The organism is Nevskia sp. (assembly GCF_023266035.1).
Taxonomy (GTDB): domain Bacteria; phylum Pseudomonadota; class Gammaproteobacteria; order Nevskiales; family Nevskiaceae; genus Nevskia.
The window spans coordinates 1-45,715 of the sequence record NZ_JAHFRY010000019.1; the positions used below are offsets into that span (position 1 = coordinate 1).

Annotated in this window: 33 protein-coding genes and 1 tRNA gene; 22 read left to right on the top strand and 12 right to left on the bottom strand. The window is 64.3% G+C overall.

All coding sequences use genetic code 11. The annotated features are described in order from the left end of the window. The 5 genes from Q0D45_RS04295 to Q0D45_RS04315 form a co-directional block, all read left to right on the top strand. On the top strand, positions 1-1,455 hold a 1,455-nt coding region (locus tag Q0D45_RS04295), incomplete at its 5' end, for a putative porin (RefSeq protein WP_293389035.1). Continuing rightward, complete coding sequence (locus tag Q0D45_RS04300; protein WP_293389038.1) at positions 1,442-2,110, top strand: hypothetical protein; 669 nt, start codon at positions 1,442-1,444, stop codon at positions 2,108-2,110. The genes Q0D45_RS04295 and Q0D45_RS04300, both read left to right, overlap by 14 nt. Beyond that, positions 2,107-2,601: a YbjN domain-containing protein gene (locus tag Q0D45_RS04305; protein WP_293389041.1), complete on the top strand. Its 495-nt coding sequence runs from the start codon at positions 2,107-2,109 to the stop codon at positions 2,599-2,601. Before Q0D45_RS04300 ends, Q0D45_RS04305 begins: the two co-directional genes overlap by 4 nt. Positions 2,602-2,676: 75 nt before the next feature. Continuing rightward, a complete protein-coding gene (locus tag Q0D45_RS04310) occupies positions 2,677-14,625 on the top strand; it encodes a filamentous haemagglutinin family protein (protein WP_293389044.1) in 11,949 nt (3,982 codons plus the stop codon). Between the two features lie 199 nt (positions 14,626-14,824). Beyond that, on the top strand, positions 14,825-16,288 hold the full coding sequence (locus tag Q0D45_RS04315) for a substrate-binding domain-containing protein (RefSeq protein WP_293389047.1): 1,464 nt from the start codon (positions 14,825-14,827) through the stop codon (positions 16,286-16,288). Between the two features lie 119 nt (positions 16,289-16,407). Here the strand turns inward: Q0D45_RS04315 and Q0D45_RS04320 are convergent, their stop codons facing one another. From Q0D45_RS04320 to Q0D45_RS04330, 3 genes are all read right to left on the bottom strand, one after another. Beyond that, complete coding sequence (locus tag Q0D45_RS04320; RefSeq protein WP_293389050.1) at positions 16,408-17,631, bottom strand: alpha/beta fold hydrolase; 1,224 nt, start codon at positions 17,629-17,631, stop codon at positions 16,408-16,410. Between the two features lie 52 nt (positions 17,632-17,683). Then, positions 17,684-18,823: an acyl-CoA dehydrogenase family protein gene (locus Q0D45_RS04325; protein WP_293389053.1), complete on the bottom strand. Its 1,140-nt coding sequence runs from the start codon at positions 18,821-18,823 to the stop codon at positions 17,684-17,686. A 182-nt stretch (positions 18,824-19,005) separates the two neighbouring features. After that, entirely contained in the window at positions 19,006-19,755 is a 750-nt protein-coding gene (locus tag Q0D45_RS04330; RefSeq protein WP_293389056.1) for a thioredoxin family protein, read from the bottom strand. A 158-nt stretch (positions 19,756-19,913) separates the two neighbouring features. On the opposite strand from Q0D45_RS04330, the gene Q0D45_RS04335 reads away from it, so the two are divergent. Next, positions 19,914-21,665 (top strand): FMN-binding glutamate synthase family protein, encoded by a 1,752-nt coding sequence (locus Q0D45_RS04335; protein ID WP_293389059.1) that lies wholly within the window; start codon positions 19,914-19,916, stop codon positions 21,663-21,665. A gap of 175 nt (positions 21,666-21,840) precedes the next feature. Here the strand turns inward: Q0D45_RS04335 and Q0D45_RS04340 are convergent, their stop codons facing one another. Next, the gene (locus Q0D45_RS04340) at positions 21,841-22,617 is read right to left on the bottom strand and encodes a glucose 1-dehydrogenase (protein ID WP_293389062.1); all 777 of its coding nucleotides are present in this window, start codon (positions 22,615-22,617) and stop codon (positions 21,841-21,843) included. 68 nt (positions 22,618-22,685) lie between these two features. Next, positions 22,686-23,432, bottom strand: a complete 747-nt coding sequence (locus tag Q0D45_RS04345) for a hypothetical protein (RefSeq protein WP_293389065.1) — start codon at positions 23,430-23,432, stop codon at positions 22,686-22,688. A gap of 909 nt (positions 23,433-24,341) precedes the next feature. On the opposite strand from Q0D45_RS04345, the gene Q0D45_RS04350 reads away from it, so the two are divergent. From Q0D45_RS04350 to Q0D45_RS04370, 6 genes are all read left to right on the top strand, one after another. Next, positions 24,342-25,289: a retron St85 family effector protein gene (locus Q0D45_RS04350; RefSeq protein WP_293389068.1), complete on the top strand. Its 948-nt coding sequence runs from the start codon at positions 24,342-24,344 to the stop codon at positions 25,287-25,289. Continuing rightward, positions 25,286-26,224 (top strand): retron St85 family RNA-directed DNA polymerase, encoded by a 939-nt coding sequence (locus tag Q0D45_RS04355; protein ID WP_293389071.1) that lies wholly within the window; start codon positions 25,286-25,288, stop codon positions 26,222-26,224. Before Q0D45_RS04350 ends, Q0D45_RS04355 begins: the two co-directional genes overlap by 4 nt. A gap of 9 nt (positions 26,225-26,233) precedes the next feature. Further along, entirely contained in the window at positions 26,234-27,118 is an 885-nt protein-coding gene (locus Q0D45_RS04360; protein WP_293389074.1) for a hypothetical protein, read from the top strand. Positions 27,119-27,217: 99 nt separating this feature from the next. After that, positions 27,218-28,543 carry a hypothetical protein gene (locus tag Q0D45_RS04365; protein ID WP_293389076.1) on the top strand — a complete coding sequence of 442 codons (1,326 nt, stop codon included), beginning with the start codon at positions 27,218-27,220 and terminating at the stop codon, positions 28,541-28,543. Further along, positions 28,536-28,880 carry a helix-turn-helix domain-containing protein gene (locus Q0D45_RS21580; protein WP_366946346.1) on the top strand — a complete coding sequence of 115 codons (345 nt, stop codon included), beginning with the start codon at positions 28,536-28,538 and terminating at the stop codon, positions 28,878-28,880. The genes Q0D45_RS04365 and Q0D45_RS21580 overlap by 8 nt, the downstream gene beginning before the upstream one ends. Beyond that, positions 28,790-29,782 (top strand): site-specific integrase, encoded by a 993-nt coding sequence (locus Q0D45_RS04370; protein WP_366946348.1) that lies wholly within the window; start codon positions 28,790-28,792, stop codon positions 29,780-29,782. Before Q0D45_RS21580 ends, Q0D45_RS04370 begins: the two co-directional genes overlap by 91 nt. 36 nt (positions 29,783-29,818) lie before the next feature. On the opposite strand, the gene Q0D45_RS04375 is transcribed toward Q0D45_RS04370, so the two are convergent. The 4 genes from Q0D45_RS04375 to Q0D45_RS04390 form a co-directional block, all read right to left on the bottom strand. Beyond that, positions 29,819-29,894 (bottom strand) — tRNA-Phe (locus Q0D45_RS04375). A 110-nt stretch (positions 29,895-30,004) separates the two neighbouring features. Then, positions 30,005-30,247, bottom strand: a complete 243-nt coding sequence (locus Q0D45_RS04380) for an oxidative damage protection protein (protein ID WP_293389119.1) — start codon at positions 30,245-30,247, stop codon at positions 30,005-30,007. After that, complete coding sequence (gene mutY / locus Q0D45_RS04385) at positions 30,133-31,374, bottom strand: A/G-specific adenine glycosylase (protein WP_293389081.1); 1,242 nt, start codon at positions 31,372-31,374, stop codon at positions 30,133-30,135. Before mutY ends, Q0D45_RS04380 begins: the two co-directional genes overlap by 115 nt. Beyond that, entirely contained in the window at positions 31,371-33,920 is a 2,550-nt protein-coding gene (locus Q0D45_RS04390; protein WP_293389084.1) for an AsmA family protein, read from the bottom strand. The genes mutY and Q0D45_RS04390 overlap by 4 nt, the downstream gene beginning before the upstream one ends. Positions 33,921-34,130: 210 nt before the next feature. Here Q0D45_RS04390 and rimO point away from each other — a divergent pair, with 210 nt between their 5' ends. Genes rimO through Q0D45_RS04420 form a run of 6 tightly spaced genes read left to right on the top strand, consistent with a single transcriptional unit; the run spans position 34,131 to position 39,252 of the window. Continuing rightward, positions 34,131-35,459 carry a 30S ribosomal protein S12 methylthiotransferase RimO gene (gene rimO, locus Q0D45_RS04395; protein WP_366946349.1) on the top strand — a complete coding sequence of 443 codons (1,329 nt, stop codon included), beginning with the start codon at positions 34,131-34,133 and terminating at the stop codon, positions 35,457-35,459. Positions 35,460-35,470: 11 nt separating this feature from the next. Beyond that, positions 35,471-35,749, top strand: coding sequence for a hypothetical protein (locus Q0D45_RS04400; protein ID WP_293389089.1), 279 nt, complete (start codon positions 35,471-35,473; stop codon positions 35,747-35,749). Positions 35,750-35,759: 10 nt separating this feature from the next. Continuing rightward, on the top strand, positions 35,760-36,461 hold the full coding sequence (locus Q0D45_RS04405; protein WP_293389092.1) for a pseudouridine synthase: 702 nt from the start codon (positions 35,760-35,762) through the stop codon (positions 36,459-36,461). After that, positions 36,458-37,642, top strand: a complete 1,185-nt coding sequence (locus Q0D45_RS04410; RefSeq protein ID WP_293389095.1) for an NAD(P)/FAD-dependent oxidoreductase — start codon at positions 36,458-36,460, stop codon at positions 37,640-37,642. The genes Q0D45_RS04405 and Q0D45_RS04410 overlap by 4 nt, the downstream gene beginning before the upstream one ends. 35 nt (positions 37,643-37,677) lie before the next feature. Continuing rightward, a complete protein-coding gene (gene tesB / locus Q0D45_RS04415) occupies positions 37,678-38,559 on the top strand; it encodes an acyl-CoA thioesterase II (RefSeq protein WP_293389098.1) in 882 nt (293 codons plus the stop codon). A gap of 39 nt (positions 38,560-38,598) precedes the next feature. Then, entirely contained in the window at positions 38,599-39,252 is a 654-nt protein-coding gene (locus tag Q0D45_RS04420; protein ID WP_293389101.1) for a TetR/AcrR family transcriptional regulator, read from the top strand. A gap of 18 nt (positions 39,253-39,270) precedes the next feature. On the opposite strand, the gene Q0D45_RS04425 is transcribed toward Q0D45_RS04420, so the two are convergent. After that, entirely contained in the window at positions 39,271-40,263 is a 993-nt protein-coding gene (locus tag Q0D45_RS04425) for a nitronate monooxygenase family protein (RefSeq protein WP_293389104.1), read from the bottom strand. A 145-nt stretch (positions 40,264-40,408) separates the two neighbouring features. On the opposite strand from Q0D45_RS04425, the gene Q0D45_RS04430 reads away from it, so the two are divergent. The 3 genes from Q0D45_RS04430 to Q0D45_RS04440 all read left to right on the top strand — a co-directional run bounded on the left by Q0D45_RS04430 (position 40,409) and on the right by Q0D45_RS04440 (position 42,754). Then, on the top strand, positions 40,409-40,711 hold the full coding sequence (locus Q0D45_RS04430) for a hypothetical protein (protein ID WP_293389107.1): 303 nt from the start codon (positions 40,409-40,411) through the stop codon (positions 40,709-40,711). Then, positions 40,708-41,664 (top strand): alpha/beta fold hydrolase, encoded by a 957-nt coding sequence (locus tag Q0D45_RS04435; protein WP_293389109.1) that lies wholly within the window; start codon positions 40,708-40,710, stop codon positions 41,662-41,664. Before Q0D45_RS04430 ends, Q0D45_RS04435 begins: the two co-directional genes overlap by 4 nt. A gap of 124 nt (positions 41,665-41,788) precedes the next feature. After that, positions 41,789-42,754: an alpha/beta hydrolase gene (locus tag Q0D45_RS04440; protein ID WP_293389111.1), complete on the top strand. Its 966-nt coding sequence runs from the start codon at positions 41,789-41,791 to the stop codon at positions 42,752-42,754. Positions 42,755-42,763: 9 nt separating this feature from the next. Here Q0D45_RS04440 and Q0D45_RS04445 read toward each other — a convergent pair whose 3' ends face one another. Then, the gene (locus tag Q0D45_RS04445) at positions 42,764-43,450 is read right to left on the bottom strand and encodes a hypothetical protein (protein ID WP_293389113.1); all 687 of its coding nucleotides are present in this window, start codon (positions 43,448-43,450) and stop codon (positions 42,764-42,766) included. 148 nt (positions 43,451-43,598) lie between these two features. Further along, entirely contained in the window at positions 43,599-44,822 is a 1,224-nt protein-coding gene (locus Q0D45_RS04450; protein WP_293389115.1) for an FAD-binding domain-containing protein, read from the bottom strand. 117 nt (positions 44,823-44,939) lie between these two features. On the opposite strand from Q0D45_RS04450, the gene Q0D45_RS04455 reads away from it, so the two are divergent. Further along, positions 44,940-45,715: ABC transporter transmembrane domain-containing protein (locus Q0D45_RS04455; protein WP_293389117.1), on the top strand; the 776-nt coding region annotated here is incomplete at its 3' end.

A 45,715-nucleotide genomic window follows, 5' to 3' on the forward strand; every position in this document is an offset into this window, starting at 1 on the left:
AAGCCCGCCGATCCCAAGGATCCCAAGAACCGGGTGCGGGTGATCTATCTGCCGGACTCGGAAAAGCAGCGCATCCGCGAAGAGCTGAAGGACGAAGTGCTGGCCACCGCGCGCGCCGAGAACTGGGCGCAGCCTTCGGCGCTGCCGGAGTGGATCAAGAACATCAAGCTCGATGGCGATCTGCGCTTGCGCGAGGACGTGATCCTGCTCGACAAGGACAACGACCCGTTCCAGATCAACTACCAGGCGATCAACAGCGGCAGCCCATACAACGTCAGTTCGAGCGCGGTCAACCAGCCGCTGCCGCCGCTGCTGAACACCACCGAGGATCGCCAGGCAACCCGCTTCCGCCTGCGCCTCGGCCTGCTCGCCAATGTCTCTGACGACATGTCGGCGACCGTGCGTCTGACCACCGGCAACACCGTCAACCCGCTGTCGCCGAACCAGACCGTCGGCAATGCCAACAACAAGTTCCAGCTGCTGATCGATCGCGCGTTCCTGAACTACCACCCGCTGGCCGGCCTGAACCTCTATGGCGGGCGCATTCCCAACCCCTGGTTCGGCACCAATCTGGTCTGGGACGAGAACCTCGGTTTCGATGGCCTGGCGACCCGCTACAGCCACGGCATCGGCGAGAACGTGACCGCGTACAGCACCTTCGGCGCTTTCGTCATCGAGAACACCGCCTTCGATTTCCCTTCGACCAGCGCCCTCAAGGCCGGCAGCCGCGATGCCTCGCTGTTCGGCTTCCAGACTGGTGTCGACTGGAAGGTCGACGACGGCCTCACTGCGAAGGGCGCGGTGGCCTTCTACGACTACGAGAACCTCGACGGCGAACTGTCGTCACCTTGCACGGCGCCGACCAACGCCTTCTCCTGCGATACCGACGAAAGCCGGCCCACCTTCGTGCAGAAGGGCAACACGCTGTTCGCGCTGCGCGACCCGCTGCTGCTGACCTCGACCGATCCGCAGTTCCAGTACTTCGGCCTGGCTTCCAAGTTCCGGATTCTCGATGTCAACGGCGAGCTGGACTACCGGATCGGCGGGCCGCTGCACGCGATCTTCAATGCCGATGTCGCCTGGAACACCGCCTACGACGCCGGCAAGGTCAACGCCCGCAGCCCGGTCAACAACTTCGACGCCAGCGACAACTATCGCGGCGGCGATCTCGCCTATCTGGCGCGCTTCAAGATCGGCTATCCGGACATTGCCGAACGCAATCAGTGGAACCTGCTGGTCGGCTATCGGCGACTGGAAACCGACTCGGTGGTCGATGCACTGACCGATGCCGATTTTCACCTCGGCGGCACCAATTCCAAGGGCTATTACGTGTTCGCCAACTACGGCTTCTCGCATCGCGCCTGGTTCACGATCAAGTGGCTGAGCGCCACCGAAGCCACCGGCGCGCCGTATGCCGCCGACCTGCTGCAGCTCGACATCAATGCGCGCTTCTGAGGCCGGCACCATGCGTTCCGCGATCCGCCTGAAAGCTGCGTTTGCCGTGCTGCTGCTGAGCGCGGCACCGGCGGTGCTGGCCCAGGCGAGCCTGGAAACCAAGCTGCGCGATCAGCTGCGCCAGACGACGTTGGCGCTGCGCGAAGCCCAGGCGCTGAACGCCGAGCTGAAGCAGAAGGCCGATACTGCGACTGCCGAAGCCGCCGCCGCGAAAGCCGCACCAGCGCCGGTCGCAGCCGATCCCGAACTGACCGCCAGCCGCAGCGCGCTGCGCAGCGAACAGGCACGCGCTATTGCCTTGCAAAGCCAGCTCGACGAGGCGAAGAAACAACTCGCCGCCGCCCAGACGCAGACCGCCGCCAGTGCCGCGCTGATCAAGCAACGCGAAGCCGAACTGCAGCAGCGCAGCGCTGAACTGAAGGACGCCGCCAGCCGCAATGCGCTGCTCGACAGCCGCAACGCCGCGCTGGTCGACATCGGCACCGAACTGGTCGAGCGCTACCAGCGCAAGACCGTCTGGGACGCGATGAAGGACCGCGAACCGCTGACCGGCCTGCACCGCGTGCAGTTCGAGACGCTGGTGCAGGACTACCGCAACCGCGTGCTCGATGCCGCCGCTTCCAACCCTTGTCCCATCCCCGCTGCCGCGCCATGACCGATCTGATCCGTACCAGTGTTTCGCCCGAAGACCTTGCCGACGTGCTGCGCAAGACCGGCTACCGCGCCGCCGTCGTCGAGCCGCAGGGCGGCGGCCAGACGGGCGGCCCGGTCGGCCCGCAGGTGCAAAGTGCTGCGCAGGGGCTGGGCTTCTTCATCGGCTTCGGCAATCCGCTGCCGGCCAGCGATGCGGCGCTCGGCGGCTCGCGTCACTACGTCGATTTCGCCTTCCATTGCTGGCTGAACATCGAAGGCGAACTGCGGCCGGATCTGGTCGATGGCTGGAATCGCGGCAAGCGCTTCGCACGCCTGTTCCATCAGGCACCGCTGCTGGTGCTGTCGATGGACGTGGTGGTCGCCGGCGGCGTAGCCGAAGGCTTTCTGATCGCTCATTGCGAGCTCTGGGATCGCATCCTCCAGGACTTCATCGCTCATCTGCGGCTACCCAATGCGGCCACCGGCGCAGCGGTGGCCGGAGCCGCCGCATGAGCCTCGCTGACGGCGCGGCTGCCGTGTCACGGCAGTGTCAAATGAATGTCGTGTTGACCGGCTAAAAGTGCTGCCGTGAAAAACCGCCTGACTCTCGATCCGTCCGTGCCCGTTCAAACCATCGGCACGGACGTGACGCTGCGCCTGTCGACGCGCGGCTGGCTGCAGCGTTGCGCCTGGGCCAGCGGCATGGGCTTCAGCCTGCTGGCCGGCAGCGCCGCGGCGGCGCCGTTCGGCAGCGCCCAGTACTTCCAGAGTCGCGGCGTCACGGCGGCCAATCCCGGCGCACCGGTGCCGACATCGCGCGTCGATCCGGTCACCGGTGTCACCGTGGCCACGCCACAGCAGGCGCTGATTCGCGCCAATCGCTCGATCGCCAATCTCAGCCGCGCCGCCGAAGCACTGGCCAGCGCGCAGGCGGCGCAGAGCGCTGCGCGGCAACTGGCGCTGAGCGCGCCCGCCAACCCGGTCACTGATGTGCCGAATGGTCTGGCGCCCGGCGGCCTGCAGGTCGCGGCGTCGGCGATCAACCAGTTGTCGACCTGTGCAGCAACCAATACCTGCGCCTGGCAGAACGCCAATCTGCCGGTGCAGACCAGCACCGGCGCGCAGACCACGGTCACCGTCCAGCAGACCGCGAAGAAAGCGATCCTGAGCTGGGATTCGTTCAACATCGGCCGCGAAACCACGCTCAATTTCGATCAGCGCGCCGGCACCCAGGCCGACGGCAGCAATGACTGGATCGCCCTGAACCGGGTCGGCGCCAACGCCTCGCCGAGCCGCATCCTCGGCCAGATCAAGGCCGATGGCTCGGTCTATCTGATCAACCCGAACGGCGTCATCTTCGGCGGCAGCAGCCAGGTCAACGTGCACTCGCTGATGGTGTCGAGCCTGCCGCTGTACCTGACCGCCCGGCAGACCACGCTGCGGCCCGGCGACGATCCCGTTTACCTGGCCGAATCGAATCGTCTGTTCCTGGAAACCGGTCTGAATTCGACCAGCACCGGCACTGCCAACGGCAACATCCTCGGCCTGAATTCCGGACAGAACGTGCAGCTGAGCACGCTCGGCGCCCTGCCCGGCGACATTCGCATCGACGCCGGCGCCAGCATCGCCACCACGGCGCTCGGCTATTCGCTGATCGCCGCGCCGAACGTCAGCAATGCCGGCACCGTCAGCGCTGTCGAAGGCCAGGTGATCGTCGCCGCTGGTGTCGGCGTCGGTCTGCGCGATGGCGCCACCGGCTCGCTGCAGCTGAAGCCGGTGCTCAGCGGCCAGGTCAGCGATGGCAGTGCCGATGTCACGCCGAGCGGCCAGATCGTCAACAGCGGCCTGATCCAGTCCCGACGCGGCGATCTGAGCCTGCTGGCGCGCAACATCGACCAGCAGGGCGTGCTGATCGCGACCACCAGCGCCACCCGTGCCGGCAGCCTGAACCTGAGCGCACTCGATCGTCAGGCGCTCGATTCCGACATCTCGCGCAGCGGCACCCTTCGGCTGTCCGGCGATTCGGTGACGGCGCTACTGCCGGACGCGAATGGCGAAACCACCACCTCCAGCTCGGCAGCCGATCGCGTGTTCCAGGCCGGCACCGCCAGCCTGCGCGGCGGCGCGATCACCCTGGACCGCGGCGCGCTGATCGAAGCACCCGGCCAGAACGTGCAGCTGGCGGCGCTGGTCGGCGCGATCAGCGACGGCACGCTGCCGATGCCCGGCCGCGTCTATCTCGAAGACGGCTCGATCATCGATGTCTCCGGCCTCGCCGACGTGCAGCTGGCGATGGCGGTCAACCTGATCAGCATCAATCGCCTCGGCCTCAACGAACTGGCCGACTCGCCGCTGCAGCGCCTTGGCGTGCTGTTCGGTGCGCCGATCACCGTCGACAGCCGGGTCACCGGCACTCGCGACGACGGCACCAGCTATGTCGGCACGCCGGTCGCCAATGTCGGCGGCTTCGTCGATGCCCGGCCACGCGGCATTTCGGAACTGCTGCAGAACGGCGGCACGCTGACCCTCGCGGGCGCCGAAGTGGTGACCCGCGCCGGTTCCTCGCAGAACCTCGACGGCGGCTACCTGCACTATCTCGGCGGCATCATCGAGACCACCCGCCTGCTGGCTGCGAACGGCGCGGTGATCGACATCGCCGATGCCGATCCGAACCTGCAGTACATCGGCATCGCCGGCCGTTTCGATGACGAGCATCCGCGCTGGAACGTCACCAATACCTACACCAATCCGCTGATCGCCAGCGTTGGCGCGCGCTACGAGAGCGACTATCTCAAGGGCGGCAACGCCGGCACCCTGAACGTGTTTGCCAGCCACGCGGCCGTGCTCGATGGCGACATCTCGGCGCAGGCCTATACAGGGCGTCATCAGGTCGCCGATGCGCGGATGCCGAGCGGCGGTCATTTCAACGCCGGCGCCGGCGCTGGCAATGCGCTGATCGACAGCGTCGACTCCGGGCGCAGCTATGTGATCACCGACGTGGCGCCCGATCTCGGCACGCTGATCCCGGGCTTCGATGCGACCACGGCGCTGCCGGTCTCGACCTCCGCCGCCAGCGACACCGGCAATCTGCAGAACTGGATCGCGATCCCCGGCGCCGAGCTTGCTGCAGCCGGTTTCAGCACCATCAACATCGCTGCCGACACGCCGTCAGGCCAGGGCTTCGGCGGCGAGATCGTGGTTGCCGATGCACTGCGCGTGCAGCCCGGCGGCAGCATCAGCCTGACCGGTTCCCGGGTCACCGTGCTCGCCGACCTGACCGCGACCGCCGGCAGCATCAGCGTCACCGCGACCGGCAATACCGATATCGCCGGCAGCAGCCTGCGTCCGGAGGGCACGGCCGTGACCCCGATCAGCGGCGATGTCGTGATCGGCGACGGGGTTCAGCTGTCGACGCGTGGCCAGTGGATCAACGACGCCCTGAAGGGTGAAGACGCCATCGCCGGCGGCGCTTTCGTCAACGGCGGCAGCATCAGTCTCGGCACTCTGCAGGCGTCGCTGCTGCAAGGCGCTGGCAGTGCCGCCTGTCCGGAGACTGCCTGCTTCGTCGACAACACCGGCTCGGTCCTGCTCGGCAGCGGCAGCCTGCTCGATGTCTCCAGCGGCGGCCGGGTGCTGCCTTCGGGTGCGCTGGCCAAGAGCAATGGCATCGTCCGCGGTCGCGGCGGCAGCATCGCACTGGAAACCTACCGGCTTTCAGGCAACGAGCAGTTCGGTACCACCAACGGACTGGAGCTGCCAACCACGGCAACGCTGCCAAGCGCTGGCCGCATCGTCTTCGGCGGCGAGCTGCTGGCTTACGGCTTCTCCGGCGGCGGCAGCCTGAGCCTGCGCGCGCTCGGTTTCCACATCGGCAACAGCGATGCGAATCAGGGGCCAGCCAAGGCCTGGGACACCGTGCTGCCCGCCGATTTCTTCACCGGCCAGGGCTTCGGCAGCTACCGGCTGATCGCCGAGTACGACGCGACGATCACCGCCGGCTCGGTGCTCAAGCCGCAGCAGTTCAATTTCATTCCCGACGAAGCGGCGCTGCTGGCGGCGCAGACCGGCATCGATCTCTACGATCCGGCCTATACCCGCATCGGCGCGCTCGATGATTTCCATCGCCAGGCGACCAACTTCGAGTTGTACGCCGGCGATTACCTGAACTGGCGCGGTGCGGGCACGCCGGCGCCGCTGCCCGATTACTCGGCAGCCGGCGTCACCGGCACCGTGCTGCTCGACCGCGATGCCGCGATCCTTGCCGACGCGCGCGCCACGGTGACCCTGGGCTCGAATCATCAGGTGACCGTGCTCGGCAACATCGTCGCCCATGGCGGCGCGATCACCTTGACCGCGGACACCGCGAGCGGTGGCTACGCCCAGGTGCCGGGTCGCATCGATTTCCCCTACATCGACGGCAGCAAATCGGTTTTCCTCGGTGCCAGCAGCTTGCTCGATGCCTCGGGCACGACCTTGCTCGATCCGTTCCAGCAGCCGATCGTGGCCGCCGACGGCAGCCTGACGACGCCACGCACCGGCAGCGTGCTGGCCGGCGGCAGCGTCACCCTGAGCAACGACACCGGCTACGTGATCGCGCTCGGCGCAGACGGCCAGCCGAACGGTTCACACGGTGCCCGTATCGATGTGTCCGGCAGCGCCGCCGTACTCGACCTGCGCTCCGACACCAGCGGTACTGGCTACCTCGCCAGCACCGTCGCCAGCGATGCCGGCAGCATCCGCCTCGGTGCCGGCGCCGGACTGTACTTCGATGGCAGGCTGCTGGCGCAGCCGGGCAATGGCACGCTGCTGGCTCAACCCGGCGGCAGCGGTGCACGCGGTGGCAGCCTGAGCATTGCGACCTTGCTGCCGACCGCCAAGGTGACCGCGCTGACCGCAGCCGGTCAGAGCTATGCCGGTGCCACGCGGCTGGTGCTGCGCGAGAAGCCGATCGAGTTGCCGGCTGGGGCGCTGACGCCGGGCATGACCGTCGAAGCCGATCTGCCGGCGCCGTCCGGCGTGCTCTATTTCGGTGTCGATCGGCTCGATGGTTCGGGCATCGACTCGCTGCTGCTCGGCGTCGACCCGAGCCTGAACAATGTCAGCACGCCGCGCAGCATCGTCTTCGCCAACAATCTGAGCCTGAATCTGGGCCGCTCGATCATCGCCAACGCCTCGAATTTCGTTGGCCAGAGTGGCGCCGACGGTCTTTCCTCGGTGAGCTTGAACGCGCCTTACGTGGCGCTGCACGGCTATGCCAACACCGGCGACTACGGCAATACAACATCGCTGCCGGCGCCAGTACCGGGCGTGCAGCTGACCATCAATGCCGCGAACATCGATCTCGGTGGCCAGTTCAATCTGCGCGGCTTCGGCGACGCCCGCTTCAACGCGACGGGCGATATCCGCCTGCTGACGCCAGCGCAGTTCGATTTCTACCGCAACGTCACCGCCAACCCCGGTGCCGCGACCGCAGTGCCCGGTGCGCTGTTCAGCGCCGGCAACCTGACGTTCCAGGCCGCCCAGCTTTATCCGGCGACCGGCAACAGCTTCATCATCAGCGCCGTGGGTGCCGAAGGTTTCGTCGACGGTATTTCGACCGGCCTCGCCGATACCACGATCCGCTTCCTCGGCAATGAGGCTTCCGCGACGGCAGCCACGCCGCTGTCGGCCGGCGGCAGCCTGCTGGTCAATGCCACGCTCATCGAGCAGTCCGGCACCTTGCGCGCGCCCGGTGGCCAGATCCAGCTCGGCGTCGCCGATCCCTTCGATCCTGCCGCGCTGGCGCTGTTCAGCTTCCCGGCCAGCAACAGCAAGGGCGACCCGATCACCGCCCAGGTGCCGCTGGTTGCGACCCGCTCGGTGCGTCTGGCCAGCGGCAGCATCACCTCGGTATCGCTGGACGGTTTGATCGTCCCTTACGGCCGCACCGTCGATGGTCTGAACTACAGCTACAACGCCGCCGCCAATACCGACTTCGCTGGCCAGCTGGTTGCGCCGGTGCTGTCGGCACCGCCGGAAAAACGCCTGGCGATCAGCGCCGCAGCGGTGACCTTGGACAGCGGCGCCACCGTCAATCTGGCCGGCGGTGGCGATCTGCAGGCGGCGGAATTCGTCGCCGGCACCGGCGGCTCGCGCGATGTGCTGTCGAGAGTCAACACCAGCTACGCCAGCGGCACCGCGCAAGCACTGCCGCTGTACGCCGATGGCCGGGCGATCTACGCGATCATCCCCGGCTATGCAGGCGCAGCGGCCTACGATCCGGCGCTGGTCGCCGGCAATCCGCTGATTGGCCAGCAGGTCTACCTCAGTGGCATTGGCAGCGGCATCGACGGCCTCGCCGCCGGCGTCTACACCTTGCTGCCGGGCCAGTACGCAGCCGTGCCGGGCGCCTTCCGCGTCGTTCAGGACACGCGTGCGCTGGACAGCCTGGCCACCGAGAACAGCCGCCTGGCCGATGGCACCCTGCTGGTCGCCGGCCGCTATGTCGACCAGTACAGCGGTGCCCAGGACAGCCGCAGCACGGCGTTCTTCGTGCAATCGATGGACACCTGGCGGCAGTACTCCGAATACAGCTTCACCAGCGCCAACAAGTTCTTCACCGACGCTGCCGCGCGCAATGGCAAAGCGACACCGCGCCGGCCGGTCGATGCTGGCCAGCTGGTGCTGGCCGCCACACAAACCCTGAGTCTCGGCGCGACCCTGAACACCGCCGCCGGCATCGGCGCCGATGGCGTCAGCGGCGCTGGCGGACTGGTCGACATCGCTTCGCAGCGCCTGCAGGTCAGCGCCACCGGTGGCGTGGCGCTCGAAGGCTATGTGCAACTGGTCGCCGGTGATCTCAGCGCGCTCGGCGCATCGAGCCTGCTGATCGGCGGCAGCCGCAGCCACAGCGACGAAGGCGACCGCATCGCCGTGCTTGCCGACAGCGTCATCATCGACAACAGCAGCGAAGCGCTGAGCGCACCGGAAATCATCGTCGTCGCCGGTGTCGGCACCAGCGATACCGTCAACGCCGGCATCGTCGTCGCCGACGGTGCCACGGTACGCGCCAGCGGCTCCTTGCCGGCCGCGTCCGCCGTCGGCCTGCTGATCGGCTCAGCCGCCGATGGCGATCTGCCGGCGGTCAGCGGTGACGGTGCGCTGCTCCGGCTGTCGAATGCAGGTGCTGTGACCGTGACGCGCAGCAATGTCGGCCGGGCGCCGGTCGGCACGCTGAGCATCGGCGCTGGCGCGAGGCTGTCGGCCGATCTCGCGGCGGCGACAACGACGGCCACCGGTTCGGTGACCCTGGATTCCTCGGGCCGCACCCTGGTCGATGCCGATGCGCGCTTCAGCGCCGCAGCGATCGACGCCAATGCCGGCCTGGTCAGCTTCCTCGGCGATGGCGCAGTGCTGCCGGATACCGATACTGGCTTCGTCGTCGGCAGCGGCACCCTGGCCCAGTTCGCGGCCTCGCGGCAGGTCACGCTGCGCAGCCGCGGCGCGATCAACTTCATCGGCAATGTCAGCGCCGCGCTCGACGGCGGCCTGGCCTTGAGCGCCGGCAGCTTCAGCAGCGATGGCGGCACGGTCGCGCTGAAGGCGACGAGCTTGAGCTTCTCGAATGATCTCGGCGCCACCGTGCCCGCCGCCGTTTCCGGCTCGGGCTTGCTGAAGCTGAGTGCCGACGAAATCGTCTTCGGCGCCGGCAGCAAATCGCTGAACGGCTTTGCCTCGGTCGATGCCACGGCGAACCAGGGCGTGCGCCTGCAGGGCGTCGGCAATTTCGACTTCGGCAGCGCGCCGGTGAATCTGGCCACACCTTTGCTGATCGCCGAAACCGGTGCCGACAATCGTCTGGCAACAACGGGCGCACTGAACCTCAGCGGCATCGCCGGCGCCACGGCGCTGACGGCGGCACCGGTCGGTGGCTCGGGCAGCCTGGTCGGCGGTTCGGTGAGCATCGATACCGCGTTGCAGGCGCTTGGCGGCAAGCTCGACGTTCAAGCCACTAGTGGCGATCTGCTGATCGGCAGCAATGCGCGGCTGTCGGTGCGCGGCGCGGCGAAGACCATCATCGACGTCACCACCTACGCCCAGGCCGGCACGCTGAATTTGAGTGCCGACACCGGCGGCGTGCAGGTCGCGAACGGCGCGCAACTCGATTTCGGCGCTGCCGACGATGGCCGCAATCGCGGCGGCGATGCCGGCGCACTGAACATCGACGCCGCCGGCATCGTGCAGCTCGACGGCACGCTGCGCGGCAACGCCAGCGCCGGCTTCCTCGGCGGCAGCTTCTCGCTCGATAGCGGCAGTGCCGTGGCGCTCGACACCTTGGCGAGCGGCCTCGCCAACAGCGGCGTCGATCGCACGATCACGGTGCGCAGCCGCAGCGGCAATCTCGAACTCGGCGCCGGCAGCAGCTTGCGCGCGGCCAGCGTTTCGCTGACTGCCGATGGCGGAACCGGGAGCTTGGACAGCAGCAACGGCAACGTCCGGATCACCGGCACCATCGACGCCTCCGGCGACAAGGGCGGCGATATCCGCTTGTTCGGCCGCAGCGGCGTCGATGTCGAAGGCCGTTTGATCGCCACCGGCAGCCGCAGCGACAAGCGCGGCGGCACGGTCGCGATCGGTACCTCGGGCAGCGGCGACGGCACGCTCAACGCGGCCTACGGCTACCAGAACGTCAGCGCCGCAAGCTCCGGGACGATCACCCTCGGCAGCGGCGCGCTGATCGACCTGCGCGGCGGCACGTCCGGTGGCTTGTCCAACGGTGCTCTGAGCCTGCGTGCACCGTTGCTGTCCGATGGCGACGTTGGCATCAACGTGCTGCCGGCAGCGCAGATCCTCGGCGCTCGCGACATCTCGCTGGAAGCCTATGCGACCTGGAGCACCACCGACGCCGGCACCGGCACGCGGCACTTCGACGGCATCATCGATGCTGCCGGCGACTACAGCCCGACCGGCGCCTTCCTGTTCGCGACCCAGCCGCGCAACAGCGATCACAGCGGCTTCTATGTCGACACCTTGCAGGCTTACGTGCAGGCGCCGGGCTTCAGCTTCGAGCCGCGCTTTGCCGGCCTGAGCAACATCGTCGTGCGGCCGGGCATCGAGCTGGTCAACCCGAACGCGGCGGTCAACGGTGGCGACATCCAGATCGCCAGCAACTGGAATCTCGCTGCCGGCACGGTCGACAGCAACGGCAAGCTCAATCTCGCCTATCGCTACAAAGGCCAGGTCGCCCCGGCGCTGACTTTGCGCGCGGCCGGCGATCTCGATGTCTTTGCCAGCCTCAGCGACGGCTTCTTCCAGTACAACAATCCGGTCGACATCGACGGCTCGGGGCCGGACAACTCGGCCTCGCCGGATTCGACCTTCGGCAATCCGCTGCCGATGTCGGCCGCGGCGCTGTTCGGTGTGCAGACCGCCGCCGATGGCAGCCCATATTTCGCCGATTCGAGCAGCTACCGCCTGGTCGCCGGTGCCGATGTCGGCAGCGTCGATCCGCTGCGAGTCGCAGGTACTGCGGAGCGCGCGGCGGCGGGTATCGGCAACCTTGATCCTTCCACCGGCACGACTTCAGCAGCTGGCAGTCTCAGCCTCGATTTCCACGTCAGCGGCTTCGTGCCGGTGCGCAATCGCGCCGGTGCCATCGTCAACTTCGCCAACGTCGTCGAAGGCGTGATGATCCGTACCGGCACCGGCAGCATCGACATCGGCACCGCGCTCGATGTGGCGATCCGCGATACCACCGCGCCGGGCGTCATCTACACCGCCGGCCGGCGTTCGATCGACGACCTCGCGACACCATCCAGCGCCGTGGCCTACACGCGCGGCCGTGGCCTGCCAGCAGTACTGGTCAACTCGACGACCCATCCGGAAGCCGCCGGCGACATCAGCATCAACGCCGGCCGCGACATTCGCGGCATCCAGCAGGTGGGCGACGACGAAGAGCGCAGCGGCAGTTTCCGCAACAACCTGAGCCAGTACTGGTGGCCATGGCTGCAGCGCGACTGCATCTTCACCGGCATCTGCACCGCGCAGGCCGCCGGCTCGTCGCTGAACTACAGCAACTTCGCTCAAGGGCTGCTCAGCGCTGGCGGCGACATCACGGTGAGTGCTGCGCGCGATATCGCGGACCTGTCGGTCTCGGCGCCGATCACCACGCGCATCGACGGCAGCGGCGCCAACCGCAGCAGCAGCATGGTCGGCGGTGGCGACATCGAGATCAGTGCCGGACGCGATCTGCTCAGCGGGGCTTACTACGTCGGCAATGGCAGCGGCCGTCTGCGTGCCGGCCGGGCGATCGCCAGCGATCTGAACAACAGTGCCGGTGCCGCGATCGCCACCCTGCTGGCGGTACAGGACGGACGCTTCCAGGTCAGCGCGGCCGGCAATGTGGCGATCGGTGGCGTCTTCAATCCGAGCTATCTGTTCAGCAATTTCGACGGCGAGGCGTATGCCACCGATGCCTCGGTGAGCATCGTCAGCAGTGCCGGCGATATCAGCTTCAGCCGCACCCTCGGCGAGTTCGGCTACGGCAGCGGCTTGTCGTTGGCTGCGGCCTATCAGTACGTCACGGTGCCGACTCTGGAACTGTTCGCGCCGAACGGCGGCATCAGCGTCGGCGCCGGTGACGGCATGGAGCTGTATCCATCGGCCACCGGGACCCTGAGCCTGATCGCCGAAGGTCGCGTGCAATTGTTCAACCCGGGCGGTACGGCGAACGCGTTCTTCGGCTTGATCGATGCGCCGGCAACGCTGTTGCCGACTGCCTTGAATCCCTTGTCGGCCTTGAACCCTGCCAACTCGGCACGGCTGACGAGCTTGATCGGCAACGACGTCAACGCTGCGTTCCGCTTCCATACCGCAACGCCGCTGCACGCGGCGGACGCCGAGCCGGTGCGCATCTACAGCGCCAGCAGCGACATCATCAACGGCAACGATGTCGGCGCCGGCACCCTGCTGATCTCGGTCGACAAGCCGGCACTGATCCTGGCCGGGCGCGACATCGTCGACCTGAGCTTCATCGGCCAGAACCTGTACGCCTCGGACGTGACCCTGATCCGGGCCGGCCGCGATCTCTACAACACGCCGCTGCAGCCGGGCCGCTCGGTGCCGTTCATCGAACTCGGCGGCCCCGGCACCCTGGCACTCGAAGGCGGCCGCGACATCGGCCCGCTGAGCTCGGCCAATGACGCCGCGACCCTGGGTCTGCTGCCGCCGGGAACGCTGCGCTATCCCGGCGTGCGCACGGTGGGCAACGTCAACAACGCCTATCTCGATCGCGCTGGCGCGAACATCTCGGTCAGCTTCGGCATCGCGCCCGGCGTGGCACTCGACAAGTTCGCGACGACCTATCTCGATCCGGCAGTCGGCCATTCCGACAGCGACATCGCCGATCCGATCGGCACCCGCAGCTACAGCGCCGAACTGATCGCCTTCGTGCAGCAGATCGACGCCGACAACGCTGCTCGCAGCGGCCAGCCGGTGTCGGCGGAAAGCCTGTCGCCGGAAGCGGCCTACGCCCGTTTCGAAGCACTGCCGGACGTGCAGCGCAGCCAGCTGATCCAGACCGTGCTGCTCGACATCCTCGATCGCACCGGCCTCGACTACAACAAGCTGCCGCGCGGCCTCGCCGATCCGCAGACCGCCAGCAACAGCCTCTACGCCGGCCAGTACGGTCGCGGCTTCGCGGCGGTGGAGATGCTGTTCCCGGGCCAGTCCGGCTACACGCAGAACGATCTTTCCGGCGGCTTCAACGGCTCGCTGACGCCGATCGCCACCGGCAATTTCGACCTGCGCGGCACCAGCGTGCAGACCCAGCGCGGCGGCGATATCTCGATCCTCGGGCCGGGCGGCAATGTGCTGGTCGGCAGCGTCTCGGCACCACCGCTGGTCGCTGCGACCGCGTTCTCGGCCAGCATCGGCCCGAACAACCAGGGCCTGCTGACCCTGCAGAAAGGCTCGATCGACATCTTCACCGACCGCAGCGTGCTGCTGGCCCAGAGCCGCATCTTCACCGAGCAAGGTGGCGACGTGCTGATCTGGAGTTCCAACGGTGACATCAACGCTGGCCGCGGCGCGCGCACGGCGACCGAAATTCCGCCGCCGGAATTCCTTTGCGATGTCGACCACTTCTGCCTGGTCAACGCCGAATCGCAGGTCAGCGGCGCCGGTATCGCCGTGCTGCAGACCCGGCCGGGCGATCCGAGCGGCACCGCCAATCTGGTGGCACCAACCGGCACCGTCGACGCTGGTGACGCCGGCATCCGCGTCTCCGGCTCGCTGAACGTGGCCGCCAACGCGGTGGCCAACGCCGGCAACATCTCCACCGGCGGCGGCTCCACCGGCGTGCCGACCGGTGCCGTCAACGTGTCCGCAGTGGCTGCTGGTTCCGCGGTCAGCGCAGCGGTCAATCAGAGTGCCGACGGCCTCGCCGGCGGCCGTCCGCAGCAGACGGCGGCCAACCAGATCACCGTCGAAGTGCTCGGTTTCGGTGGCAGCAGTGGTGATGAAAACGACGAGGAAGAACGGCGCAAGCGGCGGCAATAGCAGTTACTCCGGGCCGACAACAGCGGCCACCCGGAAGCGCCGTTTCGATAGTTGGCAAATGTCTTCATTCCGTAAAGGAATTGCCAACATCGATCTCTACTCTGATGCGGCTTGAGACCAGATTTCCGGCCTCATTCGTCCGCTTCGCCAATTCTTGTCCACGCCATTCAAAGCTTCGTCATCCATTCAGGAGAAGGGTATGTCCTTCAAAATTAAGGCCGCCGGTTCTGCCGCGCTCGCCGCGTTGTTCGTGTCATCCGCTGCTCTCGCCCAGACGACCACCCCGAGCCCGGTGCTGTACGGCGGCGGTGCAACGCTGCCGGCCACCGCCTACAACGGCTCGAACATCTATGACGTGACGCCGACCGCCCGTCTCAGCGCGCCGAACGGTGCCCTGAACTCCGGCTTCACCTTCGTGCCGGTCGAATCGACCTCGCTGTTCGGCGCCTACAAGCTGTCGCCGCCGGCCCGTGGCACGACCTCGCGTCCGGACACCTCGTACTGCGGCACCGGCTCCGGCCAGGGTCGCCGTACCTTCATCGGCCAGACCGGCTCCGGCACCGCCGGCAGTTCGACCGGCAACAACTTCGCCGACGGCGTCTGCCGTGATTACGGCCCGACCGCTCCGGCCGGCTTCTCGGCTCCGGCCGGTCAGCGCGCGCCGCACTTCGCGGCCACCGATCAGCCGCTGAGCGCTGGCGAACTGTCGACGTTCACGACCAACTACGGCACCAGCCGCACGGCCGCCGTGCAGTTCCCGACGCTCGCCGGCGCGATCGCCGTGACCTTCAAGAACAACGACATCTCGCCGTCGCGCATCGTCGTGTTCACGGAATCGCAGGTCTGCCAGATCTTCTCCGGCGCGATCAGCAACTGGAGCCAGCTCGGCTTCCCGTCGAAGGCGATCAAGGTTGTCTATCGCACGGACGGCTCGGGCACCTCGTTCTCGATGTCGAACCATCTGTCGGCGGTCTGCCCGACGGCAGTGCCGAACGCGGTCGCCGGCTTCTCGACCCAGGGCACCTTCCTGGCCGCGTTCCCGGGCGGCACGGCTCCGGCCGGCGCGATCGGTGGCAACGGCAACCCGGGTGCGACCAATGCGATCGCCGCCAACGACGGCGCGATCGGCTATGCCGAACTCTCCGACGGCCTGTCGAAGAACTCGGTCGGCGCCAACTCCGTGGCCTTCGCCACCCTGAAGAAGCAGCCGGATCGCGCCGCCGTCAAGGGCGTGTCGCCGGCCGCGAAGTTCAAGGAGTACAGCCCGCTCAGCCTCAAGTCGCCGTTCAAGCTGCCGGCCACCGGTGCGCTGTTCGAAGGCGTGGTGGTGGGTCCGAACGACGGCAATGGCCGTCCGACCCTGGTTGCCGCCACCACCCAGGTGCCGGCTTGCCTCAAGGTTGTCGATCCGAACGCCTATGCCACCCCGGCGCTGAATGCCAAGGGTGACTACGCGGCCTACCCGATCGTCGCCATCACCTACCTGCTCGCCTACAACACGGGCAACGGTGCGGATGCGGCGAACATCGCCGACCTCGTCGCTGCGCCGTTCTACGGTGCGGTGAAGAATGCGACGAGCAGCGTCGGCACCGGCACGGGCTTCGGCTTCCTCGCCGGCATCCCGAACCAGCGCAACTTCATCAAGGGCTGCATCACGCCGTAAGCCTGTCGTGATCCAGTCGTGATGATCTCCGGCAGCTGATCGCCGGGACGTGATCGAGGCCCCCGCATCTTCGGATGCGGGGGCTTTTTCGTTGTGCCCTGAGTGCGCTGCCGAAGTCGCTACTTCGCGCGCGGCTTGCGCGGTCTGGCGGCTGCCTTGCGCGGCAGCTTCGCCTGCGAACGCTCGGCCAGCCAGTCCGCGGCCGGGCCCCAGACTTCCAGCGGCGCCTTGCTGCCGAGCACCACGCCCATGTGGCCACCGGTGGCGATGCGCCAGGACTTGTCCGTGGTCGGCAGGATGTCGACGATCTTTCGGGCAATCGATGGCGCCACGATGCTGTCGCGGTTACCAGCGAAGATCAGCGCGGAGGCCTTGATCTTGCCGAGTTCGGCGATGCGCGTGTCGATGCGGATGCTGCCCGTGGCCAGCTCGTTGTCGATGGCCATGCGCAGCACCATGTCGCGCACCACGCCGCCGGGATAGATCAGCATCTTGTTCAGGTAGTTCGAGGTCGTCGAATGCGCTTCGACGAATTCGCGATCCCAGAGCCGGGTCAGCAGATCCCAGTACGTTGTGATGCTGGCGACCGGGGCGGTCATCTTGAAGCCGAGGGCGAGCAGCCAGCCGGGGATCGTCAGCCGCGTGGGATCGACACCCATCAGCCGGAAATCGCTGTACTTGCGGACCAGCCGCGCCGGCGCATCGAGCGCCCCGGCAAGCCCGGCGACCACGCCACCGCCGCGCAGATCGATCGGGCTGGCGACGGTGACCAGGTTGCGGATCTTCGGATCCAGCGTCAGGCCGGCGTGCATCAGACTGAGCAGGCCGCCCATGCACCAGCCGAACAGCGAAACCTCTTGCGAGCCGGAATGCTTGCGGATCGCGGCCAGCGCGGTGGCCATCATGGTGTCGACGTAATCGACCAGGCCCAGCGAGGCATGCGCCGGTGTTGGCCGGCCCCAGTCGATCAGATAGGTGCGGAAGCCGCGCGCCGCCATGTAGCGGGCCAGCGAGCGCTGCGGCATCAGGTCGAACGTATCGGCGGTGACGCCCAGCGGCGGCACCAGCACCAGCGGCACCGCGTAGGGCTGACGCAGCACCGGCAGGCGGCTGCCATCAGGCAGCTCGATGCTGTCCTCGTCCGGCGGGCCGTAGTAGCGCACCGACATCAGCTCGCTGTCGTGGATCAGCGAGAACCAGGTCTTGCCGGACTGGATCAGGCGATCGCGGCGGAACAGCCAGTCGAAGCCATTGGCGATGGTGCCGGCGATCCGGCCATTGAGCTGCAGCACACCGCGCCGTGGTGCGGCCGGCAGGTGTTCGTCGATCTCGATATCGGCCATCGCCGTCTCCGTTCAATGCCCAGCAGCCGGATCAACAAGCTGACCACGGCGCTTACAGGGTACGGGCGATCAGTTCCTTCATGATCTCATTGGTGCCGCCGTAGATGCGCTGCGCGCGGGCATCGATCCAGGCACGGGCGATCGGATACTCGAGCATGTAGCCGTAGCCGCCGTGCAGTTGCAGGCACTGGTCGATGACCTTGCCCATCAGGTCCGAGCACCAGTACTTGGCGGTCGCCGCGTCGTCGACGCCGAGCTTCTTGTTCAGCACCAGCTCGATGCAGCGGTCGACATAGACGCGGCCGATCGCCAGCTCGGCCTTCATCTCGGCAAGCTTGAAACGGGTGTTCTGGAAGCTGGCCACGGTCTTGCCGAACACCTTGCGATTGCGGGTGTATTCCAGCGTGTGCTTGAGCGCCGCCTCTGCTCCCGCGATCGAGGTGATGGCGATCATCAGCCGTTCCCAGGCCAGCTCCTGCATCAGCATCACGAAGCCCATGCCTTCGCGGCCCAGCAGGTTCTTCTTCGGCACCCGCACGTCCTTGAAGAACAGCTCGCAGGTGTCCTGCGCATGCATGCCGATCTTCTTCAGCGGCTTGCCCTTGGTGAAGCCTTCGCGCGAAGCCTCGACCATGATCAGCGAGATGTCCTTCGAGCCTTCGCCGCTGTTGCCGGTCTTGGCGACGACGATCGCCATGTCGCTCAGATAGCCGTTGGTGATGAAGATCTTCGAGCCGTTGATGATGTAGTCATCGCCATCGGACACCGCCGTGGTCTTGACGCCCTGCAGATCGGAACCGGTGCCCGGCTCGGTCATCGCGATCGCGGTGACCACTTCGCCGGAAGCCATCTTCGGCAGCCATTCGAGCTTCTGCTCCTGGCTGCCGAAGTTGTTGACGTAGTGGGCGACGATGTCCGAATGCAGCGAGTAGCCGGTGCCGGAATCGCCGGCGTAGGACTGCTCTTCCATCAGGATCACGCTGTACAGGCGATCGCCACCAGCGCCGCCGAACTCTTCCGGAATCGCCGTACACAGGAAGCCCAGCTCGCCAGCCCGGTTCCAGGCCTTGCGATCGATGTGCTGCTGCGCATCCCATTCCTCGCGATGCGGCACGATTTCTTCGGCGTAGAAGCGACGCACGCTGTTGCGGAAATCTTCGTGTTCAGCGGAAAACAGGGTACGGGGAATCATCGACGGCTCCGGCTCGGCAACGGCATGGACAGGTTCAGGGGCAGTCCACTTGGGTAATCCAAGTTACATACAGTCTGGACTGTTTTATATGAACTCACAGCGCCCTTGATGCTGTCAATGCTCGATCCGGAAATCGCCCAATAAACGGGGTCAGATACAGATTACAAACGGCAGTTGCCGATCTATCGCGTCGGCACGGCACCGGTCGATGCCACCGCCCAGACCTGGCCGAGACGATCCTGCACGACCAGCGCCAGCCGCTCGCCGCGTTCGTCCGGCGTAAGGCGTTCGCGCAGGTCCAGCGGTTCATTGCGCCAATCGCCGAGCTTGCGCAGCGAGCGCACCACGTTCGGATAGACGATGCGCCGGCCGGCGTTTTCGCCCCTGGCGATGTCGGTGCTGCGCTCGGCATCGAAGCTAAGCAGCCAGACTTCGCCGGCAGCGTCGCTCGCTTCGGCTTTGCCGACGGTCAGCCGCAGGGCGGCACCGTCGCGGACGATCTGAGCCGGCACCGTTCGCTGCGCCTTGCGCGCGGCGTCGATGCCGTCCTCGGCGGCACCACGCCGTGAACCGACCAGCGCGGTGTCACCATCGATCACCAGCTGCGGCGTGTAGACCTGCCAGCCCTGCCGCTGCGCATAGGCTTGCTGGCGCGCGGTGAACCGCGGGCTGGCGAAGGGATCAGCCCAGCCGAGGTAGTCCCAGTAGTCGACATGAAAGCCGAGCGCCAGCACATCACTGCGGGCAGCGAGTTCGCGCAGCATGGCATCGGCCGGTGGGCAGGACGAGCAGCCCTGCGAGGTGAACAGCTCGACCAGAACTGGCCGCTCGGCAGCCTGAGCGAGAGGCGCAAGCGCAACGGATGAGATCAGCGCCGCACTGACGCAGCGCCACCATTGACCAAGGAGCGGCTGGTTCACAGATTTGTTCATGTCGGGACTCCACAGGCAGATTCTCCAGCCTGAAGCCTGACCTGAAGCAGTAACCGGAACGATGCCGAAGCGTCCGGATTTCGGTGTCGATCCGACGCGATCTATCGAGTCCGACAACTGTGGCAGGCTGATCTCATCTGCAGCCTCAGCGACGATCCATGACGCGCAACCTCAAGCGAAATCTGTTGGTAGCCACCGCCCTGCTCGCCACCGCCGTATCGGCGCTGGGCACGATGATGAATCCATTCTGGAACGGTGCGCTGGCGGTGTTCTCGGCATTTTCGATCATCGGCACGATCGACTTCCTGTACCGCTATCCGGCGGTCAATCGCTACCTGCCCTATCTCGCCATCCTGCTGGCGGCCGGCAGCTTCGCCGTGGTCGGCGCGATGGACCATTACTGGGTGCCGCTGTTCGCGGCGTTCTCGGTGCTGGCCCTGGTCGGCACGCTCGATCTGTTCCAGCATCGCCACAGCCTGTGGCGCAATTACCCGCTGATCTCGCGAGTGCGCTGGGCGATCGAAGCGGTGCGTCCGGAACTGCGCCAGTACCTGTTCGAAAGCGACAGCGATGGCCGGCCGTTCTCGCGAGAGGAGCGCGCGCTGGTCTATCAGCGGGCCAAGGGCGCGGTCGACTCCCATCCGTTCGGCACCGAACTGGATGTCTACAGCGAAGGCTACGAATGGATCGCCCATTCGATCGCACCACGCCCGAAACCAGACGGCGATCTGCGCGTGACCATCGGCGGCGATCAATGCAGGCAGCCGTATTCGGCCTCGGTGTTCAACATCTCGGCGATGAGCTTCGGCTCGCTGTCCGCCAATGCCATTCGCGCCCTGAACCGCGGCGCCAAGGCCGGCAGCTTCTATCACGACACCGGCGAAGGCGGCGTATCGCGCTACCACCGCGAGTTCGGCGGCGATCTGGTCTGGGAACTCGGCAGCGGCTACTTCGGCTGCCGCGCTGACGATGGCCGTTTCGACCCGGACAAGTTCCGGGAAACCGCCAGCCTCGAGCAGATCCGGATGATCGAGATCAAGCTGTCGCAGGGTGCCAAGCCCGGCCACGGCGGCGTTCTGCCGGGGCAGAAGGTGACCGAGGAAATCGCCGAAGCGCGTGGCGTGCCGATCGGCGAAGACTGCATCTCGCCATCCGCCCACAGCGCTTTCGACAGCCCGATCGGCCTGATGAAATTCGTTGCTCAGCTGCGTGAGCTTTCCGGTGGCAAACCGGTCGGCTTCAAGCTGTGCATCGGCGATCCGACCGAATTCATGGCGATCGCCAAGGCGATGCTCGAAACCGGCATCACGCCGGATTTCATCGTCGTCGATGGTGCCGAGGGCGGCACTGGTGCGGCGCCGCTGGAGTTGTCGAACCACGTCGGCATGCCGCTGCGCGAAGGCTTGATCCTGGTGCAGAACGTGTTGGTCGGCACTGGCCTGCGCGAACGTCTGCATCTCGGCGCTGCCGGCAAGATCACCTCCGGCTACGGGCTGGCGGCGAACCTTGCCCTCGGTGCCGACTGGTGCAATGCGGCGCGCGGCTTCATGTTCGCGCTCGGCTGCGTGCAGTCACTGTCCTGCCACACCGATCGTTGCCCGACCGGCGTCGCGACCCAGGACCCGAAACGCGGCCGTGGCCTGGTGGTGCCGGACAAGGCCGACCGCGTTGCCAGCTTCCATCGGCACACCGTCGATGCGCTGGCCGAAATCGTCGCCGCGGCGGGCTTGTCGCACCCCGAAGACCTGGAGCCCGAACATCTCTGGCAGAGAGTCGGGCCCAATCAGGTCTGCAGCGCGGCGGACTGCTACGAGTTCCTGCAGCCCGGCGCGCTGCTTGGCACCCCGCCCGAACGCTGGCAGAAGCGCTGGAACACCGCTCGCGCTGACCGTTTCGGCTTGACTGCCTGACGCCAGGCCATGACTTCCGGGCTGACCTCGAACAGCTTCCTTGCTTCGCCGCAATCACCACGTTCAAGCGTCTTGCCGCAGCTGCTCGCAGCCGCGTTGCTGGCGATCGGTGCGACAGCGCCCGCGCCGGCGCTGGCGCTCGTGAGATGCGGTGAGCCAGCCCGGTCGCCGAGTTCTAGTTCGCCACCATGCCGCCGTCGATGACCAGTTCGGTGCCCATCACGAACTTCGATTCGTCGGACGCGAGGAACAGACAGCCGTAGGCGATTTCGATCGGATGGCCGAGGTAGCCGGCCGGCTGGCCGTTGATGAACGCGGCTTCCGCCGCCACCGGGTCGGGCATGCTGTTGATGGTCTTGCGCAACAGCGGCGTATCGATCGCGCCCGGGTGGATCGAGTTGGCGCGAATGCCCTTGCGGGCGTGCGCGATCGCAGTGCTCTTGGTCAGCAGACGCACCGCGCCCTTGGAGGCGTGATAGGCCGCGTAGCCCTGCGAGCCGATCAGCCCGTAGACCGACGACAGATTGATGATCGAGCCGCCACCGTTTTTGATCATCACTGGCACGGCGAATTTGGTCGCGAAGAACACGCCTTTGACATTGACGTTCATGATCGCGTCGTACTCTTCTTCGCTGGTATCGACCTCGGGCTTGCTGCTCTCGATCGCGGCATTGTTGACCAGCACATCGAGCCGGTCGTACGTCGTCACCGCGAAGTCGATCATGGCCTTGATATCGGCCATCTTGCCCATGTCGGCGCGAAGAAAATGGGCGATACCGCCGGCCTTGGTGATGCGCTCGACAACCTCGGCGCCGAGCTTCTCGTTGATGTCGGCAACGATGACCTTGCCGCCTTCACGCGCGAACAAGGCCGCGGTTTCCGCACCGATGCCGGAAGCACCGCCGGTGACGATGGCGACCTTGTCCTGAATACGACCCTTGCTCTTTTCCACGTCTCTCTCCAAGTGGGAATACGGCTGTTTTTTTGATATCGAATTGATGCGACGCGTGCTTGCCCTGCTCAGTTGGAAGACGCGTGAACCTGCTGGCTTTCCTGCTGCTGGATGGCATCGAGCAGCAGCTTGATCATCACGAAGAACCAGATGGCGAAATTGGCCAGCGGGATGTAGATGCCGAACAGGCCGCTCCAGGCGAAGGGCCCGGATTTGAAATAGACCACCAGGGCCGTCGGCAGGAATCCCATCGGCACCCAGATGTTCAGATAGGCCGCCCAGCGCGGAAAGACCGGCTTGTCGCCCTTGTCGAGAAAGATCGCCGCGGCCAGGGCGCAGGACTGGGTCAGGAACGGCGCGAAGGTCATCGACAGGATGATCCAGCCCAGATCGTTGAGCAGCAGCATCAGCTCCGGATCGCGATCAGGGCGGAAGGAGACGGTGGTCCAGATCATCGTCGGAATCAGCACCGCGAGCATCGCGATCGAACCACCGATGAGTTGTGCCACAGCCAGGCTCGGATCGCTGCCCTTGATACGCCGCATCTGCGTGGAGATCACGCAGACCCAGGGCACGAAGAAAATGCAGGAGAACTGCGCGACGATCAGGCCCAACCGCTTCATCCAGACATCGGTCTGGTAGAAGGCCGCGATCTGCGCGGCGCTGGCATCGGGACGCGGCGGCGGAATGAACCCGGCGAGGAAGATCCAGCCGATGCCGAACAGCACCAGGAAGATCAGCCCGCACCAGACGCACCAGCGCTGAACGCGGGCATTCATCGTCTCGGCCATGGGGCTGCTGCTTGCATCGGACATGGAAGGTCTCTTGTTGAACTTCAGCGCCTCATGCCAACCGGCAAGCTGTGCCGAGACTGGTCGACGGAAATTGACCCGAGCGTTGCTTGTGAGACGGAATGCCGGTCCAGAGGCAGCGCTCCGGACTTGATGAGCGCGTTGGCGAAATCCCTACGCTGCGCGAATGCTCAGGCAGGAAACCGTGTGCGGTCCGGCCAAGCGATTTCTTGCGTCTCGGTAGCCCCGGACTTTACGACATGAGCAGTCCGATGTAGCGACGGGCAAACCCTAGGAAGGCTCTGCAGCGGTGCTGCGCCCGTCGAGCCACAGACAGACCGCCACGAATGATCGCGGCAACTCGCAAAGGGTTGTAAGGAGTTTTACGGCCGGCTGGCTCTGCTTCTGCAGGCCGCTCTAGTTATTGAAAATATGGTGGCCGAGGACGGAATCGAACCGCCGACACGGGGATTTTCAACCGAGCCCCTGAAAGGGCGTTTTATTCAATGTTTTCTGTCACTTGCGGCGCTTGCTACCAATGCCTGTGACATTTCACTCTAAGGTAATCGCAGGTCACTCGTGGACTGATTTGGCACAACGCCCGATCTCGCATGCCATACCACTTGCGGATTCAGGACCTACCTAACTTTCTTGATTGTTCCCATACGGGAGCGGCGAGCTACATGTCCCGCTGGGGATTGCTGGTGAGCGGGCTTGCGGCTTCAACGGCAGCCTCTCATACTTCGTCGACTCAGTTACGCGTACCGTGGAGTTAGTGTTTTTAACACCATCGTCGGGCGCATCGCCAGACGGTAATTGATTGACCGGCTTCGACGGCACGAAGGCGCTCCCGCGCCCAAGCGTCGTCGTATGCTCCTAGCTTGGGCGCGGGAGCGCCTTCGTGCCTGTAATTTGGGTAGCTGAGTCTACCGGATGTCACTAAAAACATTAGAACAATTCAAGTCGACGGTTGACCCTGCAAAGGCAACCGTCATTTCGTATTGCAACCTTATTTCTATATTCGGCGGCCCGCTTACGCCACAGCCGCGCAAAGTGATACGGCCGAAGTCATGCCGCGATGCATTCGTTAATTGGACCAAAACCGAGCGCGTCGATCTATACGAAAGAATTGTGCTGCCAGAGTCATATCAAGATTGGAACGACTTCGACACATACTCAGATCTTCTCGGATTTGAGCAGGATCTGGGGTACCTGGCGAGTGCCGTTGTGATTTTTTTGGAATGTCCAGGAGCAATAGCTGAGCTGGGAGCGTTTTCACAGATCCCGTCCTTGAGGGATCTTTTATTCATTATTGTTGATTCCACTCATTATAAAAGTAAGTCCTTCATCAAGCTTGGTCCGATAAGACACATACAAGAGACTCATAAAAAACCAAAAAGTATATTTGTTGCGCCTCTGATCAGGGCTGCCAAGGACTTTGACGATCATGTGCCGGCAGTAGTAAAAAATTTGGAAGAAGAAAAACTAAATAAAAAACCAAGTACGGTCGCTTTTTCCGACAAAGACAATCAGCACGGAATTTTATTAGCTCTTGATGTAATTAAGTTATTTACCCTTGTTAGCGTCACCGAAGTACAAGAAGTTCTCGCCCATTTTGGGGTGAAGTACCAGTTACGCCGTGTTAAACAGATTCTTTTCACTCTAATACAGACAAAACTGATTGAAGAAAAAGAGTACGGAGACAACACATTTTACGAGGCAACAAGCAAAGATGGGGCTTATATAGACTACACATCTTTGATAATAGGGAAGCCATTCCACCGCGAAAGAATTAAGGCTCAAGCGTGGAAGGAAGTGCAGAACGATCCGTACCGAAAAAATGCCCGGACCAGTTCGCCTAAAACGAGGCTCCTACGATGAACGTCCTTCAATCTCTTTTGAAGGAGCTTCCGTTTTCTACTGCCGAATTGTTGAGCATCATTTCGACAGCGCCATATAGATACAAAGTCTATAAGATTGCCAAACGAGAGCCTGGAGCGTTTAGGACGATCGCTCAGCCGACGCCGGAAGTAAAACTTATACAGAGATGGCTCGTAAAAAACGTTTTTTCAGAACTACCTGTGCATACAGCTGCGACGGCGTATCGGGAAGGACTTTCGATTGCCGATCATGCGCGGAAGCATTCAAAAAAGCGTTTTCTCTTAAAGATGGATTTTAAGAATTTTTTCCCGTCTATAACTGAGAACGATGTTAGCTACCATCTAGTCACAATGCTTGGATTATCGGGAGCCGACGCAGATATCGTTTCCAAACTTGTGTGCTGGAGAGATCGCACACAGAGTAAAAACTGCCTATCGATAGGCGCACCCAGCTCACCCTCGCTTTCCAACTCAATACTTTACCAGTTCGATCTAGCTGCAACAGTTGTCGCCAAGACGAACAGTGCGATCTACAGTCGGTATGCAGATGATTTGGCGTTCTCCACGGACAAGAAGGGTGTCTTAATTTCAATAGAGTCTGAGATCAGGTCAGTTTGCGACAAGCTCAGGTATCCCAAGCTCGCTGTAAACAAGAGTAAAACGGTATTCACTTCGCGCGCCAATGGCCGCTTCCTTGTTGGACTCAACCTCACCACGGAAGGAGGCATTTCTGTTGGTCGTGAAAGGAAGCGCCGCATTCGCTCGCTGCTATATCGGATTTCAAATAACAGTTCTATAGACTGCGACTTAGCTATGCTCCGGGGTGAGCTATCGTTTATATGGTCGGTAGAACCAGAGTTTATTATGTCGATGGTTAGACAGTTCGGTGTTGATATATTCAGAAAACTTGATTTACCTTTTGGTATGGACAGGTGAAATCAGTAAATGTTAGAGCTTCTCCCGCGCGACAGTCTAATTGCCGCCCTGAAAGGTGCCATCCCAGATGCGGAATGGGTAATCCGGCACCTGGAGAAATCTAACGGCTGGCTCCAATTCCCGCCGGTCCTTGTAGATACGATAAAAAATCTGAAGATCGAGCAATATCCGCTCATCTATGAAGATGAGCGACTGTTGACGTATTTCAGTCTGCGCGCCTGGCTCACCGATCAAGAAATTCGTGAGCTTGCAATACAAGCGGAAACCGCATCGCTGGAACAACGGGGCGAGTTCCTTAAGGAAATCTGTGATGCAGTTGAACCGGTCTTGGAAAGCATTCCAAAGACTCCGGAGCAGATCAAAGCGGCGCAGGAGCTATTCGCCAGCTTGTCCGAAAATGAGCAGCGCGAAGCTATCAAACGCGGACAAGCGTTTTATAGCGTGTTCTTTGCCAGCTTCGGGCAAACCTTCTCGATGATGATGCACGGCGAAAAGCTGACAACGCTTATCGCCAAGGCGAAAGCAGGCGACGACGATGCGTTTTGTAAAGCCATCCGTATTGATGGACGCATCCTGACGGTGGTTCCGTACTTCCGAGAGAAGTACGAGCGCGCTAAACAGCTTGGCGAGTCCGCATTCCTCGACAAGGTTAGCGTCTGGACTCGGGCGGCTCCCTATAGAGGACGCATCCGCCATAAGTCACTGTGGGTCGTCTTCGCACTTCTCGATCAGGCCGGGATGCTGGCGAATCTGAGCCATCGCGAAATCCTCGATATCTGCGATGAAGTTGGCGTCGGCGGAGCTGAGAACCGAATTGAGGACGTGGGCTATCTGAGCAAACGCCTCCGCGAGTATCGAAAGCTTCAGAAAAGCGGCGTCGCGTCAACGCCCTGACTTTCTTTTTTAGCGCCTCGGCTTAAGCAATGCCGGGTCACAGAGTTCGTATCCGTAGCAGGAAGCGGTCTTCGCAAGCCTGCCGAAGCGGATACGAACATGACCGACACCGACAGCACCGATACCCCGAACAGCCACCCGGCAAGCGAGTTTTTAGAACCGGCCCGGCGAATTGCCGAGGTTTTTGCGACGGAGGAGCAAACTCCTCGGCAATCGCCGGGTGCGCTTCTTACTAACAGAGCACCCGGTAACTGCACGGTGCTTCGATATGGCGTGGATAGCTTGTATCTGTCCTTTCCCGGCAGCCTTCATGACCAGTGGGCAGTGTTGCTGGAACAAGCCAGGACTAACGCTCAGTCGCCTAATGATGCGATCCAGGCCAAGGCCCAGGTTTCGATCCTGGATCATCTGTTCCAGGTCAAAAGCGGCGGATCGAAGCTGTACCGGTACACGCTGGCCGATGGCTGCTTTCATATCCAGCTATCTCGCAGGAAGTCCGGCTCACAAGTTCCAGTCGCCTACGTCCAGCTTCGTAGCCAGTTCATTACGTCGGTGGGTATCGAACACGCGGTTCGGCAGCTTCGCCTGGTTCTGTCTTCGATGGCCGCTCTGTCTGGCGAGCCCAACGTCAGCCGCGTCGATCTGTTTTCGGATTACTCGTCACCGCATCCCCTGGATAGCTGGGCGCGGGATGCCTGGATCAGTCGCGCCCATTACATCGGCACCCATTTCGTCCAAGGCGAGCCCTCGGGCTGGAGCATCGGCGGCGGCGATCTTCAGGCGCGGCTGTACGACAAAGTCCTAGAGCTTAAAAAGAGCGGGAAAGACTATCTGCGGGTCTTGTGGGCGGCGGCAGGGTGGACGCCTGACCAATCCGTGTATCGCCTGGAGTTTCAATTCCGGAATACGGTGCTGAAGGAATTGGGTATTCGGGACTTCTCGTCGCTGTTGTCGGGTCAGGGCGGGCTGTGGCGCTATGCGACGGAGGACTGGCTACGACTGGCCTGCCCGAATCCCGCTGACGACACCAAGTCCCGGTGGCCGACCCATCCGCTGTGGGCCGAGCTGTCCGCGATGCCGTGGGCGGGGCGGGACGCGGCTGGCCGCGCGCCGCTCCGCAAGGATCAAGCGCCGTCCTTGGATGCGCTTTGCCGCTCTCTGTTCGCCGTCCTGACGTCCTATATGGCGGTCCGTGGGCTAACCGACCCTGTCGAAGCCGGGCATCGCCTGATGGATGACTGTGAGGCACATTTCGATCGCTTCGGCATCGAAGTCGGCATTCCCTTCGACGCCAGGGCGCAAACGAGGGCGGCGCGCAAGGCGACGGAATTCAATCTGCCATACCCCCTCAATACGCCGATCACCGCTGAGCAGGCCCATGAGGCTGCGCAGCGGGCGTACCTGAAGGCGACGGGCCGTGGCTGAGGGAGAGCGCACCTATGACCTGCCAGAAGCCGCCAGATTCCTTCACATGTCGCCGGCCGTGCTGCGCCAGAAGGCCCGTATGCGTCAGCTCAAGGCCGCGAAACCCGGTAAAGCCTGGGTGTTCCTGGAACGTGACCTTGTCGCTTACCTGGACCGGCTTTACGCTGACCCTCGGCAAGCGCCGCTAAGTGGCTCCAACGTAGGAGGTACTACATGGGAGTCTTCAAACGCGGTGATGTCTGGTGGATCGACTTCACTACCCCGAATGGACGCCGAGTACGCGAATCTTCTGGGACTCACGACCAGCAGCAGGCGCAGGAGCTACACGACCGATTGAAGGTTCGCTGTTGGGAGGAACAGCGCCTCGGCGTCAAACCAGATCGCTCCTGGAAAGAAGCTGCCGTTCGGTGGTTGAAGGAAACGAGTCACAAGCGCAGCCATGACAAGGACGTGGCGAAGTTGCGGTGGTTGGATCGGCACCTGGGGCCTCGGATGTTGAGCGAGGTCACGCGGGACCTGATCGACCGCATCGGGGAGATCAAGGCCAAGGAATCGAGCCAGCCCAATGCAAACCGCTACCTCGCCTTGATCCGCTCGATTCTGAGAAGGGCGCGGGACGATTGGGAGTGGGTACATCACATCCCGAAAGTCCGGCTTTATCGGGAGTCGAAGCGGCGCATCCGCTGGATCACGCGTGATGAGGCGGTAAGGCTCCTTGCGGAGCTGCCGTCTCATCTCGCTGAGATGGCGCGATTTTCCCTGTCGACTGGTCTGCGTCAGCGCAACGTGTCGTACCTGCGGTGGGACCAGGTCGATATGGGGCGCAAGGTGGCCTGGATTCACGCGGACGAAGCAAAGTCAGGGCGAGCAATCGCCGTCCCGCTGAACGAAGACGCGTTAGAGGTGTTGCGGAGTCGGCAAGGCCAGCATGCTCAGTACGTGTTCACGTACCAGGGCAAGCCGGTCGAGCGTTGTACGACGAAAGCCTGGGACCGGGCTTGCGAGCGAGCGGAGATTAAGGACTTCCGCTGGCACGATCTGCGACACACCTGGGCGTCATGGCATGTGCAAAGCGGCACCAGCCTTCAAGAGCTGATGGAACTTGGGAGCTGGACGACGTTTGAGATGGTGATGCGGTACGCCCATTTGGCGGCGGACCATCTCAGGGTGGCAGCGTGTCGGCTGGATGGCACGATCACGTCACAGTCAGCCAAAGTCCATCATCTTCGCGCGGCGTAACACTCGCGGAAGTCTTTGAGCTACCTGGAAATAAATTGGTGGCCGAGGACGGAATCGAACCGCCGACACGGGGATTTTCAATCCCCTGCTCTACCGACTGAGCTACTCGGCCAACGTGCTGCTTGGATGCCCGCGTCTCAACGCGGAGCGCGATTAGACGCGACAGGGGTATCAGGCGTCAAGCACTTTCCGGCCCTGGCTGGGGCTGGCCCGCAGCGGCGCTCAGGCCTTTTTCGGCGGGATGTAGCTGGTCTTGGTCAGCTCGCCGCCGCCGAAGAAGAATTTCTCCAGTTCGGTCATCAGCAACTTGCGTGATTCGGATTCCGCCAGCGACAGGCGCATCTCGTTGATCAGCCGGGTCTGGTGCGCGATCCATTCGGCCCAGGCTTGTTTCGAGACTTGCTCGTAGATGCGCTGGCCGAGGTCGCCGGGGACTGGCGGACGCGGGAGGCCTTCGGCTTCGATGCCGAGCTTGATGCAGTGGACGGTTCGGGACACGGTTCTATCGGGGGCCTTGCAGTTGGGTAGCGGCGAGTCAGAAAGCTCAGCACCGGCGCCGGCAGGCCGGGCAGCGCGTCGCGGTGCATGGTAAGCCAGCGCTGCTCCGGTCGCTCATGCAGAGCGGTGGGCGGCGCGTCGATCAGCGCGCAGAGCAGCGGTGTCAGCTCCAGCTCGAAATGGGTGAAGGCATGGCGGAAGGCGGGCAGGGTTTCCAGCGGTTCGACGCTGATGCCGAAGCGTTCGCGCAGCAGCCAGTCGACGGACTCGCCCTCGCCGGCCACCGGCAGCGACCATAGGCCGCCCCAGATGCCGGTCGGCGGACGGCGTTCGATCAGCACCGCGCCCTGCTCGTTCTCGACCAGCAACAAGGTCGCGCGGCGCAGCGGCCGCGCTTTCGCCGGCTTCGATGACGGGAAATCTTCGGTGCGATCAGCAAGCCGAGCCGCACAGTCCGCCGCGACCGGGCAGCGCGTGCAGGCCGGCGCCCGCGCAGTACAAAGCGTGGCGCCGAGATCCATGATCGCCTGCGTGTAGTCGGCCAGGCGCGTCTGCGGCAGGAAGCGTTCGGAGACCAGCCAGAGCCTGGCGGCGACTTTCGGCTCGCCGGGCCAGCCGGGGATCGCCGCGTGGCGCGCCAGCACGCGCTTGACGTTGCCATCGAGAATCGCGTGCCGCGAGCCATAGGCCTGGGCCAGGATCGCAGCAGCGGTGGAGCGGCCGACGCCGGGCAGCGCCTGCGCCGCTTCGAGATCGTCCGGCAAATCGCCGCAATGCAGCGAGGCCACCTGCTTCGCCGCCGCGTGCAGGTTGCGGGCGCGGGCGTAATAGCCAAGGCCGGCCCATAGCGCCAGCACCTCGTCGATATCGGCAGCGGCCAGCGCCTTGAAATCCGGGAAGCGGGCGATGAAGCGCTCGAAGTACGGGATGACCGTCGCGACCTGGGTCTGCTGCAGCATCACTTCCGACAGCCAGACGCGATACGCCGTGCGCGGCGATTGCCATGGCAGGCCATGGCGGCCGTGGCTGTCGAACCAGGTGAGCAGGCGGCTGGCGAAGTCTTCGCCAGCCGCCACTGATGTCGCTGCGCTCAAGGCGCTGGAGCGGGCGCCGGCGCGGGGGCTGGGGCTGGAGCCGGTGCGGGAGCCGGTTCAGCCGGCGGCTTCTTCTTGCCGAACAGGGAGTTCAGGCCGTCCTGCAGCTTGCCCTTCAGCGCCGGATTGCCGTCGAGCTGGTTGCCGAGCTTCTTCTCGATCTGGGTATCGATCTTCTCGCGCAGCTTGTCGCCCTTCTCGCCAACCAGTTTCTCGCGCAGGCCTTCGGTGGCCTTCTGCTGCAGCGCTGCGCGGATGTCCAGCGCGTACTTCGGATTATCGAAGGTGCCGGTGACGCGGATCGGAATGATGATCCCGGCGAGATCCGGCATCTCCTTGCCGCCCTGGCCGCTCGCAGTGTTGACGATGGTCGGCTTGGCCGTGTAGTCGATGGTTTCGCGGGCGATGTCGACCTTGCCGGCGCCATCGACTCTGAACAGCGGGCTCTTGGCGTTCAGCGCGTCAGACTGCAACACGCCGTTGGTGATCTTTGCCGCTGCGCTCAGCTCGGTGAAGTCGGTCTGCACCGGCGCGCTTTCATTGAACTGCTGGCCTTTCAGCAGCGCATCACCCTTGCGCAGGATCTGGCCGAGGTTGAAGCCCTTGACCGCACCATTCAGGAAGCTGAACGACAGATCGCCGTTCAATGCCTGCTTGACCGCGCCGACGGTCTTGCCGCTGGCGGTCACGTCCATCGCGAAGTTGCCTTCGCCGGTCATCGATTCCTTGCCGGTGAAATCCTTCAACAGCGGGCCGGCGGAAATCGAGGTCAGCTTCAGCGATTCGACGTAACGCGGGGTGGCGCCCGGCGTGATCTTGGTGGTCGACGCGATGCTGCCGCCGTAGAGCTGGGCACCCAGACCGATTTCCTTCGGCTGGCCCTTGGTCGCATTGAGACGGAACTGCACGTTGGCCATGCTGAGGTTCGATACCTTCAGCTTGCCGATGTCGATGGTGCCATTGGCGGTGAAGCCGTCCAGCGCCTCGACGGGCAATTCGACGGCATTGGCGGCCACCTTCTCTTCCGGCGTGCGCGGCGCTTCCTTGACCGGCACTGCCGGCGTCGGCAGATAACGATCGGCGTCGATCGCATCGAGCTTCAGCGCGAACTCCGCTGCTTTCGAGTCGAAGCTGGTCACCGCACCAGAGCCGGTGAAAGTGCTCTGGTCGAGCTTCATGTTCAGATCGCTGATCCGCGCCGCCTTGGTGGTGGCGTCGAACTTCAGCCTCAAGCTCAGCGCCTTCAGCGTTTCCGGATCGGCGGTCTCGACCTTGATGTCGAGCAGCTTCATCAGTTCGCGCGGATTGAAGGTCTTGACCGACAGCGGGCCGACGAAACGCGGTGCATCGGTGTTCAGGCCGATGGCATCGAGGGCGATGGTCGCATCGAGGCCAGCCGCCTTGAGATCGCCACTGGCCAGCTTCAGCGTGCCCTTTTCGCCGTCATAGATCGCATCGCCGGCGAAGCTCGCCGTCTGCTTGCCACCGGGCACCGCTGCGCCATCGGCATCGACCTTCACGGTCAGGCCTTGGGCGCGCACCAGCGGCTTGTCGTACTCGGCCGAGACCTGCACGGCGAGATCGGCATTGGCGTTGAGATCCTTCAGCGCGGCTTTCAGCTTGACGGTCAGCTTGTCGGTCAACGCGGTCTTCTTGCCGAGATCGGCGGAGACATTGCCAGCGAGATCGACATCGGCCGTGCCGTCCTTGGTCGTTGCCTTGAGCTTGAGGCTGAGCTTGTCGGCCTTGGCGGTCTGCTTGTTCATGTCGGCGGACAGATTGCCGCTGAGGTCGATATCGGCCTTCTGGTCCGGCATCGTCGCCAGCACCTTCAGGGCCAGCTTGTCGGCGCTGTAGGTCTTCGCCTTCAGGTCGTATTCCACGCGCGTCGACAGCTTGATGTCGGCCTTCGCGGCCGGCTGCTTCACCGTGGTGGAGAACGCCAGCTTGATGTCGAAGGGATCGCCCGGGCTGATCGAACCAGTTTCCAGCTCCAGGCCGGACACCGCGTAGGCCTGGCCGCTCTGCTTGTCGTCATAGCTGATATCGGCACCCTTGATGGCGATGCCGCTGATGTCGATCGACTTGATGCCAGCGCCGCCTCCGGACTTCTCTTCTTCGGGCTTGGCGGCGTTCTCGTCGGTCTTGCTCAGGTCATCCCAGTTGCTCTTGCCGGTGGCGTCCTTGGCCAGGTTCAGCTTCATGCCGGTGAGGCTGATCTTGCCGATGCGAATCTCGCGGCTCAGCACCAGCGGCAGCAGGCGCACGCCGACATCGGCCTCGGCCACCACCAGCATCGGCGCGTCACCGAAACCGGCGGCATTGCTCAAGGAAACGTTCTTCACGTTGGCACCGAGCACCGGATAGAAGCCGAGCTTGATGTCGCCAAGCGCAAGGTCACGGCCGGTCGACTTCTTGGCGGCGGCGGTGATCTGGCTGCGGAAATCGTTCGGATCGAAGAACAGTGCGAAGGCCCCGACCGCGAGCACCACGAGCAGCAGCACGACGCCGATGACAGCAAACACGATCTTCAACAGCTTGCCCATGGGGAACTCCGATATGGGGATGACGACATTGCCGTCCGATTCGACCCTAGTCTAGCGAGGGCGGCCGGGCCTGAGGTGTTGTCGGCTTAGGACCGTCATGCCGGGCCGGGGTTCGGCGCCACGAACAGGTAAAATGCCCGCTTCCTGCTTTATCCCGGTGCATTCATGCCCGTTGCCGCTGCCCGTCCCCGTCGCAAATCCGCCGCCGTGATGCCGAAACTGGCCCCCAAGGTCGGCTTCGTGTCGCTGGGCTGCCCGAAGGCGCTGGTCGATTCCGAACGAATCCTGACCCAGTTGCGCGCCGAAGGTTATGAAACAGTCGGCAACTACGATGCGGCCGATGTGGTGATCGTCAATACCTGCGGCTTCATCGATTCGGCGGTCGAGGAATCGCTGGACGCGATCGGCGATGCGATGGCCGAGAACGGCAAGGTCATCGTCACCGGCTGCCTCGGTGCGCGCCGCGAACTGATCGAAGCCAAGTTCCCGGACCTGCTGTCGATCACCGGCCCGCAGGACTACAAGGGCGTGATGAACGCCGTGCATCTGGCGGTACCGCCGCAGCACGACCCGTTCATGGATCTGCTGCCGCCGCAGGGCATCAAGCTGACGCCTCGCCACTACGCCTACGTCAAGATCGCCGAGGGCTGCAATCACAAGTGCAGCTTCTGCATCATCCCGTCGATGCGCGGCAAGCTGCGCTCGCGGCCGGTCGACGAAGTGCTGATCGAAGCGCAGAAGCTGGCCCGCTCCGGCGTCCAGGAACTGCTGGTGATCTCGCAGGACACCAGCGCCTACGGCCTCGATCTCAAGTACGCCAAGCGCACCTTCCGCGAGCGCGAATACGAGACGCGGATGCTCGATCTCTGCCGCGGCCTCGCCAATCTCGACGCGCCACACAAGCCCTGGGTGCGCCTGCACTACGTCTATCCGTATCCGCACGTCGATGCCGTCATCGAACTGATGGCCGAAGGTCTGGTGCTGCCTTATCTCGACGTGCCGTTCCAGCATGCGGCCACCAGCGTGCTGAAGCGCATGAAGCGCCCGGCGGCGGCCGAAAACACCTTGCGCCGGCTCGAAGCCTGGCGCGCGATTGCGCCGGACATCACCGTGCGTTCCACCTTCATCGTCGGCTTCCCCGGCGAGACCGAGGCCGAGTTCGAAACGCTGCTCGACTGGCTCGATGAAGCACAGCTGGATCGCGTTGGCGCGTTCACTTATTCGCCGGTCGATGGCGCCACCGCCAACGCGCTGCCGGGTGCCGTGCCGCAGGAAGTGATGGACGAGCGTCTCGAACGCTTCATGACCCGTCAGGCCGGCATCAGCGCCGCCAAGCTGCAGAAGAAAATCGGCAGGACCATCGAAGTGCTGATCGACGAAGTCGGCCCCGATGGCGTCATCGCCCGCAGCCAGGCGGACGCGCCGGAAGTCGACGGCCGGGTGATCCTGAACACCATGCCGAAGCTGCGGCCAGGCCAGCGGATCATGGCCAAGGTCACTTCTGCCGACACCCACGATCTGTACGCCACCATCGTCTAGCACCCGGCGCCATGGATCGCTGGCTGAAGCCGCTGACGTCCTGGGGCCTGCTGCTGGTCAGCCTGGTGGCGTTCGGCTTCGTCAGCGCGATCTACTTCGTGTTCTGCTGGCTGGTCTCCGGCCTGATCGATCGCACGATCACCCGCAAGGAGCGCGAGGAAAGCTATCAGCGCGCCGGCCTGCCCGAAGAAGAGATCGACCAGCTGATGCTGCCGCGCGACCGCACTGCCCGCCTGCTGCGGGCGGCGTTCTCGTTCGGGGCGGCGGCTGCCATGCATTACATCGGCTGAGCTTCTGATCGTGCGTCTGAATAAATTCATCGCCGAAACCGGCATCAGCTCGCGCCGCGAAGCCGATGGCTGGATCGAAGCCGGCCGCGTCTCGGTCAATGGCGTGGTCGCAAGCCTCGGCACTCAGGTCAACGATGGCGACACCGTGGCAGTCGATGGCAAACCGATCGGCGCAGCGTCCAGCCACGTCTACATCGCGATGAACAAGCCGGTCGGCATCACCTGCACCACCGAGCGCCACGTCGCCGGCAACATCGTCGATTTCATCAAGCACCGCGAACGCATCTTCCCGATCGGCCGGCTCGACAAGGATTCCGATGGCCTGATCCTGCTGACCAACAACGGCGACATCGTCAACGAAATCCTGCGCTCGGAGAACAATCACGAGAAGGAATACCGGGTGACGGTGAACCGCGCGGTGACGCCGTCGTTCATCACTGCGATGAGCCGCGGCGTGTTCCTCACCGAACTCGAAGAGCGCACCAAGCCCTGCAAGCTCGAAGCGCTCGGCGAGTTCAGCTTCAAGATCACGCTGACCCAAGGCCTGAACCGGCAGATCCGCCGCATGTGCGCCGCCTTCGACTACAAGGTGGTGCGCCTGCAACGAGTGCGGATCATCAACGTGCGGCTCGGCAATCTGAAAGTCGGCGCCTGGCGCGACCTGACGCCGGAAGAACTGCGCGGCCTGCTGCCCGAGCGCAAGGTCTGGTGACCATCACCACCGACGACGTGCTGGTGCTCGGCGCCGGCGCCGCCGGCCTGTTCTGCGCGTTCACGGCCGGCCAGCGTGGCAAGCGCGTTCGCGTCATCGAGCACGCCAACAAGGTCGGCAAGAAGATCCTGATGTCCGGCGGTGGGCGCTGCAATTTCACCAACACCGGCACCACGGCGGCGAACTACCTGTCGGCCAATCCGCACTTCTGCAAATCGGCCCTCGCCCGTTACAAGCCTTGGGATTTCATCGCGCTGGTCGACAAGCACGGCATCCAGTACCACGAGAAGGAACTCGGCCAGCTGTTCTGCGACGAGTCCTCGAAGCTGATCCTGCGCATGCTGCTCGATGAGTGCCGCGACGCGAATGTGGTGATCGAGACCGAATGCACGATCAACGCCGTGCAGCAGCGCAATGGCGTCTTTGAGGTCATCACCACGCGCGGCGTCTACTCGGCCGCTTCGATCGTCGTCGCCACCGGCGGCCTGTCGATCACGGCTATGGGTGCCACCGGCTTCGGCTATCAGCTCGCCAAGCAGTTCGGCAACAAGGTGCAGCCGACGCGCGGCGGCCTGGTACCGCTGACCTTGTCCGGTAAGCCGCTCGAGGACTACGCCGATCTGTCCGGCGTTGCCTTGCCGGTCGAAGTCTCGGCCGAGGACGCGAGCTTTCGCGGCGCGCTGCTGCTGACCCATCGTGGCCTGAGCGGCCCGGCGATCCTGCAGATTTCCTCGTACTGGCAGCCAGGACAGCCGCTGTCGCTGAACCTGCTGCCGAACGATGACGCCGAAACCTGGCTCACCGAACAACAAGCCGAACGGCCGGTCAGCGAGCTGAAGACAGTGCTGTCTGAAGCACTGCCGAAGCGCTTCGCGCAGCGACTCTGCGAGCGCTGGATCGCCAACAAGCCGATGCGCCAGTACCGCCCGGCCGAGCTGAAAGCGATCGCCGCGCAGCTCAGCGAATGGCCGATCACCGCCAGCGGCACCGAAGGCTATCGCACTGCCGAAGTGACACTCGGTGGCGTCGACACCAACGGCCTGTCATCGAGCACGATGATGTCCAAGCACCAGCCCGGCCTGTACTTCATCGGCGAAGTGGTCGACGTCACCGGCTGGCTCGGCGGCTACAACTTCCAGTGGGCCTGGGCGTCCGGACACGCGGCCGGACACTCGGTCTGAGCTACCCTTTCGTATCTAAGACAAGTGGAACACCGATGAACCCCTGCCTCGCCGATCTGGTCAGCCTGCTCGATCTGGAACCCCTGGAAGTCAACCTGTTCCGGGGCCAGTCCCGCCATCTCGGCGGCCGCAGCGTCTACGGCGGCCAGGTGGTCAGCCAGGCGTTGGTCGCGGCAACGCGCACCGTAGAAGGCCAGTTGCCGCATTCGCTGCACGCCTACTTCCTGCGCCCGGGCGACATGGACGCGGCGATCGTCTATGAAGTCGATCGGGTCCGTGATGGCCGCAGCTTCACCACGCGGCGCGTGCAGGCGATCCAGCACGGCCAGCCGATCCTGACCATGATCGCGTCGTTCCAGCGCGCCGAGGAAGGCTTCGAGCATCAGGTCGAGATGCCGGACGTGCCAACGCCGGAATCGCTGGCCAACCAGCACGAACTGCGCAAGCAGTGGCTGGACGCCGAACTGGCGCGCAACCCGGATTTCCCCGAGCGCCTGCGCATCGCCTTCACCAAGGAGCAGGCCTTCGAGTTCGCCTGGGTGACGCCGATGGACCCGTTCCAGCCGGAGAAACGCGCGCCGCAGCAGGGCATCTGGTTCCGCGCCGCCGGCAAGCTGCCGGACGATCCGATGCTGCATCGCTGCGTGCTGGCCTACGCCTCGGATTTCAACCTGGCCTCGACCGCCCTGCTGCCGCACGGCCGCAGCTGGTTCTCCAGCGACATGATCGTCGCCTCGATCGACCACGCGCTGTGGTTCCATCGCGACGTGCGCGCCGACGACTGGCTGCTGTACGCCATGGATTCGCCCAGCGCGCAATCGGTACGTGGCATGTCGCGCGGGCTGATCTATGACCGCACGGGACGGCTGGTGGCGAGTGCCACGCAGGAATGTTTGATGCGGCAGATCACGCGCTGATTGCGGCCGGCGTTCAGCTGATCGGACTCGTCCCTGCCCATGGCCCGCCCCCGCCTATCCGCCGAAGCTGCCGACGGCATCCGCGCCGACATCTGCGCGGCCGCCGCGGCGCTCTATGAACGTGATGGCTACGATGCCGTGACCCTGCGGGCGATCGCGGCGGCGATGGGCCGCAGTCAGGCCTTGCCGTATCGCTATTTCAAGAACAAGGAGCACATCTTCGCGGCACTGCGCGCGGTGTGGTTCGACCGTCTGACCGCGCTGCTGGAAGCCGCGATCGAGGGTCTGGAATCGCCGCTGCTGAAGCTCCACACGATTGCGCGAACCGTCATCGCCTTCGCGCAGTCGCAGCCTTCCGAATATCGGCTGATGTTCTCGCTGCGCCAGCCCGATCCGACCGATTTCCCGGAGCTGCACGCGGCGCGGCTGCGGGCGATGGCCACGGTGCAGACCGCGTATCAGGAAGCCGTCGATGCCAGACTGATTCCCGGCGATGGGGCGACCGGCGCACATGTCACCTGGGCGTCGCTACACGGTTTGCTGAGCCTGCATCTGGCTGGCCAGCTGACCATTGGCCGCAGCCTGGAAGAGCTGATCCAGCCGATGCTCGATACCTTGTTCGGGCCGAGGTTGATGGCGGTCGTCGAAGCATCGGCGCGCTCGGAACGGCGCAGGAAGCAGGCGGCCGACTAGCAGCCTGCTTCGCGGTAATCAGTCCGTGTAGGCTGCAGTCGCCGCCAGCATCCGCGCCTTCGCCGCGCGGTACTCGGCTTCGAGCTGGTTGACCACTTCGGCAGTCGGCTTGATCGCATCGATCAGACCGACGCCCTGGCCAGCGCCCCAGATGTCCTTCCAGGCTTTGGCGGTGCTGCTGTCGGCTTCGGCACCCCCACTACCAAGATTCATCTTGCTGGCGTCGGCGTGCGGAAGATTGTCCGGGTCCATGCCGGCGAGGACGATACTCTTCTTCAGGTAGTTGCCGTGCACGCCCGAGAAATACGGCGTGTAGACGATGTCGCCAGCGCCGGATTCGACGATCGCCTGACGATAGCCCTCGCTGACATTCGCTTCCGGCGTGGCCAGCCAGCGGGTACCGATGTAGGCGATGTCGGCACCCATCGCCTGCGCGCTGAGAATGGCATCGCCGCTGGCGATCGAGCCGGACAGGATGATCGGGCCTTGGTAGAACTTGCGAATCTCGCCGACCAGCGCGAACGGCGACAAGGTGCCGGCATGACCACCGGCACCGGCGCAGACCAGGATCAGGCCATCGACACCCGCTTCCAGCGCTTTCTGCGCGTGGCGCACGCTGATCACGTCGTGGAACACCAGGCCGCCGTAGCTGTGCACGGCCGGCACGATGGCGTCCGGCGCGCGCAAGGAGGTGATGATGATCGGCACCTTGTGCTCGACGCAGGTCGCCATGTCGGCTTCGAGGCGATCGTTGGACTTGTGGACGATCTGGTTGACCGCGAACGGCGCTGCCTTCTTGCCCGGATTGGCCGCTTCAAACGCCGCCAGCGCGGTTTCGATCTCGACCAGCCACTCGCCGAGCCGCGACTGCGGACGCGCGTTCAGCGCCGGGAACGAGCCGACGACGCCGGCCTTGCACTGCTCGATGACCAGACGCGGGTTCGAGGCGATGAACATCGGCGAACAGATCACCGGCAGACGCAGGTTTTGCAGCACAGCAGGCAGGGCCAAGGGGAATCTCCGTAAGAAAGAGGTTGATCGCTCAGGCGCGATTCTGCGGGCAGCGATCCCGCGCCGGAAAGGGGAATCTTGATTGCCAGTGGACAAGCCGCGAGTATTTGTGCACGATCGTTCACAAATTGACCGGATCGTACCCATGTCACCGACTACCGACGAATCATCGCGCCAACTGCAGGGCGCCATCGCCTTACTTAAGGCTGGCATCGACCGCGGCAGCGCCCGCATCGAGGAAACCCATCTGGCGATCGCCGACAAACCGTTCCGCGTACTCGCTTGTGTGCCCGTAGTGGCCGAGATCAGCGGCATCGTCCGGCAGTTCCACGACGGCATCACCCAGGCCGTGCACCTCGGCGTTCGCGGCCTGAGCGCCGTCGGCTGCGATGCGGCGATCCGGGTACTCGACCAGATTCAGGATCAACCGGGACGGGCGCGCTGGTGAATCGCCTGCAAACGGTCGTCAGCGCCACCAATGGCGTGTTCGGCGATTTCCTCGCCAGAACTGGCAATGGCCTGGCGACCACGTTCGGCTTCCGTGATCGCCAGGGCTGCCTGCTGTCGCTGAGCCGCGCCGCCCTCGCCGCCGAACATCCGGACGCCAGCGGTGACATCGCGGTGTTCCTGCATGGCCTGTGCTGCGATGAGCACATCTGGTCGGCCTACGCCGATGAGAATGGCGGCGATACCTACGCCTCGAAGCTGCACCGCGAGCACCACTACACGCCGGTGTTCCTGCGCTACAACAGCGGCCGGCACATCTCCGAGAACGGCGAGGATTTCGCCGCCGTCCTCGAAACCCTGCTTGCGAACTGGCCGGTAAAAGTGCGCCGCGTGGCGCTGATCGGCCACAGCATGGGCGGGCTGATCGCCCGCAGTGCAGCGCATCAGGCGCTCGAACGCGGTTTGCTGTGGCCTGAGAAGATCAGCCATCTGGTCTGCCTCGGCAGCCCGCATCACGGCGCACCACTGGAACGCTTCGGCCATCTGGCGACCAGCCTGCTCGGCATGCTCGACATCACCCGGCCGCTGGCGACGGCGATCAACGCCCGCTCGGCCGGCATCAAGGATCTGCGCCACGGCAGTCTGCGCCACGACGACTGGCGCGACCACGATCAAGACCTGATCGGCCACGACACTCGCCTGCCGGTGCTGCGCCTGCCGAAGGCGCGCCTGCACTTCATCGGCGCGATGCTCGGCGACGGCCCGCTGCATCCGCGCACGCGCTGGATCGGCGATGGTCTGGTGCTGCACGATAGCGCCAGCGGCCATCACCTGAACAAAACCCTTAAAGTGCCGTTCATCGAGGGTGATGGCCTGATGCTGCCCAGCCTGCATCATCTGCGGCTGGTCAACCATCCCGATGTCTACCCGCATCTGTTGCGCTGGCTGACGTAGGGCGGCCCATGGCCGCCGGCGCACCTCGACGACTGCGCATACGGCGGGCGTGGCCGCCCTACAGAAGCGGCCTGATCCGCTGAACTCACTACCATCCGGCATCGCCACCGAGAGACCCAAGCCCGTGCTGATCCTGAAAGTCTTCCTGCTGCTGTTCGCGCTGACCATCGCCATCTATGTCGGCCTGTACTTCCTGGCACCGAAGAAGATTGCCGATACCGCGATGAGCCTGGAGCGGATGCGCGCCGGCCTGCAGCGTTCGGAACTGGACATCGACGCCAATGGAAGGAACCTTCATATCGTCTATCTGGAAGGTGGCCCGCTGGGCGCCCCACCGCTGCTGTTGCTGCACGGCATCGGCGCCGACAAGGACAACTGGACCCGCGTCGCCGCCACGCTGAGCAAGCGCTACCGCATCTATGCGATCGACCTGCCCGGCTTCGGCGAAAGCTCGAAACCGGCCGATGCCCGCTACCGGATCAGCGATCAGGTGGAACGGGTGGCGCGGGTCGCCAGCAAGCTCGGTCTGACCCGTTTCCATCTCGGCGGCAACTCGATGGGCGGCTGGATTTCGGCGGCCTACGCGATCGCCCATCCGGAAGCCGTGCAAAGCCTGTGGCTGCTCGATCCGGGCGGTGCTATGTCAGCCGACGATTCGGAGATGATCAAGCTGATTGCTGCCGGCATGCCGCCGCCGCTGTTCGCCCGCAGCGCGCAGGACTTCGGCCGTTTGATGCAGTTCGTGATGCAGAAGCCGCCGTTCATTCCGGCGCCGGTGCGCCAGGTGCTGATCGATCGGCAGATCGCCGACTACGCGCTCAACGAATACATCTTCGGCGAGATTCGCGAGCAGTCCGACGCGCTCGACGCAACACTGGCCGAGATGAATCCGCCGCTGGCCACGCCGACCCTGATCGTCTGGGGCGACAAGGATCGCGTGCTGCATCCCTCCGGTGCCGCGATCCTGCATCGCCTGTTGCCGAACTCGCAGGTGCAGATGATGGCCGGCATCGGTCATCTGCCGATGCTCGAAGCACCGGGCCGGGCGGCGCAGGACTACCTCGCGTTCCGTGCCGGCCTGGCCGACTGAAGACTGACCTCAGTGCAGCGCCGTGCTCGCCATCCGCTCGATGCCGCCACGGTAGTAATCGAAGCGCACCGCCAGCTGCGCGAACACCGGCTTCAAGCCAAAGGTATCGGCCAGTTCGTGCTTCGCCGCTGAAGCGAAGTGCGAGCGGCTCATGTTGCAGTAGTAGTCCAGGCCCAGCGGCCGGTTGAAATAGCGGCGGCGATGCTCGATCCACGGCGCGCACCAGCCGGCCAGGAACAGCGCGTAGTTGCCGATCTGCGACAGCACCAGGAAGCGCCGCTCGTGGCCGGCGTTCTGGGCTTCGTGCATCAGGTCGACGAGGTAGTCGTAGTCCTGCGTCTCGCCAGACTGCACCCGATGCAGGCGCTCGTTGCTCGAGAACAGCGCCAGCAGGTTCGACAGGTAGTGAATGGTCCGGCGCTCGCCGGAATCGCGGCGGCCGGCCAGCGCCCGGCGCAGCATCACGTTGAAGTAGAGCTTCGGCGAGACATCGACCCAGGCTGAGGTTGGATCGAGCATCGCGTCCTGCACGTAGCGGCTTTCGAGCAAGGATTCGAGCGTGCTCGGCTGTTCGATGACCCGGCGCGCGGCTTCCACGGCATCGGTTCCCGGCACCGGGAAATGCTCGAACAGGAACAGCAGATCCTTCTGTTCCAGCGCGGTGGCACCAAACTGCGCAAAGTCGGGCGATTGCATGACGACCTCCGAGAGCGGTTGAGCTACCCGAAGGACTATGCACATCCCATGCCGCAGCGCCGTCAAAAATTCCTGTTAGCACAGTGACTTGGCGGCTGCTAACGAATGCCGCCAGTCCGCTTCGCAATACCGCTGATACCTACCCGGTTCAGGGAATCTGCAGTTCGGCGAGCAGCGGGCGAATCTGTTCGCGCAACTGGAAGAAGCCCTTGTCGGCATGCGGCCAGAACGCCGTGTCCCAGGCCCGATGCAGCTGCACCAGGCTGATACCCCGCGCGCGCAGATCGCGCGCCAGCAGACCGAGCGCGCCGGCCGCCGGGCCAAGCGGCGCATAGGCCGTGACCACTTGCTCGATGCCGTGCTCGGCCAGCCAGCGCTGGCGGTCAGTGGTCAGCACTCGTTGTGCCGGCGGGCCGTAATGCGCGCTGGCGCGGCTCAGACCATCGGCAAGTGCTGCCTCGGCATAAGCGATCACCGAGTCGCTGACCGGCAGCCAGGAGCGCCGTACCGGGGACACATCACCAGCAATTGCGACCACATCGAGACCCTCGACGGCAGGCCAGGACTCGGCGCAGAGATCGTCGTCATGCAGCCACAGCGCCGTGCGCTTGCGCGCGTTCGGCAGCGGCAGTTCGCCGAGCTTCCCCGCCGCCGGAATCTCGTCCGCCGGCAACGGGCTGGCGTCCTCCTTGAGCTGGCCTTTCGGTGACCAGCGATCAGCCGTGTATTGCTGGATGTTCTCGGCGCGTGCCAGGTAATGCTTGCCCTGGGTCTGCAGGCCGGCAACCCAGCGCCAGCTCAAGGTGTTCGAGGCGGGATCGCCGTCGAGCAGATGGCGATAGAAAAAGTCCGCACCCAGCTGCCAGGGCAGGTTCAGGGTGAAAATCCAGATCGACGCGAACCACATGCGCGTGTGGTTGTGCAGGTAGCCGGTCGCGCGCAGCTCCTGCGTCCAGGCATCGAAACAGGCGATGCCGCTGTGGCCGTCGACTGCCGCCTGATAACGCTTGCGGAACGGCCTATCCAGACCGGAACCGTCGCTGATCTTGTCGATCAGGTCTTCGAGCTGGCTCTGATAATCGCGCCAGACTTTCGGCCGCAGTTCCAGCCAGCCTTTCCAGTAAGTGCGCCAGCAGACTTCCTGGATGAACTTCTCGGCGGCTGGGAACGAATGACTGCCGAGCACGGCGCGGGCAATTTCATCCTCGGTGATCAGGCGATGACGCAGCGCCGGCGACAGCAGCGACACGTTGTCGCGCTGGCTGGGGCCAAGATCGCTGTTGCGCTCGTTCGCGTAATGGTTGCCGGCGCTGGGCAGGAACTCGGCAAGCCGCGCGAGCGCGGCACTGCGAGTCGGGATGAAGGCAGTCATCGTGGATGAATGGGCGAGAAGATCGGGCGCCGACGCTGCGTGATCGCCACGGCGGATGCAAGCATCGAAACCGCCAGCCGGCGACAATCGCCGCCGCGCCAGCCTCCAGACCGTTTAATGACCGCAACCGCCGCCTCCGATACCACCCCGCCGCGCCGCAAGCTGTCCGCCCTCGCCGGCCTGCTGCCGTTCCTGGCGCCGTACCGTGGCCGGCTGATCATGGCGACCGCGACGCTGATCCTTAGCTCCGGCGCAATGCTGATGGTGCCGCTGGCGTTTCGTGATCTGATCGACGAAGGCTTCGTCGCCAGCGCCGCTGCCGACAGCCACATCAACGCGCACTTCGCGGCACTCGGCCTGCTCGCCATCTTCTGGGCCTTGGCCACTGCCGGGCGCTTCTACTTCGTCAGCTGGATCGGCGAGCGGGTCACCGCCGATCTGCGCAGCGCGGTCTATCGCCGAATGCTGGCGCAGTCGCCGGAGTTCTTCGAAACCACGCGCACCGGCGAAGTGCTGTCGCGGCTGACTGGCGACACCACCCTGGTGCAGACCGTGGTCGGCTCCTCGGTGTCGATGGGCCTGCGCAGCCTGCTGCAGTTCATCGGCGGCATGGTGATGCTCGGCGTGACCAGCCCGCGCCTGTTCGTGATCACCGTGGTGCTGCTCGCCGTGGTCGTGGTGCCGCTGGTGCTGATCGGCCGCGGCGTGCGCCGGATGTCCCGCGATGCCCAGGATCGCCTCGCCGATACCTCGGCAGTCGCCGGTGAAATCCTCAACGCGATTCCCACCGTGCAGGCCTTCACCCAGGAAGGCCGCGAATCGGCGCGCTACGACGCCAGCGTCGACGACAGCTTCAAGTCGGCGATCCGCCGCGCCCGGTTGCGCGCGCTGAT

What these genes read in the sequence shown, in the direction of transcription:
- Q0D45_RS04300 (WP_293389038.1), top strand. Translation starts at nt 1,442, where the DNA reads ATGCGCGCTTCTGAGGCCGGCACCATGCGTTCCGCGATCCGCCTGAAA.
- Q0D45_RS04305 (WP_293389041.1), top strand. Translation starts at nt 2,107, where the DNA reads ATGACCGATCTGATCCGTACCAGTGTTTCGCCCGAAGACCTTGCCGAC.
- Q0D45_RS04315 (WP_293389047.1), top strand. Translation starts at nt 14,825, where the DNA reads ATGTCCTTCAAAATTAAGGCCGCCGGTTCTGCCGCGCTCGCCGCGTTG.
- Q0D45_RS04320 (WP_293389050.1), bottom strand. Translation starts at nt 17,631, where the DNA reads ATGGCCGATATCGAGATCGACGAACACCTGCCGGCCGCACCACGGCGC.
- Q0D45_RS04325 (WP_293389053.1), bottom strand. Translation starts at nt 18,823, where the DNA reads ATGATTCCCCGTACCCTGTTTTCCGCTGAACACGAAGATTTCCGCAAC.
- Q0D45_RS04330 (WP_293389056.1), bottom strand. Translation starts at nt 19,755, where the DNA reads ATGAACAAATCTGTGAACCAGCCGCTCCTTGGTCAATGGTGGCGCTGC.
- Q0D45_RS04335 (WP_293389059.1), top strand. Translation starts at nt 19,914, where the DNA reads ATGACGCGCAACCTCAAGCGAAATCTGTTGGTAGCCACCGCCCTGCTC.
- Q0D45_RS04345 (WP_293389065.1), bottom strand. Translation starts at nt 23,432, where the DNA reads ATGTCCGATGCAAGCAGCAGCCCCATGGCCGAGACGATGAATGCCCGC.
- Q0D45_RS04350 (WP_293389068.1), top strand. Translation starts at nt 24,342, where the DNA reads ATGTCACTAAAAACATTAGAACAATTCAAGTCGACGGTTGACCCTGCA.
- Q0D45_RS04355 (WP_293389071.1), top strand. Translation starts at nt 25,286, where the DNA reads ATGAACGTCCTTCAATCTCTTTTGAAGGAGCTTCCGTTTTCTACTGCC.
- Q0D45_RS04360 (WP_293389074.1), top strand. Translation starts at nt 26,234, where the DNA reads ATGTTAGAGCTTCTCCCGCGCGACAGTCTAATTGCCGCCCTGAAAGGT.
- Q0D45_RS04365 (WP_293389076.1), top strand. Translation starts at nt 27,218, where the DNA reads ATGACCGACACCGACAGCACCGATACCCCGAACAGCCACCCGGCAAGC.
- Q0D45_RS04390 (WP_293389084.1), bottom strand. Translation starts at nt 33,920, where the DNA reads ATGGGCAAGCTGTTGAAGATCGTGTTTGCTGTCATCGGCGTCGTGCTG.
- rimO (WP_366946349.1), top strand. Translation starts at nt 34,131, where the DNA reads ATGCCGAAACTGGCCCCCAAGGTCGGCTTCGTGTCGCTGGGCTGCCCG.
- Q0D45_RS04400 (WP_293389089.1), top strand. Translation starts at nt 35,471, where the DNA reads ATGGATCGCTGGCTGAAGCCGCTGACGTCCTGGGGCCTGCTGCTGGTC.
- tesB (WP_293389098.1), top strand. Translation starts at nt 37,678, where the DNA reads ATGAACCCCTGCCTCGCCGATCTGGTCAGCCTGCTCGATCTGGAACCC.
- Q0D45_RS04420 (WP_293389101.1), top strand. Translation starts at nt 38,599, where the DNA reads ATGGCCCGCCCCCGCCTATCCGCCGAAGCTGCCGACGGCATCCGCGCC.
- Q0D45_RS04430 (WP_293389107.1), top strand. Translation starts at nt 40,409, where the DNA reads ATGTCACCGACTACCGACGAATCATCGCGCCAACTGCAGGGCGCCATC.
- Q0D45_RS04445 (WP_293389113.1), bottom strand. Translation starts at nt 43,450, where the DNA reads ATGCAATCGCCCGACTTTGCGCAGTTTGGTGCCACCGCGCTGGAACAG.
- Q0D45_RS04450 (WP_293389115.1), bottom strand. Translation starts at nt 44,822, where the DNA reads ATGACTGCCTTCATCCCGACTCGCAGTGCCGCGCTCGCGCGGCTTGCC.